The sequence below is a fragment of the Herbaspirillum sp. C7C8 genome (assembly GCF_022627875.1).
GTDB lineage: Bacteria > Pseudomonadota > Gammaproteobacteria > Burkholderiales > Burkholderiaceae_D > Herbaspirillum.
Genome location: NZ_JABXGG010000003.1, coordinates 166991 through 222480 on the forward strand (window position 1 = coordinate 166991; position 55490 = coordinate 222480).

55 protein-coding genes and 1 riboswitch (1 of these 56 cut by a window edge) are annotated in these 55490 nt (G+C 62.6%); of the genes, 27 read left to right on the forward strand and 28 right to left on the reverse strand.

Annotated features, from left to right (window positions below; all coding sequences use genetic code 11):
* Together HWE01_RS05335 and prmC are read left to right on the forward strand one after the other, a co-directional pair.
* On the forward strand, positions 1-179 hold the end of the coding sequence (locus HWE01_RS05335) for a disulfide bond formation protein B (protein ID WP_008332789.1). Its footprint begins 316 nt before the window's first position; only the last 179 of its 495 coding nucleotides appear in the window; the start codon falls outside the window, past its left edge; it ends in the stop codon at positions 177-179.
* Complete coding sequence (gene prmC, locus HWE01_RS05340; RefSeq protein ID WP_241821246.1) at positions 179-1012, forward strand: peptide chain release factor N(5)-glutamine methyltransferase; 834 nt, start codon at positions 179-181, stop codon at positions 1010-1012. The genes HWE01_RS05335 and prmC overlap by 1 nt, the downstream gene beginning before the upstream one ends.
* Positions 1013-1046: 34 nt before the next feature.
* On the opposite strand, the gene HWE01_RS05345 is transcribed toward prmC, so the two are convergent.
* The 7 genes from HWE01_RS05345 to HWE01_RS05375 all read right to left on the reverse strand — a co-directional run bounded on the left by HWE01_RS05345 (position 1047) and on the right by HWE01_RS05375 (position 11976).
* Entirely contained in the window at positions 1047-4640 is a 3594-nt protein-coding gene (locus HWE01_RS05345; RefSeq protein WP_008332799.1) for an indolepyruvate ferredoxin oxidoreductase family protein, read from the reverse strand.
* A gap of 594 nt (positions 4641-5234) precedes the next feature.
* The gene (gene phhA, locus HWE01_RS05350) at positions 5235-6116 is read right to left on the reverse strand and encodes a phenylalanine 4-monooxygenase (protein ID WP_008332802.1); all 882 of its coding nucleotides are present in this window, start codon (positions 6114-6116) and stop codon (positions 5235-5237) included.
* An 80-nt stretch (positions 6117-6196) separates the two neighbouring features.
* Positions 6197-6934 (reverse strand): GNAT family N-acetyltransferase, encoded by a 738-nt coding sequence (locus tag HWE01_RS05355; RefSeq protein ID WP_241821247.1) that lies wholly within the window; start codon positions 6932-6934, stop codon positions 6197-6199.
* Positions 6935-6947: 13 nt separating this feature from the next.
* Positions 6948-8180, reverse strand: coding sequence for a multifunctional CCA addition/repair protein (locus tag HWE01_RS05360; RefSeq protein WP_241821248.1), 1233 nt, complete (start codon positions 8178-8180; stop codon positions 6948-6950).
* Between the two features lie 10 nt (positions 8181-8190).
* Complete coding sequence (locus HWE01_RS05365; RefSeq protein ID WP_008332809.1) at positions 8191-8892, reverse strand: glutathione S-transferase family protein; 702 nt, start codon at positions 8890-8892, stop codon at positions 8191-8193.
* Positions 8893-8936: 44 nt separating this feature from the next.
* On the reverse strand, positions 8937-9905 hold the full coding sequence (locus tag HWE01_RS05370; RefSeq protein WP_241821249.1) for a complex I NDUFA9 subunit family protein: 969 nt from the start codon (positions 9903-9905) through the stop codon (positions 8937-8939).
* A gap of 70 nt (positions 9906-9975) precedes the next feature.
* Positions 9976-11976, reverse strand: a complete 2001-nt coding sequence (locus HWE01_RS05375; protein WP_175344837.1) for a lytic transglycosylase domain-containing protein — start codon at positions 11974-11976, stop codon at positions 9976-9978.
* A 34-nt stretch (positions 11977-12010) separates the two neighbouring features.
* On the opposite strand from HWE01_RS05375, the gene HWE01_RS05380 reads away from it, so the two are divergent.
* Complete coding sequence (locus tag HWE01_RS05380; RefSeq protein ID WP_241821250.1) at positions 12011-12607, forward strand: 5-formyltetrahydrofolate cyclo-ligase; 597 nt, start codon at positions 12011-12013, stop codon at positions 12605-12607.
* A 45-nt stretch (positions 12608-12652) separates the two neighbouring features.
* Here the strand turns inward: HWE01_RS05380 and metF are convergent, their stop codons facing one another.
* The 4 genes from metF to metK form a co-directional block, all read right to left on the reverse strand.
* Positions 12653-13495, reverse strand: coding sequence for a methylenetetrahydrofolate reductase [NAD(P)H] (gene metF, locus HWE01_RS05385; protein WP_008332817.1), 843 nt, complete (start codon positions 13493-13495; stop codon positions 12653-12655).
* Positions 13492-13845 (reverse strand): phage holin family protein, encoded by a 354-nt coding sequence (locus tag HWE01_RS05390; RefSeq protein WP_008332818.1) that lies wholly within the window; start codon positions 13843-13845, stop codon positions 13492-13494. The genes metF and HWE01_RS05390 overlap by 4 nt, the downstream gene beginning before the upstream one ends.
* Positions 13846-13989: 144 nt before the next feature.
* Entirely contained in the window at positions 13990-15399 is a 1410-nt protein-coding gene (ahcY, locus tag HWE01_RS05395) for an adenosylhomocysteinase (protein WP_249791611.1), read from the reverse strand.
* A gap of 49 nt (positions 15400-15448) precedes the next feature.
* A riboswitch (S-adenosyl-L-homocysteine riboswitch) is annotated at positions 15449-15538 on the reverse strand.
* A gap of 198 nt (positions 15539-15736) precedes the next feature.
* Positions 15737-16900, reverse strand: a complete 1164-nt coding sequence (metK, locus tag HWE01_RS05400; RefSeq protein ID WP_241821252.1) for a methionine adenosyltransferase — start codon at positions 16898-16900, stop codon at positions 15737-15739.
* A gap of 189 nt (positions 16901-17089) precedes the next feature.
* Here metK and HWE01_RS05405 point away from each other — a divergent pair, with 189 nt between their 5' ends.
* Genes HWE01_RS05405 through dapF form a run of 3 tightly spaced genes read left to right on the forward strand, consistent with a single transcriptional unit; the run spans position 17090 to position 19734 of the window.
* Positions 17090-17935, forward strand: coding sequence for a lysophospholipid acyltransferase family protein (locus HWE01_RS05405; RefSeq protein WP_008332821.1), 846 nt, complete (start codon positions 17090-17092; stop codon positions 17933-17935).
* Complete coding sequence (locus HWE01_RS05410) at positions 17932-18816, forward strand: LpxL/LpxP family acyltransferase (RefSeq protein WP_008332822.1); 885 nt, start codon at positions 17932-17934, stop codon at positions 18814-18816. Before HWE01_RS05405 ends, HWE01_RS05410 begins: the two co-directional genes overlap by 4 nt.
* Before the next feature lie 54 nt (positions 18817-18870).
* The gene (gene dapF / locus HWE01_RS05415) at positions 18871-19734 is read left to right on the forward strand and encodes a diaminopimelate epimerase (protein ID WP_241821253.1); all 864 of its coding nucleotides are present in this window, start codon (positions 18871-18873) and stop codon (positions 19732-19734) included.
* Between the two features lie 84 nt (positions 19735-19818).
* Here the strand turns inward: dapF and HWE01_RS05420 are convergent, their stop codons facing one another.
* Entirely contained in the window at positions 19819-21423 is a 1605-nt protein-coding gene (locus HWE01_RS05420; protein ID WP_241821254.1) for a tetratricopeptide repeat protein, read from the reverse strand.
* 367 nt (positions 21424-21790) lie between these two features.
* Here HWE01_RS05420 and HWE01_RS05425 point away from each other — a divergent pair, with 367 nt between their 5' ends.
* From HWE01_RS05425 to HWE01_RS05440, 4 genes are all read left to right on the forward strand, one after another.
* On the forward strand, positions 21791-22951 hold the full coding sequence (locus HWE01_RS05425; RefSeq protein WP_008332827.1) for a porin: 1161 nt from the start codon (positions 21791-21793) through the stop codon (positions 22949-22951).
* A 251-nt stretch (positions 22952-23202) separates the two neighbouring features.
* A complete protein-coding gene (locus HWE01_RS05430; protein WP_008332829.1) occupies positions 23203-23871 on the forward strand; it encodes a DUF484 family protein in 669 nt (222 codons plus the stop codon).
* 27 nt (positions 23872-23898) lie between these two features.
* Positions 23899-24894, forward strand: coding sequence for a tyrosine recombinase XerC (locus HWE01_RS05435; protein WP_008332832.1), 996 nt, complete (start codon positions 23899-23901; stop codon positions 24892-24894).
* A 119-nt stretch (positions 24895-25013) separates the two neighbouring features.
* Positions 25014-25586, forward strand: coding sequence for a Fur family transcriptional regulator (locus HWE01_RS05440; RefSeq protein ID WP_241821255.1), 573 nt, complete (start codon positions 25014-25016; stop codon positions 25584-25586).
* A 21-nt stretch (positions 25587-25607) separates the two neighbouring features.
* On the opposite strand, the gene HWE01_RS05445 is transcribed toward HWE01_RS05440, so the two are convergent.
* On the reverse strand, positions 25608-26345 hold the full coding sequence (locus HWE01_RS05445; RefSeq protein WP_008332836.1) for an HAD-IA family hydrolase: 738 nt from the start codon (positions 26343-26345) through the stop codon (positions 25608-25610).
* 95 nt (positions 26346-26440) lie between these two features.
* Here HWE01_RS05445 and HWE01_RS05450 point away from each other — a divergent pair, with 95 nt between their 5' ends.
* A complete protein-coding gene (locus HWE01_RS05450) occupies positions 26441-27343 on the forward strand; it encodes a TraB/GumN family protein (RefSeq protein ID WP_241821256.1) in 903 nt (300 codons plus the stop codon).
* 100 nt (positions 27344-27443) lie between these two features.
* On the opposite strand, the gene argB is transcribed toward HWE01_RS05450, so the two are convergent.
* From argB to HWE01_RS05470, 4 genes are all read right to left on the reverse strand, one after another.
* On the reverse strand, positions 27444-28337 hold the full coding sequence (gene argB, locus HWE01_RS05455) for an acetylglutamate kinase (RefSeq protein WP_008332843.1): 894 nt from the start codon (positions 28335-28337) through the stop codon (positions 27444-27446).
* A gap of 138 nt (positions 28338-28475) precedes the next feature.
* A complete protein-coding gene (locus HWE01_RS05460) occupies positions 28476-29288 on the reverse strand; it encodes a BRCT domain-containing protein (RefSeq protein ID WP_241821257.1) in 813 nt (270 codons plus the stop codon).
* A gap of 54 nt (positions 29289-29342) precedes the next feature.
* Positions 29343-30146 carry a type III pantothenate kinase gene (locus tag HWE01_RS05465; RefSeq protein WP_034351374.1) on the reverse strand — a complete coding sequence of 268 codons (804 nt, stop codon included), beginning with the start codon at positions 30144-30146 and terminating at the stop codon, positions 29343-29345.
* Entirely contained in the window at positions 30143-30985 is an 843-nt protein-coding gene (locus HWE01_RS05470; protein WP_241821258.1) for a biotin--[acetyl-CoA-carboxylase] ligase, read from the reverse strand. Before HWE01_RS05470 ends, HWE01_RS05465 begins: the two co-directional genes overlap by 4 nt.
* 117 nt (positions 30986-31102) lie before the next feature.
* Here HWE01_RS05470 and HWE01_RS05475 point away from each other — a divergent pair, with 117 nt between their 5' ends.
* The 4 genes from HWE01_RS05475 (at position 31103) to HWE01_RS05490 (ending at position 34832) form a co-directional block, all read left to right on the forward strand.
* Entirely contained in the window at positions 31103-32254 is a 1152-nt protein-coding gene (locus tag HWE01_RS05475; protein ID WP_034351376.1) for a VanZ family protein, read from the forward strand.
* Positions 32255-32321: 67 nt separating this feature from the next.
* Positions 32322-32648, forward strand: coding sequence for a (2Fe-2S) ferredoxin domain-containing protein (locus HWE01_RS05480; protein WP_008332860.1), 327 nt, complete (start codon positions 32322-32324; stop codon positions 32646-32648).
* A gap of 77 nt (positions 32649-32725) precedes the next feature.
* Entirely contained in the window at positions 32726-33388 is a 663-nt protein-coding gene (locus HWE01_RS05485; protein ID WP_241821259.1) for an alpha/beta hydrolase, read from the forward strand.
* A 289-nt stretch (positions 33389-33677) separates the two neighbouring features.
* The gene (locus tag HWE01_RS05490; RefSeq protein ID WP_008332864.1) at positions 33678-34832 is read left to right on the forward strand and encodes a D-alanyl-D-alanine carboxypeptidase family protein; all 1155 of its coding nucleotides are present in this window, start codon (positions 33678-33680) and stop codon (positions 34830-34832) included.
* Positions 34833-34981: 149 nt separating this feature from the next.
* Here HWE01_RS05490 and ahpF read toward each other — a convergent pair whose 3' ends face one another.
* Positions 34982-36583 (reverse strand): alkyl hydroperoxide reductase subunit F, encoded by a 1602-nt coding sequence (ahpF, locus tag HWE01_RS05495; RefSeq protein WP_241821260.1) that lies wholly within the window; start codon positions 36581-36583, stop codon positions 34982-34984.
* 172 nt (positions 36584-36755) lie between these two features.
* A complete protein-coding gene (ahpC, locus tag HWE01_RS05500; RefSeq protein ID WP_008332872.1) occupies positions 36756-37319 on the reverse strand; it encodes an alkyl hydroperoxide reductase subunit C in 564 nt (187 codons plus the stop codon).
* Positions 37320-37676: 357 nt separating this feature from the next.
* On the opposite strand from ahpC, the gene HWE01_RS05505 reads away from it, so the two are divergent.
* Positions 37677-38129, forward strand: a complete 453-nt coding sequence (locus tag HWE01_RS05505; RefSeq protein ID WP_241821261.1) for an acyl-CoA thioesterase — start codon at positions 37677-37679, stop codon at positions 38127-38129.
* Between the two features lie 21 nt (positions 38130-38150).
* On the opposite strand, the gene HWE01_RS05510 is transcribed toward HWE01_RS05505, so the two are convergent.
* The 6 genes from HWE01_RS05510 to HWE01_RS05535 all read right to left on the reverse strand — a co-directional run bounded on the left by HWE01_RS05510 (position 38151) and on the right by HWE01_RS05535 (position 42906).
* Positions 38151-38867, reverse strand: coding sequence for an Imm52 family immunity protein (locus tag HWE01_RS05510; protein WP_241821262.1), 717 nt, complete (start codon positions 38865-38867; stop codon positions 38151-38153).
* Between the two features lie 23 nt (positions 38868-38890).
* Positions 38891-39493, reverse strand: coding sequence for a Tox-REase-5 domain-containing protein (locus tag HWE01_RS05515; RefSeq protein ID WP_241821263.1), 603 nt, complete (start codon positions 39491-39493; stop codon positions 38891-38893).
* Positions 39493-39840, reverse strand: coding sequence for a hypothetical protein (locus HWE01_RS05520; RefSeq protein WP_241821264.1), 348 nt, complete (start codon positions 39838-39840; stop codon positions 39493-39495). Before HWE01_RS05520 ends, HWE01_RS05515 begins: the two co-directional genes overlap by 1 nt.
* A complete protein-coding gene (locus HWE01_RS05525; protein ID WP_241821265.1) occupies positions 39824-40327 on the reverse strand; it encodes a DUF4123 domain-containing protein in 504 nt (167 codons plus the stop codon). Before HWE01_RS05525 ends, HWE01_RS05520 begins: the two co-directional genes overlap by 17 nt.
* A gap of 2 nt (positions 40328-40329) precedes the next feature.
* Complete coding sequence (locus tag HWE01_RS05530; RefSeq protein ID WP_241821266.1) at positions 40330-40740, reverse strand: PAAR domain-containing protein; 411 nt, start codon at positions 40738-40740, stop codon at positions 40330-40332.
* 297 nt (positions 40741-41037) lie between these two features.
* Positions 41038-42906: a phosphoenolpyruvate carboxykinase (GTP) gene (locus HWE01_RS05535; RefSeq protein WP_241821267.1), complete on the reverse strand. Its 1869-nt coding sequence runs from the start codon at positions 42904-42906 to the stop codon at positions 41038-41040.
* A gap of 73 nt (positions 42907-42979) precedes the next feature.
* On the opposite strand from HWE01_RS05535, the gene HWE01_RS05540 reads away from it, so the two are divergent.
* The gene (locus tag HWE01_RS05540) at positions 42980-43369 is read left to right on the forward strand and encodes a hypothetical protein (RefSeq protein ID WP_241821268.1); all 390 of its coding nucleotides are present in this window, start codon (positions 42980-42982) and stop codon (positions 43367-43369) included.
* A 312-nt stretch (positions 43370-43681) separates the two neighbouring features.
* Complete coding sequence (locus HWE01_RS05545) at positions 43682-44668, forward strand: D-2-hydroxyacid dehydrogenase family protein (RefSeq protein WP_241821269.1); 987 nt, start codon at positions 43682-43684, stop codon at positions 44666-44668.
* On the opposite strand, the gene HWE01_RS05550 is transcribed toward HWE01_RS05545, so the two are convergent.
* Positions 44646-45410: an L-asparaginase gene (locus HWE01_RS05550; RefSeq protein ID WP_241821270.1), complete on the reverse strand. Its 765-nt coding sequence runs from the start codon at positions 45408-45410 to the stop codon at positions 44646-44648. The two genes, HWE01_RS05545 and HWE01_RS05550, sit on opposite strands and share 23 nt — an antisense overlap.
* 207 nt (positions 45411-45617) lie before the next feature.
* Here HWE01_RS05550 and HWE01_RS05555 point away from each other — a divergent pair, with 207 nt between their 5' ends.
* Positions 45618-46103 carry an asparaginase domain-containing protein gene (locus tag HWE01_RS05555; protein ID WP_008332892.1) on the forward strand — a complete coding sequence of 162 codons (486 nt, stop codon included), beginning with the start codon at positions 45618-45620 and terminating at the stop codon, positions 46101-46103.
* 26 nt (positions 46104-46129) lie between these two features.
* On the opposite strand, the gene HWE01_RS05560 is transcribed toward HWE01_RS05555, so the two are convergent.
* Positions 46130-47032, reverse strand: a complete 903-nt coding sequence (locus tag HWE01_RS05560; RefSeq protein WP_008332894.1) for a LysR family transcriptional regulator — start codon at positions 47030-47032, stop codon at positions 46130-46132.
* 163 nt (positions 47033-47195) lie between these two features.
* Between HWE01_RS05560 and HWE01_RS05565 the strand changes: the two genes are divergently transcribed.
* Positions 47196-48245 (forward strand): YeiH family protein, encoded by a 1050-nt coding sequence (locus HWE01_RS05565; RefSeq protein WP_241821271.1) that lies wholly within the window; start codon positions 47196-47198, stop codon positions 48243-48245.
* Positions 48246-48356: 111 nt separating this feature from the next.
* On the opposite strand, the gene HWE01_RS05570 is transcribed toward HWE01_RS05565, so the two are convergent.
* Positions 48357-48827 (reverse strand): SRPBCC family protein, encoded by a 471-nt coding sequence (locus HWE01_RS05570; RefSeq protein WP_175345095.1) that lies wholly within the window; start codon positions 48825-48827, stop codon positions 48357-48359.
* A 126-nt stretch (positions 48828-48953) separates the two neighbouring features.
* On the opposite strand from HWE01_RS05570, the gene HWE01_RS05575 reads away from it, so the two are divergent.
* The 7 genes from HWE01_RS05575 to HWE01_RS05605 all read left to right on the forward strand — a co-directional run bounded on the left by HWE01_RS05575 (position 48954) and on the right by HWE01_RS05605 (position 55485).
* A complete protein-coding gene (locus tag HWE01_RS05575) occupies positions 48954-51026 on the forward strand; it encodes a UvrD-helicase domain-containing protein (protein WP_008332897.1) in 2073 nt (690 codons plus the stop codon).
* Between the two features lie 346 nt (positions 51027-51372).
* Complete coding sequence (locus HWE01_RS05580; RefSeq protein ID WP_241821272.1) at positions 51373-52356, forward strand: type VI secretion system Vgr family protein; 984 nt, start codon at positions 51373-51375, stop codon at positions 52354-52356.
* Entirely contained in the window at positions 52274-53017 is a 744-nt protein-coding gene (locus HWE01_RS05585; protein ID WP_241821273.1) for a hypothetical protein, read from the forward strand. The genes HWE01_RS05580 and HWE01_RS05585 overlap by 83 nt, the downstream gene beginning before the upstream one ends.
* Positions 53014-53625: a Tli4 family immunity protein gene (locus tag HWE01_RS05590; RefSeq protein WP_241821274.1), complete on the forward strand. Its 612-nt coding sequence runs from the start codon at positions 53014-53016 to the stop codon at positions 53623-53625. The genes HWE01_RS05585 and HWE01_RS05590 overlap by 4 nt, the downstream gene beginning before the upstream one ends.
* Positions 53626-53634: 9 nt before the next feature.
* On the forward strand, positions 53635-54129 hold the full coding sequence (locus HWE01_RS05595; RefSeq protein WP_349640993.1) for a T6SS immunity protein Tli4 family protein: 495 nt from the start codon (positions 53635-53637) through the stop codon (positions 54127-54129).
* A gap of 30 nt (positions 54130-54159) precedes the next feature.
* Positions 54160-54426 (forward strand): PAAR domain-containing protein, encoded by a 267-nt coding sequence (locus HWE01_RS05600; RefSeq protein WP_241821275.1) that lies wholly within the window; start codon positions 54160-54162, stop codon positions 54424-54426.
* Between the two features lie 246 nt (positions 54427-54672).
* Positions 54673-55485, forward strand: coding sequence for a basic amino acid ABC transporter substrate-binding protein (locus tag HWE01_RS05605; protein ID WP_175345117.1), 813 nt, complete (start codon positions 54673-54675; stop codon positions 55483-55485).
* Positions 55486-55490: the final 5 nt, after the last annotated feature.

A 55490-nucleotide genomic window follows, 5' to 3' on the forward strand; every position in this document is an offset into this window, starting at 1 on the left:
TGCCCACCGTCAAGCTGTGGCCGCAGATGTTCACCGCCGACGGCTTCTGCTCGGCGCCCTGGCCACCGGTGTGGGGCTTGCAGATTCCGACCTGGTCGCTGATCTGGTTCGGCGTGCTGGCGCTGGTGCTGGCCGTGCAACTGTTCAAGCGCGCACCGCGCACCACGATCTGGAAGTGATGGAGCCGCTCTCCAGCTATGCCGGCTGCACCCTGGCCACCGTACTGAAGACGGCGCCGCTGGATCCGCTGGAGAACCGCATCCTGCTGTGCCACGCGCTGCGCATCACGCGTGTGCAGCTGATCACCCAATCCGAGCGCCGTCTCACCGCCGACGAGTCGGTGCTGCTCACGGCCCTCTACACCCGCCGCCTGCGCGGCGAGCCGATTGCCTACATCGTCGGCCAACGTGAATTCTATGGACTGGATTTGCGCGTCACGCCAGATGTGCTGATTCCCCGCCCCGATACCGAGCTGCTGGTGGAACTGGCGATGGAAAGATTGCCGCAGGATGGCGCGCTGCTGGACATGGGCACCGGTTCGGGCGCGATTGCCATCGCCATCGCCCATACGCGGCCCGATGCGGTGGTGACGGCACTGGACGCGAGTGCTGCCGCCCTGGCCATCGCGCGCGAGAACGCCACGGCCAACCAAGTCCGCGTGACGTTGCTGGAAAGCGACTGGTACGCCGCGCTGCCCCGCGATCAGCGCTTTGCGGTGATTGCCTCCAACCCGCCGTATATTGTCGCAGGCGATGTTCATCTCTCGCGCGGTGACCTGCGTTTTGAACCGGTTGATGCGCTGACCGACCACGGCGATGGCTTGAGCGATCTGCGCAGCATCATCGATGGCGCGCCGGCGCATCTGCTGCCCGGTGGCTGGCTGCTGATGGAGCATGGCTATGATCAGGCTGCCGCAGTGCGCGGACTGCTCTGCGGCACCGGCTTCGCCGAAGTGCAGAGCTGGCGGGATCTGGCCGGTATCGAACGGGTCAGCGGTGGCCGCCTGGCCTGATCCGCTGACCGTTCCTGACCTCACCACAACTTTCTCAGGCGGCCCGCTTGCCGCCTCCTGGCGGCGAATGCGGCTGCTCAGACGATCCCTCTTCCAGCTGTGCCAGCAAGGCGGCCTGTTTCTGCAGGGCCGCTTTCAGATGGCGTTCCTTGACGTGACCGTAGCCGCGAATGTCTTCCGGAATCCGGGCCACGGCAATCACCTGCTCCAGGTTCTCGGGCGTGAGCCGCGCCAGCAGGCGTGAGAGCGTGGCGCGATAGTCGGTGATCAGGGCCCGCTCCTGCTTGCGTTCGTCGGTGTAGCCGAAGGGATCGAAGGCCGTGCCGCGCAAGAAGCGTAATTTCGCCAGTACGCCAAAGGCCGGCATCATCCAGCTGCCGAAAGCCTGCTTGCGCAGATGCCCCTTGTCATCGCGCCTGGCCAGCAGCGGCGGTGCAAGATGGAAGCGCAGCTTGTAATCGCCCTCGAACATGCCGGCGATCTTGGCGCGGAAGGCGGGCTCGGTGTAGAGGCGCGCAACTTCGTACTCATCCTTGTAGGCCATGAGCTTGAAGAGACCGGTCGCTACTGCGCGGCTCAGTTTGAGGCCGCGTCCGGCCTCACCCAGCGCGCTCTCGCGTGCACGCACTTCTTCCACGGCATCGCGATAGCTGCGCGCATAGGCGGCATTCTGGTAATCGGTCAGGAAGGCCACGCGACGTTCCACCAGTTCCTCCAGACTCGGCGTGCGCTTGAATTCGATCACCTGCGCCGTCATGCCGTTGCGGCCCGCAGCGGCCAGTACGAAGTCAACATCGTGCGCGGCCACGCGGCCCCAGGCGAAGGCCTGCTGGTTGAACTCCACCTGCAGCGCATTGAGCTCGATGGCGCGCAACAGCGCCGCTTCGGACAAGGGCACCCAGCCCTTTTGCCAGGCATAGCCGAGCATGAACATGTTGGTCGCGATGGCATCGCCCATGAGCGCCGTGGCGATGCGGCCCGCATCGATCAGGGACAGATTGTCACGACCACAGGCTCTGGCGATCTCGCCTTCGCTGGAGGCGGTGGGGAATTGCCAGTCCGGATTGCGCACGAAGGCAGCAGTCGGCATCTGCGTCGAATTGACCGCTGCATGGGTACGTCCCTCGCCCATCCGAGAGAGCGCATCGCGCCCGGCGGTGACGATGACGTCGCAGCCAATCACCAGATCGGCCATGCCGGTGCCCACGCGGGTGGACTGGATGTGGTCCGGGTCTTCGGCCACGCGAACGTGCGACATCACCGGCCCGCCCTTCTGGGCCAGTCCGCTCATGTCCAGCACGGAACAGGCACGCCCTTCGACATGGGCGGCCATGGCGATGATCTGGCCGATGGTGATCACGCCCGTGCCGCCCACGCCGGTGACCACGATGCCGTAAGGCTGGGCCAGACCCGGCAGCACCGGCTCGGGCAGCGTCGGCAAGGCCGGACCGGATTGTGCCTTGGCGCGCGCGGGCTTCTTCAACTGGCCGCCTTCCACCGTCACGAAGCTGGGGCAGAAACCGTTTACGCAGGAATAGTCCTTGTTGCAGGACGACTGATTGATCTGGCGCTTGCGGCCGAACTCGGTTTCCAGCGGCTCCACTGAGAGGCAGTTGGACTGCACGCTGCAATCGCCGCAACCTTCGCACACTGCCTCATTGATGACGGCACGCCTGGCCGGGTCGGGATAGGCATTGCGTTTGCGACGACGGCGCTTTTCCGATGCGCAGGTCTGGTCATAGATCATGGCCGACACACCCGGCTGCTCGCGCAGTTCGCGCTGTACCGCATCGAGTTCGCTACGGTGACGGATGGTCACGCCCTCGGCCCATTGGGTGCCGGCCGGATACTTGTCGGGCTCGTCGGTGACCACGATGATGGGCCGAACGTTTTCGGCCGCCAGCTGGCGCGAGATCATGGCCGGATCGAGCGGACCATCGAACTCCTGGCCACCGGTCATGGCCACGGCATCGTTATAGAGGATCTTGTAGGTAATGTTGACCTTGGCCGCAACCGAGGCGCGCACCGCCAGCAGACCGGAATGGAAATAGGTGCCATCCCCCAGGTTGGCGAAGACGTGTTTCTCCGTCGTGAACGGCGCCTGCCCGACCCAGGTCACGCCCTCGCCACCCATGTGGGTGAAAAGCTGGGTCTCGCGGTCCATCCAGGTGACCATGTAGTGGCAGCCGATACCGGCCAGGCCACGGCTGCCCTCGGGCAGTTTGGTGGAGGTATTGTGCGGACAGCCCGAGCAGAAATGCGGTATGCGGTCCTTGTCGGGATCGGGCTTGCTGCTGATATTGAGGGCGGCTTCCTTGGCTTCGAGATAGGCCACGCGGGTGCGTACGCGCTGCTCCACCGGATGGCCGGCGAAATAGCGCGAGATGCGCGTGGCAATCGCGCGTGCGATCTGCGCCGGATTGAGTTCATAAGTGGCCGGCAGCAGCCAGTTGCCATGGCCTTCGCGCTGCGAACCGCTCCACTCGCCGGTGTCATCGAATTTGCCGACCACACGCGGACGGACATCGTCGCGCCAGTTGTAGAGTTCTTCCTTTAACTGGTATTCAAGAATCTGACGCTTCTCCTCGACCACCAAAATCTCATCCAGACCCTGCGCGAATTCACGCACACCTTCGGCTTCCAGCGGCCAGGTCATGCCGACCTTGTAGAGGCGAATACCGATGTCGGCCGCGACCTGTTCATCAATGCCCAGATCTTCCAGCGCCTGTCGCGTATCGAGATAGGACTTGCCGGCGGTGATGATGCCGATGCGCGCACGCGGGCTGTCCCAGATGATGCGATTCAACTTGTTCACGCGCGCATAGGCCAGCGCGGCATACCACTTGTAGTTGATCATCCGCGCTTCCTGGCCCAGCACGGTGTCGGGCACGCGGATATTGAGGCCATCGGGCGGAAGTTCGAAGTCCGGTAACTGGATCTTCACGCGCTCCGGATCGATCATCACCGACATGCCCGATTCGACCAGGTCGGTCACGCATTTCATCGCCACCCACAAACCGGTGTAGCGGCTCATGGCCCAGCCATGCAGGCCGTAGTCGAGATACTCCTGCACCGAGGACGGATAGAGCACCGGAATGCCGCAAGCCTTGAGGATATGCTCGCTCTGATGTGCAGCGGTGGAGGACTTGGCGGCGTGGTCATCGCCGGCAATCACCAACACACCACCATGCTTTGACGTGCCGGCCATGTTGGCGTGCTTGAAGACGTCACCGCAGCGATCCACCCCCGGGCCCTTGCCATACCACAGCGAGAACACGCCATCGTATTGCGCACCCTTGAAGAGATTGACCTGCTGCGTGCCCCACACGCTGGTGGCGGCCAGGTCTTCGTTCATGCCGGGATGGAACCTGATCTGCCTGGCTTGCAGGTATTTGCGCGCCTTCTCGGCGGTCTGGTCCACCGAACCCAAGGGGGAACCGCGATAGCCGGTGATGAAGCCGGCGGTATTCAGTCCGGCGCGTTCATCGTATTGCCGCTGCAGCATCGGCAGGCGGATCAGCGCCTGGATGCCGGTCATGAAGACGCGGCCGCGCTCCAGCGCATATTTGTCATCCAGGGATACATCGTCCAGCAGCAGGCGTTGCCCGGCGGGTAGGGGTGCGTTCATGTGGTCTCCGTGCCAAAAATCTTGTTTTTGCCTTGCACATGCCCCCGTCAGTGACGCGCCATGCAGTGTCGCCGCAGGACTACGCCGGTCTGTCGGGAATCGGGAACACCTCGGTCTTGTGGATCGGGTGTCTTCAAGTTGTAGTGTCAAGTTAGCACAAGGGTGACCGGCCCGCTACGCGCGCCGCAGCAGGGTTTCCGGGCCGTTTTGGCATGCAGGAAACACTTTCCGCAAGTCCTGCGGCGTTTGGCAGGATGCAGAGAAGAAAATGCCGGAAAGCTGAAAACAACAATATTTCCGGCTGAAAAAAAAGGGCGGCAAGCGGCCCAAGTGTTACAAGCAAGACGCGAATGTAACAGCCCGTAAAAGCCATTGGAACGGCCCGGTGGCTGGCGTTTAATAGACCTCACTTGAACAGCGATTGATTGGTATCCGTTACTGTGCAAGGTTCCTCCCCTCTAGTGTTGAAAGCACCACTAGCTCGCGGATCCGGCCTCCCCTGTCGGATCCGCTTTTTTTATGTGTGATTGTTCCGGCCACGAAAAAGCCGGGCGCATGGCCCGGCTGTGCTGGAGGTGTGCTGCACTGTCGTCGTCAGCGGTTGGGGGCGAAGCTGGTCTCGCCCGGCAACAGCGTATTGGCCGGCAAAGCTTCCTGCTGCTTGAGCCTTTCATAGAGCGGCGTGAAGTCCGGCGCGGTATCGTTGAAAAGCTGCTCGAAATCCTTGATGACGAAATAGGTCTCCTGATAGGTATCGATCTTGTAGAGCGTGCGCATGATGCGCTCCACTTCAAACGGCACGCGGCGCGGCTGGTCGCTGGAGAGGCAATACTCGACCTCGCCGCCCGAGGACAGGATGCCGGCGCCATAGATGCGCAAACCCTCCTTGCTCTGGATCAGACCGAACTCGATGGTGTACCAGTACAGGCGCGCCAGGTAGGCCAGGCCGTCGAGCTTGAGGGCCTTCAGGCCGCCCTTGCCGTATTCCTGCAGGTGATTGGCGAAGACGGGATTGAACAGCAGCGGCACGTGACCGAAGAAATCATGAAACAGGTCGGGCTCGACGATGTAATCGAACTCGTGCTCTTCACGCAGCCACACCGTGACCGGGAAGCGGCGATTGGCCAGGTGCTCGAAGAAGGTGTGATCCGGCACCAGACCGGGCACAGCCACCAGTTGCCAGCCAGTGGCCTTGTAGAGCGCTTCGGTAGTGCGATCAAAGCGCGGGATGCCTTGCGAGACATCGAGGGCCTTGAGGCTGTCGATGAAGACATCGCAGGCGCGGCCGGGAATGAGCCGGGCCTGGCGTTCATAGAGACGACGCCACAGCGCATGCTGGGCCGGCGTGTAGCTGTCCCAGTTCTGGGCCACGACGTAGTTGGCGTCGGCCTGGCTGTAGTCGCCGCGCAAGGCGCCGCTATCGGACTTGGTGGCGACAGTGGCGAAGAAATCATCGGTGTTGGGATTGGTGCTCATGGCATACCCGTTATCAAAGTGAGGCGCATATTATGCGCTCCCTGCAGGGGATGGTCATGTGCGCTTGCGCAAGAAGCGCGTCAGGCAGAGGGCGGTGGCGCGCCGTCGTCCTTCTTCTTCGCGCCGATGCCGGTCACGCGCGCTCCCCATTTCAACAGGGCCTTGAAGTTGGCCTTGACGATGTAGTCCAGCATGGCGACCTGCTCTTCCAGCGCTTCCTGAAACACGGTGGCCGAATTGGCGGGCTTGATCTTGAGATAGGCATCGGCCTCGCCGTAGTCGCGGTGGATCTCCATGCCGGCCTTCTTGGCGATGTGCATCATCACCTTGTTCGACGAGAGACAGTGCATGTACAGCGTATCGACGTCGGCATTGCGACAGTGCATCGACGCCCGCATGAACAGGCGCGTGCCAACACCGAGCCCGCGCGCGGCCGCCGTTACCGACACCCCGAACTCGGCCACCACCGGCTTGATGGTGGCACCGCTGATGCGCGTACTCTCCTTGGGCGCAAAGGCCAGGTGGCCCACACCCAGAAGACGCAGGCGGCGATCATACACACCGAAGACGGTATCGCGTTCGAAGTTGATGCCTTCCACGTAGCGCGTGACCATCTCGTCGGAGAGCTTGGAACCGAAACGCAGCAGGCGGTCCTTCTCTTCCAGCGCGAGGAAGTGGCGCAGCAAGTGGCGACGCGCGCGCGGCGAGAGTTCCTTGACGAAGACATTGGGCTTGTCCGGCTTCTCCTCATGCGCTTGCGGTGGCGCCCCATGCCGGCCACGCAGGCGCTGCAGAAACCGGGACAGGGGATGGCTCATGGTGCAGTCTCCCTCAAGGCTGTGCCGGACGATGCTGCTCGACGTAAGTCGCCACCTGCGCCGTACGCGCCGCCAGGATGGCATCGGCAATGCGCTGCGGCTGGGTCTGCTGCTGCGCGATGGCACCGGCATCGATGGCGCTGGCGGCCTGCAACGCGCCTTCCAGATAGGCCGCCTGCGGGAAGGGCTGCAACTCCAGTCCGGTGCGGCCACGATGATCGCATTCCGAGGCGCGCAGCATGTCGAGGAAGCGCTGCGGTTTGCGGAAGGCGTCACAGCGTGCGAAGAACTTGACCAGGGTATCGGGACGCATCTCGAAGCAGCGTCCCACATTGCCATGTTCGCATGCGGTCATGAGTGCCAGATCGCGGCACTCGCCGGGGACTTTCAGGCGCGCACAGACCTGCTCGACAAGCCGCTCGCTGCGCGCTTCATGACCATGATGGCGCGGCCAGATCTCGGGCGGCGTGGTGCCTTTGCCGAGGTCGTGCAACAGCGCGGCAAAACGGATCGGCAATGAAAAATCCTGCGCGGCAGCCCAATCAACCACCAGCATCACATGGACGCCGGTGTCGATTTCGGGATGCCACTTCTCCGGTTGCGGCACACCCCACAAGGCATCCAGTTCGGGCAGGATGCGCTGCAAGGCACCGCAGGCGCGCAAGACCTCGAACATGCGCGAAGGCTTGTGCTCCATCAATCCGCGCGACAGTTCCTGCCAGACGCGTTCAGGCACCAGGGCATCCACCTCGCCCTCTTGCACCATGCGCTGCATGAGCGCATTGGTTTCCGGGGCCACCGTGAAATCGGCGAAGCGCGCCGCAAAGCGCGCCACACGCAGGATGCGGACCGGGTCTTCGACGAAGGCGTCAGAGACATGGCGAAATACGCGCGCCTCAAGGTCGGCACGACCGTGATACGGATCGACCAGGGTACCATCCTCATCCTGCGCCATCGCATTGATGGTGAGGTCACGGCGCGCCAGATCGTCTTCCAGCGTCACATCGGGCGCGGCGTGAAAATCGAAGCCCTTGTAACCGGGCGCGGTCTTGCGCTCGGTGCGGGCCATGGCATATTCCTCGTGGGTCTCGGGATGGAGGAACACCGGGAAGTCCTTGCCCACCGGGCGGAAACCCAGTGCCAGCAACTGCTCCGGCGTAGCACCGACGACCACGTGGTCGCGGTCCTTCACCGGCAGGCCCAGCAAGCCGTCGCGCACTGCGCCGCCGACGGTGTAGGTCTTCATCGGCTGCGCCTCACTGGTGGTCCGGAAGGATTTCCTTCTCGGCCAGCGCCTCGGCGATCCAGCGCGCCACCGCCGGGTGCTCGCGCACGCGGTCGGCATAGGCTTGCAGGGCCGGTGCCAGCGGCACCTGGTAGCTGACGAAGCGCATCACCACCGGCGCATAGAAGGCGTCGGCAATGGAGAAGTCGCCGAAGAGGAATTGATGATGACCGAATTGCGAGAGGCACTCTTCCCAGATCTCGCATACCCGCGCGATATCGGCCTGCGCCTCGGCGGTACGTCCCTTGCCCGGATGGCGGCCACGAATATCCATGCTCATGGCAGTACGCAGGCCGGTGAAACCGGAGTGCATCTCCGCACAGATGCTGCGCGCGATGGCGCGCGCGTCGGTGCGCGCCGGCCACAGGTGGCGGTCGGGGAATTGCTCGGCCAGGTATTCGCAGATCGAGAGCGAATCCCAGATCGCGATGTCGCCATCGAGCAGCACCGGCACGCGGCCCGAGCCGGTGTAGCGGGCGATTTCGTTGGCGGTCTCGGGCTGGTCCAGCAGCACGCGCACTTCCTTGAAGGGGATGTCGAAGGCCACGGCAGCAACCCAGGGGCGCATCGACCAGGACGAATAATTCTTGTTGGCGATCACCAACGTGGGCATGTGGCGTCCGGCTTTTTGCAGCGTTTCGGACAGGACAGGATCCAGTTCTGTATCTTGCATGAGGGCTCGTTTCTCGAAGATCAAAGTCGCAGCGACTGAACCATTCAGCGCCGCGCGGTGCTACGGAAGAAGTCGAATTGCTGTTGCGGGCTGCGCGGCAGGAGATAGCCGGGGACGACATCTTCCAGCGCGCGTGGCGTGAGCCGCAGTTCTGGGGCAACAGGTCCGTGCAGGACGTTGTCCACCTTCATCGAGGCCACATTGTCGCGGCTCATCAGCTTGCCCGGCAGGTGTTCCAGCGCGAAGGCCTGCAGCCAGCCGGCCGCATCGGGCAAGCCGATCACCGGGCGCGGATGACCGCTGTACCAGCCCGACAGGCGTACCAGTTCGCGCAGCGTGTATTGCTTGGGACCGCCCAGTTCGAACACCTTGCCGCCCAGGCGCGGCAAGGCCAGCGCGTTGACGAAAGCCTGTGCCACATCGCCCACGTAGACCGGCTGGAAGCGCGCATCGGGACTGCCCAGCGGGATCACCGGGAACATGCGGTTCAACCCGGCGAACATGTTGATGAAATTGTCGCCCTCGCCAAACACTACCGAGGGACGGAAGATCGCCACGTCCAGCGCGGGCGAGGCCAGGGCTTCCTGCTCGCCGGCCGCCTTGGAACGCAGATACATCGACGGCGCTTGGGCATCGGCGCACAGTGCGCTCATGTGCAGGTAGCGCGCCACGCCCTGCTGCGCGCAAGCGGCGACGATACGGCGTGGCAGCACCACGTGCTGGCGCTCGAAATCCGGACCGTAGGACGCACCGCCCCGGGCCGGGCGCGACTGCAGGATGCCGACCAGATTGATGACCACATCGGCCTCGGCCACCAGGCGCGCCAGCACGGCATCGTCATGGATATCGGCCTGGACCACGCTGACCACGGGCGAGACCAGCAGATGCTTGGCGCGCTCGTAGCGGCGCGTGGGTACCATGACGCGATAGCCGGTGGTGCTGCCCAGCAGTTCGATCAAGCGGGTGCCGATGAAGCCGGAACCACCGATGACGAGGATCTTCTTGACTGCCATTTATCACTCTCCGATTTCCAGGAACCGCTGGCGGCCGCCTCCGCCGGGGACGTCGGCCGGCGTGATGGGATCAGGGCAGGTCGGTGGCGACGTTGGCATTGGGTGCCACCGTTCCCAGGCGCTGCTTCAGGGATTGCGGGCGGTTCTCGAACATGGCCGCATAGTAGGTCGCATTGGACATCACGTTCTTGACATAGCCCCGGGTTTCATTGAAAGGAATGATCTCGGCAAAGATGGCCCCTTCCACCGGACGCGGCAAGGTCGCGCGCCAGCTGCGCGGACGACCGGGGCCGGCATTGTAGCCGGCGGTGGCCAGGATCTCCGAGCCTTCCAGGTTGTTGAGCACCATGTCCAGATAGCTGGTGCCCAGCAGCAGGTTGGTGTTGATGTCGTTGACCTGATCGGCGGTGAACTCGGTCATGCCGATCTTCTTGGCGACGAACCTGGCAGTGGCGGGCATGAGCTGCATGAGGCCGGAGGCCCCCACGTGCGAACGGGCCGACTTGATGAAGCGCGACTCCTGTCGGATCAGTCCATAGACCCAGGCGTTTTCCATCCCCAACGGGCGCGTGGCCGCATTCATCTCGGGCAGGTGCGGGGCCGGGAAACGCTGGGTGAAATCGAACTCGCTCCTGGTGCGATCGGACGTATTGACCATGCGGTCCAGCACGTCGTTCTGGCGCGCGTATTCGGCCGCGGCCAGCAACTGGCGGTCATTCATGTTGCGCAGTTCCCAGTTCCATTCGCGGATGGCTTCGAAACGCAGGTTCAACTGATAGAACTTGAGCGAACGCTTGAAGCCGGCATTCTGCGAATACAGCGCCACCTCGCCCGCGCCCGGCGGCGTCGGGCCCGGCGGGATGGTAATCTGCTGGCCCAGTTCCTCCTGCGCCAGCTGACCATAGAAACTGAAGTTGGGCGCGATCGATTCGAACAGGCGGCGGGCTGCCTCGTTCTGGCCTTCGGCCTTGAGCGCCCGGCCCAGCCAGTAGACCCAGGTGGTATCGCTGCGCAGCGGGGCCGGCATGGCTTCGATGGTCTTGCGCACGGTCTTCCAGTCGCCGTCGCGCAGGGCCATGCGCACCTTCCATTGCATCGCGTCCTGGGTCAGGGGCGCATCCTTGGCTTTGCGCCAGTACTCCGAGGCTTCCGGCGCCAGCTTGTAGGAGGCCGACAGGGCGATCTGCGCCCAGCCCTGCGCGACTTCCTGCGGGCTCAGGGTGCGCGCGGCATCGCTGAGGTAGGTGGCAGCCTGGGACGGATTGCTCCTGGCAATGCGGCCCAGGGCAATGATGTAGAGCTGGTGGTTGGCGGCGCCCCGGCCAGGCCCCTTGGCCAGCATCAGTGCCGGGCGTTCCATCACCCGGGTCACGCTGACATCGCCATTGTCGACCAGCACGGCCGCGCGGCGGGCCACGGTGGCATTGCCATTCTCGGCGGCCTGGCGGATCTGGAACCAGACGTCGGCATCGCTGAACTGGCCATTCTGCGCCAGCGTGGCGATGAGGTCGCTGCAACCCTGGCCGTAGTCCTTGGGATTGGTCAGCAGAGCCCGCGCCTCCTCGGCGACGTTGGCCCCCTTGAGCGCGCGCGAGTTCAGGGCGAAGCACTTGACCTGGGTATCGTCGTTAAGCACGAACAGGGGATACTGCTCATCGAAAACGGTCCAGTTGCCGGTCTTGCCCAGGGCCAGCAACCAGTCGTTGCGCAGGCGATCAACGATGGCCTGGCCATCCCAGCGAGCCAGGAAATCGCGGATCTCCTGTTCGCTGGCGCTGTAGTCGCGCACACGGGGCTTGAGGCGATAGTAGTCGACATAGGATGCCAGCTCGTAGCCCGAGAGCCGTGAGGCCAGGTCTTGCGCCAGCGCGGCATTGTCGCTGGCGGCGGCCTGGCGCAGGGCCAGGAAGAGATCGTCAGGGGAGGCGTCCGGCGCCACACGCTTCTGGGCGTGGGCATCAGGCGCAACACCAAGCATGGCAGCGCTGGCCAGCGCCAGGGGGAGCGCCAGGGAGGCGGCCAGCGCACGCAGGCGCTGGTTGAACGGATGATTCTTCGGACGCATACTCATGCAGGCTTCTTCTTGCAGATTGGTGAAACAGAAAATGAACCCAAGCATAGCACGCGACACGCCGCCTCCACAGACGCAAGAGGAGGCGGCCGCCCTTCACAAACAACGGCTGCGCGCCGAACTGCTGGCGCGCCGCAAGGCACTGACCGAGGAGGACAAGGCCGCCGCCGATGCACTCATCGGGCAGCGCGTGCTGCACTGGTGCGCCGCACAGGCGATCCACAGCCTGGCGGTCTACCAACCGATCCGGCGTGAACCGGATCTGTCTGCGGCCTATAACGCACTGGCCGCGCGCGGCGTGCACCTGTGCCTGCCGGTGGTGGTGGACAAGCAGGCGGCGCTGGAATTTCGTGCCTGGCATCCCGGCGATGCGCTCGAGAAAGACGCAATGGGTACCCTGGTGCCGCCGGCCGGCACGGCCGTGGTACGGCCACAGGCTCTGCTGATCCCCTGCCTGGGCGCGAATGCCGCAGGCTTCCGGCTGGGCTATGGGGGCGGGTTCTATGACCGCACGCTGGCAGCCACCCCGCGACCGCTGGCCGTGGGGGTCTGCCATGGATTCGGACGGGTCGAGTTCGAGGCGCAACCCCACGACATCGCGCTGGATAGCGTCATTTTCGACGATATATGAAGAAAAAAGCCGGACCACAGTCCGGCTTGGCGGGGCAGGCGCTGCCTACTTCACCAGCTGCTGCCAGATGGCCTCGGTCGGGCCCGCCTGATTCAGTGAATAAAAATGCAAACCTGGGGCACCGCCTGCCAGCAAGCGCTGGCACAGCTGGATGACCACATCCTGGCCAAAGGCGCGGATGGATTCGGTATCGTCGCCATAACTGGCCAGCTTCAGACGAATCCAGCGCGGGATCTCGGTGCCGCACATATCCGAGAAGCGCATCAGCTGGGTGTAGTTGGTGATGGGCATGATGCCGGCGATGACCGGCACGGTCGCGCCCAGTTTGGCGGCCTCGTCCACGAAGCGGAAATAGGCATCGGCATTGTAGAAATACTGGGTGATGGCCGAATTGGCGCCGGCCTTGACCTTGCGCACGAAGTTCTGCACGTCGTCCTGCGGCGAGCGCGCCTGCGGGTGCATCTCCGGATAGGCGGCCACTTCGATGTGGAACCAGTCGCCGGTCTCGGCGCGGACGAACTCGACCAGTTCGTTGGCATGGCGGAACTCGCTGGAGGCCTGGTCCATGGCGCCATAGCCGCTGGGCAGGTCACCACGCAGGGCCACCAGGCGCTTGATGCCGTGGGCGCGATAGTCCTCCAGGATGGCGCGCAGGCTGGCGCGCGAGCTGCCGATGCAGGACAGGTGCGGCGCGGCGTCATGGCCTTCGCCGATGATTTCCAGCACGGTATCGCGCGTGCCTTGTTGCGTCGAACCGCCCGCACCGAAGGTCACCGAGAAATACTTCGGTGCCAGCGCGGCCAGCCGGGCGCGGGTGGCGCGCAGCTTTTCGGTGCCTTCTGCAGTCTTGGGCGGGAAAAATTCGATACTGAAATTATGTGTACTCATTGATTCGAACCCGATTTCAGCAACAGTGTGGACAGGGCCCAGGACACGATGCTGTAGAGCAGTGCGCCGCCCACGGCGGACCAGAAGCCGGCCACGTGGAAGCCACCGACCAGTTGCGCCACGACCCAGAACATGAGGCCATTGATGACCAGGATGAACAGGCCCAGGGTGAGCATGGTCACCGGCAGGGTCAGCACGACCAGCACCGGACGCACGATGGTATTGACGAACCCCAGGATGAGCGCGGCCAGCAGGGCCGAGCCGAAGCTGTCGACCTGCACCGAGTGCATCAGGTAGGGAACGGCCAGCAAGGCCAGGGCATTGATGAGCCAGGTCAGCAGCAGGCGCATGGATAAACCTTTCGACCCCGTCAGGGAGTCATGAAGATACCCGTGAAGCTTGCATCACCGACAGCAGCGATGCAAGGGTCCGCAGGCGGGAGACGATGCTGGCACTGCCGGGCCGGCCCGCGATGGAGCCAGCCCGGGCAGGGATCAGTAGCGGTAGTGTTCGGGCTTGTAAGGGCCTTCGATCTTCACGCCAATGTAGGCAGCCTGTTCGGCAGTGAGCTCGCTCAGTTGCGCATTGAGCTTCTTCAGCTGCAGGCGGGCGACCTTCTCGTCCAGATGCTTGGGCAGCGTGTAGACGCCGACCGGGTAGTCCTTGGTGTTGACGAACAGTTCGATCTGGGCAATGGTCTGGTTGGCGAAGGACGAGCTCATCACGTAGGACGGGTGACCGGTGGCGCAACCCAGGTTGACCAGGCGGCCTTCGGCCAGCAGGATGAGGCGCTTGCCGTCCGGGAAGATCACGTGGTCGACCTGCGGCTTGATGTTTTCCCAGGTGTACTGCTTCAGGGCGGCGACTTCGATTTCATTGTCGAAGTGGCCGATGTTGCAGACGATGGCCTGGTCTTTCATCTTCTTCATGTGCTCATGGGTGATCACATGGTAGTTGCCGGTGGCGGTGACGAAGATGTCGCCGTGTTCGGCGGCGTAGTCCATGGTGACCACGCGGTAGCCTTCCATGGCGGCCTGCAGGGCGCAGATCGGGTCGATCTCGGTGACCCACACCTGGGCCGACAGGGCACGCAGCGCCTGGGCCGAACCCTTGCCGACGTCACCGTAACCGGCCACGATGGCGACCTTGCCAGCGATCATCACATCGGTGGCGCGCTTGATGCCGTCCACCAGCGATTCGCGGCAACCGTAGAGGTTGTCGAACTTGGACTTGGTGACCGAGTCGTTGACGTTGATGGCCGGGAAGGCCAGCTTGCCTTCCTTGAACATCTGATACAGACGGTGCACGCCGGTGGTGGTCTCTTCGGTGACGCCCTTGATTTCCTTGATGCGCTTGGAATACCACTGCGGGTCCTTGGCCAGGTAACGCTTGATGGCGTTGAACAGGCACACGGCTTCTTCCGAATCCGGCTTGTCCAGCACCGAGATGTCGGCTTCGGCACGGGTGCCCAGGTGCAGCAGCACGGTGGCGTCGCCGCCGTCGTCGAGGATCATGTTGGAATAGCCACCGTCGGCCCATTCGAAGATGCGGTGGGTGTATTCCCAGTATTCATCCAGGGTTTCGCCCTTGACGGCGAACACCGGGGTGCCGTTGGCGGCGATGGCGGCGGCAGCGTGATCCTGGGTCGAGTAGATGTTGCAGGAAGCCCAACGCACCTTGGCGCCCAGTGCCTCCAGGGTCTGGATCAGCACGGCGGTCTGGATGGTCATGTGCAGCGAACCGGTGATGCGTGCGCCCTTCAGGGGCTGGGATGCGGCGAATTCCTCGCGGATTGCCATCAGGCCCGGCATTTCGGTTTCGGCGATCTTGATTTCCTTGTGACCCCAGTCGGCCAGCTTGATGTCGGCGACGATGTAGTCTTGCTGATTGGTTTGAGTAGTCATGGCAATGGCGCTGTTCACGCCCTCCTTTCATGAAAAAGCCAGAAAAAAAGTAACGTGAGCGCGGTTGCCAGGCGACATGCGCCTGTTCATCGCTTCAAGCCTGGCAGGGGATGTCCCTGTCGCAACGCTCCTTGCAGCGGTGAGGCATTGTGAGATTTGACTTTCCAGACGCAATGCCGACATCGGAAAAATGGCGCGAATCTTCATTCGCGAGGAACAGCATTGTAGCGCGGGGCCGCCGTTAGTCAATCCTTGGAACAGGCGCGTGAATTGATCTTCACCCGCCCGTTTTCCGGCTTCATTCGCGCCTCACCCGGCCCGCGCCGGGTAGGCTTTCTTACAGACCAGCCGAAGCGCGCAGGGCAGCCACCTTGTCAGTGCGCTCCCAGGTGAATTCCGGCTCTTCACGGCCGAAGTGGCCGTAGGCGGCAGTCTTGGCGTAGATCGGACGCAGCAGGTCCAGCATCTGCACGATGCCCTTGGGGCGCAGGTCGAAGTGTTCCTGCACCAGTTGCGCCAGCTTTTCATCGCTGATCTTGCCGGTACCGAAGGTGGTCACCATCACCGAGGTCGGTTTGGCGATGCCGATGGCATAGGACACCTGGATCTGGCAACGCTCGGCCAGGCCGGCGGCGACGATGTTCTTGGCCACGTAGCGGCCGGCGTAGGCGGCCGAACGGTCGACCTTGGACGGGTCCTTGCCGGAGAAAGCGCCGCCACCATGGGGTGCGGCACCGCCGTAGGTATCGACGATGATCTTGCGGCCGGTCAGGCCGCAGTCGCCTTGCGGGCCACCGATGACGAAGCGGCCGGTCGGGTTGATCAGGTAGCGGGTGTTCTTGAGCCACTCGGCCGGGAGTACCGGCTTGATGATTTCCTCGATGGCGGCTTCGTGAATGTCCTTCTGCTCCATCTCGGGCGCATGCTGGGTCGACAGCACGACGGTGTCGATGGCCACCGGCTTGCCATCCACGTACTTCAGCGTGACCTGCGACTTGGCGTCCGGACGCAGCCAGGGCAGGCGGCCATCCTTGCGCAGCTGCGACTGGCGCTCGACGATGCGGTGCGCATAATAGATCGCCGCCGGCATCAGTTCCGGGGTTTCGTTGCAGGCGTAGCCGAACATCAGGCCCTGGTCGCCGGCACCTTGCTCCAGGTCAACGCCACGGCCTTCGTCGACGCCCTGGGCGATGTCGGGGGATTGCTTGTCGTAGGCGACCAGCACGGCGCAGCTCTTGTGATCAATGCCAAAGTCGGCATTGTCGTAGCCGATGCGCTTGATGGTTTCGCGGGCCACATCGATGTAGTCGACGTTGGCGCGCGTGGTGATTTCACCGGCCAGCACCACCAGACCGGTGTTGCACAGGGTCTCGGCGGCAACGCGGGAATAGGGGTCCTGGGTGAAGATCGCGTCCAGGATGGCATCCGAGATCTGGTCGGCGACCTTGTCGGGATGGCCCTCGGAAACGGATTCGGAAGTGAAGAGATATTCTGTGGTCATGCAAGCCTCTGACTGAAAACGATTTACCAATGTCGCGGCCCATCGTTAGTCGTGCCTGCGACGCTTTAGCGAAATTTGTACCCCGTCTCGCAAGTTGTCATTAACTCGACGGCATGTGCTATTTTACGCCTCTTGCATTTTTCTGCAATTTGACGGCGGAGCAACTCCGCCTTTCTGTTATCGGCAAGTATGCTCGTTTCTTTATTCCGCCTGCTCTCTTTCCTGCCGTTACCGGCCTTGCATGCCCTCGGCGTGGGGGTGGGATGGCTGGTGTTCCTGCTCTCGCCGTCCTATCGCCGCCGCCTGACCGACAACATCACCCTGGCCGGTCATCGCGGCAGTCTCTGGAAATCCGTCGGCGAAGCCGGCAAGGGCATGTTCGAGCTGCCCTTCATCTGGTGCGCGAGCCCCAAGCGGGTACTGCGCACGGCGCGCATCGTCAACTGGGAGCTGGTCCAGCAAGCGCTGGATGCGAAGGCCGGCATCGTCTTCCTGACCCCGCACCTGGGCTGTTTCGAGATTTCGGCGCAGTCGGTAGCGCGCCATGACAGCCTGAGCGTGCTGTATCGCCCGCCGCGCAAGGCCGCGCTCAAGCCGCTCATCGAAGGTGCTCGTGCCCGCGCCAACCTGCATCTGGCGCCGGCCAACCTGTCCGGCGTGCGTATCCTGCTCAAGGCCTTGAAGAATGGCCAGGCCATCGGCCTGCTGCCGGACCAGGTGCCGCAGAACGGCGAAGGCGTGTGGGCCGACTTCTTCGGCAAGCCGGCCTACACCATGACCCTGCCGGCCAAGCTGCAGCAGATGAGCGGTGCGCCCATCATCCTGGCCTATGCCGAGCGCTTGTCCTGGGGACGGGGTTATGCCATCCACTTCGTGCCCTTCGAGGGAGAACTGGGCCAGACGCCCGAACAGCAAGCCCGCGCCATCAACGCGGCCATGGAAAAGCTGATCGCCCGCTGCCCGGCGCAATACATCTGGAGCTACAACCGCTACAAGACGCCCCCTGGCGTCACCCCGCCGGGAGCTGCGCAATGAGGCTCCTGATCGGGCTGATGTGGCTGCTGCACTGGTTGCCGCTGCCCATCCTCGGGCGGCTGGGCGAGGCGCTGGGCTGGCTGCTCTATCTCTATATGCGGCCGCGCCGCCGTATCACGCTCATCAACCTGCGCCTGTGCTTCCCCGAGAAGACCGAGCAGGAGCGTCGCCTGATCGCCCGCCGCCACTTCCAGGCCTACGCCCGCAGCGCCCTGGAACGCGGCATCCTGTGGTGGGCGCCAGAGTCTCGCTTGAAGCGCCTCATCCAGGTCGAGCCCGGCATTCCTTTCGAGACGCTGAACAAGGGCCCCACCATCCTGCTGTGTCCGCACTTCGTCTGCCTGGAAATTCCCGGTATCGCGCTGGTGCTCAATTCGGATTATTCGGTCTGCACCATCTACGCCCGCCAGCAGAACGAGGTGGTGGATCAGGCCCTGTTAAAGGGCCGCTCGCGCTTTCGACCAGTCACGCTGCTGGCGCGCGAGAAGGGGGTCAAGCCCATCATTCGGGCCATGCGCGAAGGGCTGCCCTTCATCATGCTGCCCGACATGGATTTCGGCACCCGTGATGCCGAATTCGTCCCCTTCTTCGGGGTGCCCGCCGCCACCCTGACGGCCACTGCCCGCATCGCCGCAGCCACCGGGGCCTCGGTGGTACCGGTGATCACGACTTTCCTGCCCGGCTATCGCGGCTGGAAGACCACCTTCCATCCGGCCTGGGAAAACTATCCGGGCGACGATATCGTGGCCGCCACGCGGCGCATGAATGCCTTCATCGAAGAACGCGTATTGGAAGCCCCGGCTGAATATTTCTGGGCGCACAAGCGTTTCAAGAACCGCCCGCCGGGTGAACCAGACCTCTACCGCAAGGGCCAGCACTGACACCGGCCATCCTGCAGCCCTTTGAAAAGGGCCGCACGTACTTATAATGATGTGATGAAAATCAAATTTACCAAGATGCACGGTGCCGGCAACGATTTCGTCGTGCTTGATGCCGTGAACCAGGCCATTTCGCTCACGCCCGCCCAGTGGCAGTTCATCGCCGATCGTCGCTTCGGCATCGGTGCCGACCAGATGCTGGTGGTGGAAAAGGCGCAAGGCGCCGGTGTGGATTTCCGTTATCGTATCTACAACGCTGATGGCGGCGAGGTCGAGCAATGCGGCAATGGTGCGCGGGCTTTCGTGCGCTTCGTCACCGAAAAGGGGCTCTCCGACAAGCGCGCCATTCGTGTGGAAACCATGTCCGGCGTGATTGAGCCGCGCCTGGAAGAAGATGGCCAGATCACCGTGGACATGGGCGCCCCCATCCTCACGCCCGCTGACGTGCCCTTCGACAGCCGCAACCTGCAGCACCGGACTGAAGCCGACGATACGCTGTGGCCACTGGAAGTGGCCGGCAAGACGACGTGGATCTCGGTGGTATCGATGGGCAATCCGCACGCCGTGCAAGTGGTGGAAGACAGCGAAGCCGCCCCGGTACTGGTGGACGGCCCGCTGATCGAACACCATGAACGCTTCCCCAAGCGCGTCAATGCCGGCTTCATGCAGGTCGTGGACCGCCACCACATCAACCTGCGCGTCTACGAACGCGGCGCGGGCGAAACCCTGGCCTGCGGCACCGGTGCCTGTGCGGCGGTGGTGGCGGGTGTGCGCCGTGGCCTGCTGGATTCGCCGGTGGCGGTCCAGACGCATGGCGGCGTGCTCAACATCGCCTGGGCCGGCCCGGGCGAACCGGTGATGATGACCGGGCCGGCGGTGACCGTCTTTGAAGGCGAGATCGAACTGCCCGATTCGCTCTGATCCTGCAGCGACCGCAGGGTGCGACCATGAGAAAACGGCTTGCCGAGCGGCAAGCCGTTTTTCGTTGACCGGGCAGCATCGGATTCAGGCAGCCAAATCCTGCGCCTCGGCTTCCTCGTCTTCCTGCGACTGAGGCAAAAGGGTCTTGAGGCGATACAGCCGCTGGCGGTAGTTGCCTTCAGGGCCGCTAGGCCCGCAGTCCATGTCTTCGAAGAGTCGTCCGATACGGTTGAGCGCACCGCGCTGCTCGCCGGTCTCCACCATGATGAGCCGCCGCTTGCTGCGTGCGTACTGGCTGCGGATGTCGATCATCAGACAGTGGCCGCAATCGGCCTGTTTCAGGTCGACCAGCAGAGCTTCCGGGCGGGTCAGGCCGAACAGCATGGCCAACTCGATGCGCGCGGCCAGGAAAGGATGGGCGTTGACCTGCTCGCGGCTCATCTGCGCGCGCGCCTGGACGGCCCAGGCGGCGGCCTGCGGGCGATCGGCCACCTTGTCCAGCAGGGCCTGGGCTTCTTGCGCGCCTTGGGTGGCGGCCTTTTGCAGCCAGTACAAGGCGCGTACATCGTTGGCAGGATCATCGCGCCGGTTGCGCCAGGCGCCCACGCCACATTCCAGCTGGGCGTCCACATGGCCCATCTCGGCGGCGCGTTCCAGGTAATGCTGCACGTCGGCAAGATTGCGCTGCGAAAATTCGGGCTTCAGATAAATACGCGAGAGCACATACCATGCCGCAGCCATCCCCTGCTCCCCGGCCAGGGTCAGCCAGCGGATCGCCTTCTTGTAATTGGCCGAACCCTGCCCGGCGAAACGCCGCGCGCCGGATTCGTCGACCCGGCCATACAGCAGGCCCAGGGCCAGCTGCGCATCGCGATCACAGGCCAGCGCAGCCAGTTCCAGCAATTGCTGCGCCCGCGGCAGGTCGGGACGCTTGTCCTCCAGATGAACCTGCGCCAGGCGACGCAGCAGAAGGATGTTCTGCTGGCCCAAGGCAGCGGCCAGCGCCTCGGACGGTGCATTGAGCTGGGCCATGCCGGATTCGTGTTGACGCAACAGGGCATCGGCCAGCGGTTGGGCGCGCTGCTGGAAGGCGGTCGCGTCGGACTGACGCCAGGCACTGTCAGCCAGCGCATGCTGGGCCTGCTCGATGCCGGCATCGGCGGCCTTTTGCGTCCACTGCTGCAATTGTTCAGGTTTGAGCGCGACGGCGGCCGCCTCCGGGGCGCCGGCCGTCAGCGCTTCCGGGGCCAGCATGCGCTCGCCCTGGCGCGCCAGCAGCCACTGGGCATCGGCATTGCCCTCGCCGGCCACCACTTCCAGCGCACGCAGGGCATGCGCCTTCTGTTCGGCGCTGGCAGCGGCCGTGCCGGACGGATGCTCCAGCACCAGTCGGGCCAGCACCAGGCCGGCCCGGGTGAAACCATCGTCGAACGCACGTTCATACCACTGTGCCGCTTCGTGCGGCCGGGCAAGCTGGAGCACCACTTCATACGGAATATGTTGGGCTATGAGCATCCAGGCATCGGCCTGCCCCTGCCGTGCGGCCCGCTCCAGCCAGTGGTACGCAGTCCCGGGACTTTGCGGCAAACCATTGCCGCCAAACAGATAACGCTTGCCCAGGGTCAGTTGCGCCGCTGCCTCTCCGGCACGTGCTGCGCGGATGATTGCAAGGTCCTCGCGGTTGGCCATCCACCCTCCACATCAGGTCAGAAAGCCAAAATTATGACCCACAATCGACATTTTTTTAAAATTCCCTCGAAAAGTATCTAAATGAATCGTTTTAACAACAGATCGATTGACGAGACGGGACGGATCAAGTTCTCCCCTGCCATGCCGTTAATGAGTGACAAGGTGCAAGCCAAAATTTGCCTGTCCGGCATTGACGGGCAGGAAAGCGTTTGAAAAAAACAACACTCCTCCAGTGGATTGACGCTTTCAACCAAAATTCCGCCCTCCACGTGACCAATCTGCGGCCACGCCAAATGAGAACCCTTAATGTCTCACCATCCGACCAGAAGTACGGATCCTCAAGACTATTTTTATAGAAGGATGTCAAATGAAAAAATCTCTGCTGGCACTGGCCGTCCTCGGCGCGTTCGCAGGTGCTGCTCAAGCACAAAGCTCCGTTACTATCTACGGTATCGTTGATACCGGTCTCGCTTACACCAGCAAGGCTGTCAACACTGCCGGCACCGGCAGCACCGGCAGCAAGTTCGGCGTGAACTCCGGCGTCATCCAAGGTTCGCGTATCGGCTTCAAGGGCGTGGAAGATCTGGGCGGCGGTCTGTCGGCCCTGTTCCAACTGGAAACCGGCTTCAACAATGACAACGGCGCTCTGAACGGTCAAGATGGCACCACCGGTACCACCAACCTGTTCCGCCGCAAGTCGATCGTCGGTCTGTCGGGTGGCTTCGGCTCCGTGACCCTGGGCCGTCAAACCGACTTCGCTGACACCATCTCCGCTTACACCTCCGTGAACGACTTCGGTAGCGTGGTTGGCGCCGTCGGCCACAACCTGGATCGCCTGGAAGGCACCCGTACCAACAACTCGATTGCCTACACCACCGCCAACCTGAGCGGCTTCACCGGCAACCTGATCTACGGCTTCGGCGAAACCGCTGGCAAGACCACCGCTGGTCAGTCCTTCGGCATCGGCGGCAAGTACGACAACGGTCCTCTGGGTCTGGGCGTCACCTACTACCAGTCCAAGCAAGGTGCAACTCCTTCGGATACCGCCCTGCTGTCGACCGCTAGCGCCACTCAAGCTGGCAACAGCGCCCTGAAGGCCCTGAACGTCGTGGCTTCCTACCAGTTCGGCCCGGCCCGCGTGTACGGTAACTACTCGCGCGTCAAGCAAGACCTGAACACCACTTCGCCGACCGCTCTGGCTTCGAAGACCCTGGGCGTGGCCAACAAGGCCGATATCTATGAACTGGGTACCGCCTACTCCCTGAGCCCGTCGCTGAAGCTGCTGGGCGCAGTGACCCACACCCGTGCTGACTTCAACTCGTCCTCCAAGGGCAAGCTGACCCAAGTTAGCCTGGGCGCTGACTACTGGCTGTCCAAGCGTACCGACCTGTACGCATTCGTCGCCAACATCCACGCCAAGGACATGGCCAACACCGGCGTGTTCGGTGATGCAACTGGCACTGCCACCATCGGCAGCGCCGACAACAGCCAAACCGCTGTTGCCGTTGGTATCCGTCACAAGTTCTAATTCATGGAGCTGAGACCGGTGTGAATACATCGGTTTCAACCTGATCTGAACCTGAGTCGTACCGAAAGAGGCCTGCATGAGCAATCATGCAGGCCTCTTTCTTTTTGCTCCCATCCGGCACGATCGCCCCGTGCTTCTGCGGAGAACGGCGCCGATGATTGTCAGTGTGTCCGATAGCGAGGATAATCTCGCGATATTTCCGGCGCACCCTCCCCGCGCGCAGCCGGCACCCCAACACAGACCCCGCGAAGATGACCACCGAACTGGATTCCAGCCTGATTGCCGACTACCTGCTCGACCACCCGCACTTCTTCGAGGAGCATGCGGAACTGCTTTCGACGGTCAAGCTGACCAGCCCGGTCATGGGCCGGGCCGTCTCGCTGCAGGAACGCCAGATGGAAATCCTGCGCGAAAAGATCCGGGTACAGGAACTGCGCATGGCCGACCTGATGCGCATCGCCCAGGAAAACGACGAGATCACCAGCAAGTTCCAGGCATGGAGCCGCGCACTGCTGTTGACGCGTGATGCCGCCGACCTGCCGCGCGTGCTGGTGGACCGGCTGCAGGAAATCTTCCACGTGCCGCAAGTGACGGTACGCCTGTGGAACCTGGGCCCCACCCACGCCGACAACTGGGCCACACAGGAAGTCTCGGAGGACGCGCGCATCTTCGCCAATGGCCTGGCTGCGCCCTTCTGCGGCCCCAACAAGGATTTCGAAGCCGCCACCTGGCTGGACGATGCGAGCTCCGTCAAATCGCTCGCCATGCTGCCCCTGCGCGTGGGCGCGGCCCCCGAAGCCTTCGGCCTGCTGGTCCTGGGCTCGCCCGATCCGAATCGCTTCACGGCCGACATGGGGACCGACTTCCTGACCCGCATCGGCGAAACCGGCAGCGCCGCCCTGGCCTGCCTGCTGCGCTGAGCGCTCTCACCCAGGGGGAGTCACGGCATGGATGGCGGCACTTCCCCGGCTTCTTCCCTGATCGCACAGTATCTTTCTTTCCTGCGCAGCCAGCGCAAGCTGTCGCCGCATACGCTGGATGGCTATGCGCGCGACCTGCAGGAGTTGCGCGCCCTGCTGGCGCCTGCGGATGCGCCGCCGGATGCCCCTGAACCTGCGCTGCAGCGCGTGACCCAGGTCCAGATCCGCAAATGCGCCGCGCGCCTGCATGCGCGCGGACTCAATGCGCGGTCCATCTCGCGCAAGCTGTCGGCATGGCGTGGCCTGTTCGCCTGGCTGGCGCAGGAACAGGCGATGCCGGCCAACCCGGTCGATGGCGTCAAGCCTCCCAAGAAAAGCAAACCCCTACCCAAGGCCCTGCCGGCCGATGACGCCATCCGCCTGGTATCGCAGGCCGATCCGGCGCGCGATCCAGACTCCACCCTGGCCGCCTGCAACCGGGCCATGTTCGAGTTGCTCTATTCGAGCGGATTGCGTGTCTCGGAGCTGGTCGGCATCGATGTGGCCGACCTCCGCGAGGGCAGCTATGAATCCGCTGGCTGGATCGACCTGGACGAGGCCGAGGTCACGGTCACAGGCAAGGGCGGCAAGAAGCGCAAGGTCCCGGTGGGCCAGGCTGCCCTGCAGGCAATCCGCGACTGGCTGCCCTTGCGCGCCGCTCTGGTCAAGGCCGATGGCGGCACGGATGTGCATGCGCTGTTTATCAATGAACGCGGCGCCCGCATGTCGCCCCGGGTCACGCAGCTGCGCCTGAAGGCCCATGGCAAAGGGGTGGACATGCCTGCCGACGTGCATCCGCACATGCTGCGCCACTCCTTCGCCTCGCACGTCCTGCAAAGTTCGGGCGACCTGCGGGCGGTGCAGGAAATGCTGGGCCACGCCTCCATCACCGCGACCCAGGTCTATACCGCACTGGACTTCCAGCGCCTGGCCCAGGTCTATGACCAGGCCCATCCGCGTGCCCGCAAAGGCGGCGGGAAATAGCCGCCGACCGATACCGAACGAGCGCCGGGCCGGCATCGGCTAGAATGGAGGCTTGCGCGTGTCGCGCGCCTCGTTTCTTTAGCTTCTTTCGCCAGTCCCCTGGCCCAGCCCAACCGCCCATGCCGACCATGAAAGCCAAAGCCGCCGTTTCCGCTCCCGCCAGCACCGCCGTCCAGGCCGCGACGGTGACTGCGCTCGCCGAGGCACAGTTGCGCGAGGCCGGGGTGCGCGTGACGCAAGCCCGCGTCAACGTGCTGGGCGCCCTGCTGGAAACCCGCAGCGCTGCCTCTCATCAAGATATCCAGGATCGCTTCGCCGACATGGACCGGGTCACGCTCTACCGTGCCCTCGATTGCCTGACCGAAGCCGGTCTGGCGCACAAGATCTCCAGCGACGACCGCATCTTCCGCTACAGCGCCGGCGCCGATCATCCTGAGCACGGCCTGCACGACCATCCGCAGGGCAAGCAGCACCAGCACGGCCATTTCAAATGCACCCGCTGCAATCGCGTGTTCTGCCTGGATGCCAGCGATGGCACCGACTTCCTGGCCACCGTCCTGCCCGACGCCGACCGCCACCGCTCCACCGCCGCGCAACTGCAATCGGCCTTGCGCAAGACCCTGGGCAAGGGCTTCCAGAGTCACGAAGTGGAACTGACCATCAAGGGTTGGTGCGCCGATTGCGCTGACTGACTTTTGACAAATCCCTTCACGTCAGCGAGCAGCCCCCAGCGCCGCCAGCCGTCGCGGCAACTGCCGCACTGAACGAACCTTCACATCGACAAAACCCGGCAAGCGACTCAGCGCGCGCTGCCCGCCCATGTGCCCCAGCAGGGCCTGACTGCCGCGCAGATACTGGGTCACCCACGCCGTGCGCACACCCAGCTCGCGGGCGCTCTTCAGGTTATCCACCGTATCTTCCACCAGGATGCAGCGATGCGGCGCCACCTTGTGGCGCGCCAGCAGCTTGCGCAGCATGATGCGCGAGGGCTTGGGCCGCAGCTGGCGATGCACGTGCATGGATTCGATGGAGATGTGATGCGAGAAATGCCGGTGCAGTCCCAAATGGCGCACCAGCTCCCGAGAATAACGGCGCGGTGCATTGGTCAGCAGGATCTTCTGCCCCGGCAACTGCGCGAGCCAGCGCCCGATGCCACGCTCGGCACGGACCATGCCGGGCAGGTCATCGAAGAGATGGGCTTCGTGCAGAAACTCATCCACGCCCAGGCCATGGTGGCGCACCAGACCCAGGAGGGTGGCGCCGTAGAGCTTCCAGTAATGCCGCCGCAGGTAATTGACCGCCGCCTCGTCGCTCGGCTGCCCATCGTTGTCCAGCACGCGCTTGATGATGCGGTTCATGTTGGTATTGATGGCGGGGAAGATCGCGTGCGAGGCGTTGTGCAGGGTGTTGTCGAGATCGAACAACCAGAGCGGTGTAGTATTGGACGCCATAAAAAGACCGGCGCGCCGCCATGACGGGGGCGCACCTTCAGCAAGCTAGGAAAGAAAGGCCAGCAGTGACCGGATTGATGCAACGCTTGATTATAGTGAGTTTGACCTGGCTGTCCTGCCTGAACTTGCTCTGCCCTGCCCGCGCGGCCACGCCTGCGGAGACCTCCCCACCCGCCCCGCCGCGCGGCGCGCTCTACCAGGTCTCGGATGGCCGCCACACGCTGCTGCTGTTTGGCACCATCCACGTCGGCGCCCCTGATTTCTACCCGCTCGAACCGACGCTGCAACAGGCTTTGACCACCACCCCCGTACTGGCGCTGGAGCTGGACCCGCAGAACGCCGCTGCCATGCAGAGCGCTGTGCAGCGCCATGCGCTCTATCCCGCCGGACAGCACCTGCTGGATCAGCTCGACCCGGCGCTGCGTCAGCGCACCGAGACCACGCTGCAGCGTTTCGGTCTGTCCCCCGAGAGCGTACAGCAGATGCGCCCATGGATGCTGGCCATGGCCCTGACGGTGCAGGAATATGTGCGCCATGGCTATCGTACCGACCTGGCCGTGGACAGCCACCTGGCCGCGACCGTGCGCGCCCATGGTGGCAAGATCGTGGAACTGGAAAGCGCCGAGCGCCAGATGAGTCTGTTGAGCCAGTTGACCCCGGCCCAGCAGGGGCAATTCCTGGCCGACACCCTGCAGGAACTGGACGATGCCGACCTCACCCGCAAGCTGGACCGCCTGGTCGGCGCCTGGCGTCGCGCCGACAGTGCCGGCTTTGCTGCCGCCTTGCAGGAGATGCAGCAGGATGACAGCTTCACCAGCCGCTTTGCGGTGGACACGCTGCTGCGCAAACGCAATCCGGGCCTGGCCGCAGGCATTGCCGAACTGCTCAGTGAGCACGATCATGCGGTCGCGGCCATCGGTATCCTGCATCTGGTCGGACCTGACAGCGTGCCGGCCTTGCTCGCCAAGAAGGGATTGCAGGTAACACAACTCTATTAACTCTATTGAAAGCGCTGTGGATAAATAAAAAGGGATGAGCGCAAACTCATCCCTTTTTCGTCACCTCTGCGCTGCAGGGCGATCGATGTGATCAATGCGATCAGTGCGAACGGATCATGGTCCCGAAAGCCTGTTCGGTCAGCACCTCCAGCAGCAGCGAGTGTTCGATGCGGCCGTCGATGATGTGCACCGTGTTCACGCCCGACTTGGCCGCATCCAGGGCCGAGGAAATCTTGGGCAGCATGCCGCCGGAGATGGTGCCGTCGGCAAACATCTCGTCGATCTCGCGCGCCGACAGGTCGGTCAGCAGGTTGCCGGCCTTGTCTTGCACGCCGGCGATGTTGGTCATCATGATCAGCTTTTCGGCATGCAGGATCTCGGCGATCTTGCCGGCCACCACATCGGCATTGATGTTGTAGGCCTGGCCATCGTCACCAAACCCGATGGGCGAGATGATGGGGATGAAGGCATCATCCTGCAGCGCCTTGACCACCGCCGGGTTGATCGCCTCGATCTCGCCCACGTAGCCGATGTCCAGGAAGGCACCGGGATGCTCCTTGTCCGGCATCTGCATCTTGCGCGCGCGGATCAGGCCGCCATCCTTGCCGGTCAGGCCCACCGCCTGGCCGCCGTAGTGATTGATCAGCATCACGATGTCCTGCTGCACCTCACCGCCCAGCACCCATTCCACCACTTCCATGGTTTCTTCATCGGTAATGCGCATGCCCTGCACGAAAGTACCCTGCTTGCCGATCTTCTTGAGCGCTGCATCGATCTGCGGGCCACCGCCGTGGACCACCACCGGGTTCATGCCCACCAGCTTCAACAGGATCACGTCGCGGGCGAAGCCGTGCTTCAGGCTTTCTTCCGTCATCGCATTGCCGCCGTACTTGACCACGATGGTCTTGCCGTGGAATTTGCGGATATACGGCAGCGCCTCGGCCAGGATTTCGGCTTTGATCTGGGGGGCTACGTGGGTGAGGTCGGTGGTCATGGCAATGTCCTGTCGATGCGATGAGGAAAAAGTGATGGGTGATGGGGTGATGCGGTTAGGGACGCGATTTTACATGGAAAGCCGCCCGGCTTCGCACTGCAACATGGGACGTGTGCGATCCAGACAACGCCGCCGCGCTCAGGCGCCGCAGGCGCGGATTTCCTGATCCGGGAAGGCGCTCTTGATATTGTCCAGCGCGGTGCGGGCTTCCGGGCTCAGATCACGCAGCTGGAACACCTGTTTGCCGGCCCCCGAACGACGCGCGATGATGCGCGCGCTGCGCACGCCGCGCGAGATCAGCTGGCCGACATACGCCTTGGCCGCCTCTTCGGTACGGAAGATGCCCAGCGAGACGCCGTTACGCAGCGCCGGATTGGGGAAGCTGTCCGGAATGACATAGAAATCGCCGATCCCCAGGCGCCGCAGCTCGGCAATACGCCGCTCGGCACCGTCGCGACCATCCTGAGGCGGGATGAAGACCATATGGCTGGTGACGTCCTGGGTCAGCTTCTGGACCACCTTGTCGCCCAGCTTGAGGCTGGCCAGTTGTTCCGAGAAGCGGCGGGCATCGGCGGCAGTGAAGTTGCCGACTTCGGTACAGGAAGGAGTGACCGCAGCAAGCTGCGGGGCCGCCGCTGTCGGAGCTGTCGGTGCCGTCGTTGCCGCCGTCGCGGCTGTCGCGGCCGGCGTCGGTGCATCGGGGGCCACAGGCGTGGCCGTCGCAGCGGCATCGGTACCGGCGGCGGGCGCCGGCGCAGCTTGCGCGCGCAGTTGCGAAGCCAGCTTCTCGCTATTGGCCGGCAACAGGCTCAACAGCTCGGGCCGCAATTGTTGGGTCAGGCGCTGCGGTTCACGCCGTTCGGTCGCGCTGGCACCAAAATAACCGCGTGAGAGCCCGAACAGGACCACGTTACCCACCAGCAACAGCCAAAAAAGCAGTTTCAGCTTCATCCGCGCCCAGTCTTCCTTGCCCTGATTGATTTGTCTGCCTGCATGGACAGGCGTTCAGCGTCCATGGTTCATGGCCGTATAGAGGCCAATGAGCACCAGATTATCCACCTTTTCCAGCGGCGTATCGCCCAGCGCCAGGTAAGGCGCCAGCAGTATCCCTGCGCCACCGGCCAGCAGGCAGCGCAAGGCTGCGCCGGGATGCCGGCGGCGGCGCTCGGCCAGCGCGTGCTCGATGGCCCCGACCTGGGCTGCGATGCAGCCGGCGACGATGGCATCGACCGTATTGTCGGCAAACATCCGCTCGGGTGGCGCCGCGCCATCGATGCGGGGCAACTGGGCCGTATTGAGGGCCAGCGAGGTGGCCATGGTGCCAAAGCCCGGCAGGATCATGCCGCCTTCGAACACGCCCTCGGCGCTGATGACGTCGATGGTCGTGGCCGTACCGCATGTGGCTACCAGCAACTGCTCATCGGGAAACAGCGAGCGCGCACCGATGGCTGCGGCAAAGCGGTCACAGCCCAGCTGGCCGGGATGGCGGTAGCCATTACGTATGCCGGCCCGCTCGGGCGCGGAGGCAAACCATTCGATGATCACACGCGGCCCGAAGACAGCGTACAAGATGGCCTGCAGGCGATCCCGCAAGGCCGGTCCGGCGACATTGGAGACGGCGACCTGCAGGTCCGCATCGCTGGCCATCAGGCCGGTGAGCGCCGCCCAGTCCAGCGCCAGCGCCTCGACCTCGGCACGCTCCACCGCGCCTTGCTGCCGCCACGGCAAGGGCGGGGCGGCGCCACGGTCCGCATCGGCCACCAGCGCCCACTTGATGCGGGTATTGCCGGCATCGACCAGCAGCATCATGCGTCTTGCAGCCGCAACGAGACATCCCCGGCCAGGATCTCGACCTGTCCGCTCCCGGTCTCGATGAGGAAGCGGCCCATCATGTCCACGCCCATCGCGGTGCCTTCCTGCAGGACGCGGCCATTCTCGACGATCTTGACGGCCTGCCCGGCATAGGCGTGGAAGGCTTCCCAGCGCTTGACGAAGGCCCCGAAGCCGCGCGCCTCGAACTCCTCCAGAACGCCGGCGAGGGCGCTGGCGATGATGGCCAGCACGGTCTCGCGCGGCGGCTTCTTCAGTTCGGGCGCAGCCCCGACCGCGCGCTGCAGTTCATCTTCCAGGCCTGGTGGTACCGCCAGGTTCAGGCCGATGCCGATGACGGCCCAGGTGGCCTCGCCCTGGCGGCCGTCGGCGGCGGTCTCGATCAGGATACCAGCCAGCTTGGCGCCATCGCGCAGGACGTCATTGGGCCATTTCAACTGCGGGCGGATACCGAACACTTCCAGCGCCTCGGCCAGGGCCACACCGACGGCCAGCGGCAAGCCCAGCAGCGCGTGCGTGGGCCGCTGCAGGCGCCAGGCCAGTGAGAAGGTCAGCGAATCTTCCGCCGCGGCACGCCAGGGGCGTCCCGCGCGGCCACGACCGGCGCTCTGGCGATCGGCCACCAGCAGCAGCGGGCGCTGCAAGGTGGACAGGCGCTGCATCAGGTCGACATTGGTGGAGCCGGTCACGGCCACGGCTTCGACATCGATACGTTGCTGGCCCTGGGGGTCGGAACCGGCCAGGAGCATGCCGATGCGCTCTGGACGCACCAGCGGCGCCGAGTCAGGCTCGGCGGGCATGGGAAAAGTCAGTGTCATGCGCGCATTGTAACGGCAGAGCGGGCTGACGCGGGATGCCGGATGCCAAACAAAGGCAAAGGTAAAGACGATGGGCGGCAGCGACCACCTCTTGCGAAATCGGTTACCCTCTGGCCCATGCCCGTTCCACCCGACTCCCGCTGCGAGCCTCCTGCTGCCCCGGCCAGTGCGCCGGCGGCCTCCTCGTTCGCGCGCGTGAGCCTGCTGGTCTATACGCTGCTGATCGTCTATGCCAGCTGGTATCCCTTCTCCGGCTGGCGTGACATGGGGCTCATGCCCTTTGATTATCTGGGCGCGCGCCTGCCCTACTACTGGACCGTGTTCGATGTCTGGACCAACGTCGCCGGTTACGTGCCGGTGGGCCTGCTGCTGGTACTGGCCCTGCATCCGCACCTGCGTCCCTGGTGGGCGGTGTGGCCGGCCATACTGGCCGGCACGCTCCTGTCGGCCTGCATGGAGGCGGTCCAGACCTATCTGCCGACCCGTGTACCCTCCAACCTCGACCTGTTGACCAACGCGCTGGGCGTGGCCCTGGGCGCCCTGCTGGGAGCAGCCTGCAGCCGTTATTTCCTGCACGAGAGCCGCTTCCTGCTGCTGCGCCGCCGCTGGTTCTCGGGCGAAGCCAGCCGGGGCCTGGTGGTGGCCGGCCTGTGGCCGCTGGCGCTGATCTTTCCACAGAATCACCTGTTCGGTCTGGGCCACCTGGTGCCGCCGCTGTCGGCCTTGTTCTCCGATCTGTTCGATACCCCCATCGACCTGGCCACCACCTGGCTCAACAGCGTGCAGCCGAGTGCCGAACAATACTGGCTGGCCGACGTCATCGTCACCGCCTGCGGCCTGACCGGCGCGGCCCTGCTGGTGCTGCTGCTGATGCGGCGTCAGGCTCCGCGCCGCCGGCTGGTGGCGCTGTACCTGCTGGCCTGCATCGCCACCAAGTCACTGGCCTGCGCCCTCTTCTTCGCACCGCAGAACGCCTTCGTGTGGATCTCGCCCAGCGCCGTGGGTGGCATCATGCTGGGGACCATGATGATCGTCGGGCTGGCCTGGGCGCCGCCCACGGCACAGCGTCGGGTGGCCGCACTGGCGCTGATTCTGAGCCTGATGGTGACCAATGCGGTCCCGGCCAATCCCTATTACATCTCCACGCTGGAAACCTGGGTGCAGGGCAAATTCCTCAACTTCGACGGCGCCGCACAGTTCCTCTCGGTGCTGTGGCCCTTCCTGGCGATCTGGTTCCTGCTCCATCCGGTGCACCGCAGGCCGGCTTGAGCGAGGTGTATCATTGACGCTTTGCCGGCCCGCACCGGCACCGTCGCCACTCTCCACAGGTCATCCCATGAGCGATCAAGAGCAACCCTATTACGAACATCACGTCTTCTTCTGCCTGAACCAGCGCCAGCCGGGCGAACGTACCTGCTGTGCCGACAAGGGCGCGCAGGCGGCCCAGGAACATGCCAAGAAGCGCATCAAGCAACTGGGCCTGTCCGCGCCCGGCAAGGTCCGCATCAACAAGGCCGGATGCCTGGAGCGCTGCGAGGAAGGCCCGGTCGTGGTGATCTACCCGCAAGGCACCTGGTACACCTACGTCGACAATGAAGACATCGACGAGATCATCGACAGCCACATCGTCGGCGGCAAGGTCGTGGATCGCCTGAAAATCTGACGATATGAAACTTTGAGCATGCTGCGGCCCGCCATGCCCGTCGCAGCAAGCTTCCCTCATCCGTTTTCCCGCACGCCATGAACGTACATACCCAACACTTCCAGATCGCCGGTGCCGTCGGCCAGCTCGAATGCGCGCTCGATCTGCCGGACCCCGAGCAATTTGCCGCGCCGGTCGGCCTGGCCTTGGTGGCCCATCCGCATCCGCTCTACGGCGGCACCATGGACAACAAGGTCGCGCAAACCCTGGCCCGCACCTTCCTGGCGCTGGGCTACGTAGCGGTGCGCATGAATTTCCGCGGCGTGGGCAAGTCCGAAGGCGTGCATGACCATGGCGCCGGCGAGACCGACGACATGGCCCTGCTGCTGCAGCACATGCGCACCCAATATCCCGAGCTGCCGTTGGCGCTGGGAGGATTCTCCTTCGGCACCTTCGTCCAGGCGCAATTGCAGCAGCGCCTGTTGCAGCAGGATGCGGCCAGCGCCGCCGAGCGACTGGTACTGGTGGGCACGGCGGCCGGAAAGTGGCCCATGCCACCGGCACCGGCCAATACCATCCTGATCCACGGCGAGCAGGACGACACCATTCCCCTGTCCGCCGTGCTGGACTGGGCGCGCCCTCAAGAGCTGCCGGTCGTAGTGATTCCGGGCTCGGATCACTTTTTTCACCGCAAGCTGCAACATATCAAAAATGTCGTGGTCGAAAGCTGGCATCGCCGCCCGGCGCAGCTTCAGGCCTGAACGTTTCCGACAAGTCCGACGTCCATCCCGAAGCCATGGCGGCGCTGCGCGAGGCGAGCCCAGGGCGCCATGCCGGTATCGTGAGGGGATTTTCGGGGATGAAGATTCATTCAATTGGGAACGATGCCGCATGACGTTTTATAATTCAGTGCGACCAGCCAGTCAGAAGCAGCGAGCCTTTGCCGGGCTGTTCGCACTGATTGAACCCGACTGATCCGTCCTGCCTCACCCTCTTTTCAAACCAACAGCTACGATGTCCCCCCGTGCTGGCAATTTTTCTTAGGCACCGATGAAAAAGCTTCTCGCGGCATTCGCCGCAACCGTCCTTTCCCTTTCCGCCGTCACCGCCTCCGCCCAAAGCCTGCCGCCGCCGACCGTGGCGGCCAAGAGCTGGCTGCTGCTCGATGCTTCGGCCAACCAGGTGATCGCCTCCAGTGAGGCCGACACCCGCGTGGAACCGGCCTCGCTGACCAAGCTGATGACCGCTTATCTGGCCTTCGCCGCGCTGCGCGACAAGCGCCTGAGCCTGGAGCAGGAAGTCAATGTCTCGGTCAATGCCTGGAAGGTTGATCCGAGCAGCTCCAAGATGTTCATCGAGCCCAACAAGCCGGTCTCCATCGACAATCTGCTCTATGGCCTGATCTCGGTGTCGGGCAACGATGCCGCCGTGGCCGTGGCCGAAGCGGTCTCCGGTACCGAAGATGCCTTCGTGCAGCTGATGAACCGTGAAGCCCAGCGCCAGGGCCTGACCAACACCCATTTCAGCAACCCGCATGGTCTGCCCAGCCCGGACACCTATACCACTGCGCGCGACCTGTCGATTCTGTGCCGCAACCTGATCAACGACTTCCCCGACTATTACAAGCGCTACTACTCGGTCAAGAAGTTCACCTACAACAACATCACCCAGCCCAACCGCAACCGTCTGCTGTGGCTGGACCCGACGGTGGACGGCATGAAGACCGGTCACACTTCCAGCGCCGGTTATTCGCTGATCACCTCGGCCCATCGCCCGGTGCCCAACGGCGAGCGTCGCCTGATCTCGGTGGTGATCGGTACCGTCTCCGACGCGGTCCGCACTCAGGAAAGCCAGAAGCTGCTCAACTGGGGCTTCCAGAACTTCGATGCCGTCAAGCTCTACGCCAAGGGCCAGGCCGTCGACACGCCTGACGTGTGGAAGGGTTCGCAGAGCAAGATCAAGGTCGGCTTCAAGAACGACGTCTACATCACCATCCCCAAGGGCACGGCCGACAAGGTCAAGACCAAGCTGGAGCGCAATGATCCGCTGATCGCCCCGATCTCGGAAAACGCCAAGGTCGGCACCCTGAAGGTGACCATCGACGACAAGACCGTGGCCGAACTGCCGGTGATCGCACTGGAATCGGTGGGCCCGGCGGGCTTCATCGGTCGTGCCTGGGATTCGCTGCGTCTGATGTTCAAGTAATCGAGCCACAGGCAGTTGCACCATGCAAAACGCCATCGGGAAACCGATGGCGTTTTTTCATGCCCTCGTGCGAGCTTCGTCCGCGCAAAAAAAAACGCCACCGTCTCAGCGGTGGCGTTTCAACTTGTGGACGTCCAGACTGAGCTGGCTCAGGCAGCCACGGCTTCCTTGGCCACTGCCGGAGCCACGTCATCGGCCGACGAACGGATCAGGTGATCGAAGGCCGACAGGGCTGCCGTCGCACCTGCACCCACGGCGATGACGATCTGCTTGTACGGCACGGTGGTCACGTCGCCTGCGGCGAAGACGCCCGGAATCGAGGTCTGTCCCTTGGCATCGATCTCGATCTCGCCGTGTTTGGACAAGGCCAGGGTTCCCTTGAGCCATTCGGTGTTGGGCACCAGGCCGATCTGGACGAACACGCCTTCCAGTTCCACATGCCTGATCTCGCCGCTCTCGCGCTCCTTGTAGCTGATGCCGTTGACGCGCTGGCCATCGCCGGTGATCTCGGTGGTCTGCGCCGAGGTCACGATGGTCACATTGGGCAGGCTCTTCAACTTGCGTACCAGCACGGCATCGGCCTTGAGTTCAGCCGCGAACTCGATCAGGGTCACATGGGCGACGATACCGGCCAGGTCGATGGCCGCTTCCACGCCCGAGTTGCCGCCGCCGATCACCGACACGCGCTTGCCCTTGAACAGCGGACCATCGCAGTGCGGGCAATAGGCCACGCCCTTGTTCTTGTATTCCTGCTCGCCCGGCACGTTGACGTTGCGCCAGCGGGCACCGGTGGAGAGGATCACGGTCTTGCCCTTCAACACGCCGCCATTGGCCAGCTTCACTTCGATCAGCTTGTCGCCCGGCACCAATGCCTCAGCGCGTTGCACGTTCATGATGTCGACGTCATAGGCCCGCACGTGCTGTTCCAGCGCGGTCGCGAATTGCGGACCTTCGGTTTCCTGCACCGAGATGAAGTTCTCGATGGCCAGCGTATCGAGCACCTGCCCACCGAAACGCTCGGCCACCACGCCGGTACGGATGCCCTTGCGCGCTGCATAGATGGCAGCGGCTGCACCGGCGGGGCCACCGCCGACGATGAGCACGTCGTACGGATCCTTGGCGCTCAGTTCTTCACCCTTGCGGGCAGCGGCACCGGTGTCGAGCTTGGCGAGGATCTCTTCCACGCCGGTACGGCCCTGGCCGAAGACTTCACCGTTCATGTAGACGGTCGGCACGGCCATGATCTGGCGTTGCTCGACTTCTCCCTGGAACAGTGCGCCGTCGATGGTGACCGACTGGATGCGCGGATTGATGATGGACATCACGTTGAGCGCCTGCACGACTTCCGGGCAGTTCTGGCAGGTCAGCGAGACGTAGGTCTCGAAGCGATAGTCGCCGTCCAGGCTCTTGATCTGCTCGATGACCTTGTCGTCGAGCTTGACCGGGTGGCCGCCCACTTGCAGCAGCGCCAGCACCAGGGAGGTAAATTCGTGGCCCATGGGGATCGCGGCGAATTCGACGCTGATGTGGGTCCCGGGGCGGTTCAGTTTGAAGGACGGGGTACGTCCCTGGGCATCGGCACCGCGTTGCTCGACCAGCTTGATGCGGTCCGACAGCAGCACGATGTCTTGCAGGAGTTCCTGCATCTCACGGGACTTGGCGCCATCATCGAGCGACGCGACGATCTCGATCGGGTGGCTGACCTTTTCCAGATAGGCCTTCAATTGGGTCTTGAGATTGGCATCAAGCATGATGATTACTTCCTCGTTGAGAGATTCTAGGGTCGCCCTGACCACGGCCTCGCCCTTGTGAGGGTCGGCCGCTTGCCCGGGGGGGAGCGGGTCAGGACGGATACTGCGGGATATTCAGTGCAGCGCCAGCCGGAGAACAGCGCTTGGCTGGCGCGATACGGCGGGATGTTGCTTAGATCTTGCCGACCAGGTCCAGCGAAGGCTTCAGGGTGGCGGCGCCTTCTTCCCACTTGGCGGGGCAGACTTCACCCGGGTGCGATGCGACGTACTGGGCGGCCTTGACCTTGCGCAGCAGTTCCGAAGCGTCACGGCCGATGCCGTTGTCATGCACTTCCATGACCTTGATTTCGCCTTCCGGATTGATCACGAAGGTGCCGCGCAGTGCCAGGCCTTCTTCTTCGATCAGCACTTCGAAATTGCGTGCCAGGGTCGCGGTCGGGTCGCCCACCAGCGGGTACTGGACCTTCTTGATGGCTTCCGAGGTGTCGTGCCATGCCTTATGAGCGAAGTGGGTGTCGGTGGACACGCCGTAGATTTCAACGCCCAGCTTCTTGAATTCAGCGTAGTTGTCGGCCAGATCTTCCAGCTCGGTCGGGCACACGAAAGTGAAGTCGGCCGGGTAGAACACGAACACGGACCACTTGCCCTTCAGGGTGGCTTCGGTGATGTCGACGAACTTGCCATCGTGGTAAGCGGTTGCCTTGAACGGCTTGATAGTGGTGTTGATCAGGGACATTGTCGATTTCCTTTTAAAGGGGGGTTGAGTGAAGCGATGGGATGAATAGTAGAACGCCCAACAAAATAGATCAATTTTATTTAATCAATACTTTTGATTGGATTTAACTATCATTCTTGAGGATCCGGCTATCGGCAGCGCCGGCGAGCGCAAACGGCGCGGTCGCCACAAACACATGGCGTCGGCCCGCGCAGATGCAAGCACGACACTGGCCAATTGCCAACCATGATCGCTTAAGATGGAACACTTCCGGCAGCGCCCTGCAGCGGGCACGACCGGAAGTGGAAGCAATGTTACTGCAAGCACGCCATTCTTGTGCAGGTGCACAAGCCGACCAATCCTGACTCTGATGAACCGATGAGCGAGCACCGTCCCCAACCCGGCCGCCGCGCCGATTTCCCGCATTTTCACGCCATTGCGACGCGCTGGATGGACAACGACGTTTATGGCCACGTCAACAATGTCATCTACTACAGCTGGTTCGATACCGCCGTGAACCATTACCTGGTGCAGCAGGGTGTGCTGGATATCGAGCGGGGAGAAGTGATCGGGCTGGTCATTGAAACGCATTGCAACTATTTCGCTTCCGTCGCTTTTCCGGACTTGATCGAAGTGGGTGTTCGGGTGGCGCATCTGGGGCGCAGCAGCGTGCGTTACGAGCTGGGCATCTTCAAGGCGGGTGAAGACACTGCCGCAGCGCAAGGCCACTTCGTGCACGTGTACGTGGATCGTGGCAGCCGCAGGCCGGTGGCGTTGCCGGAGGCATTGCGGGCGGCGCTCATGCCGCTGACCTTGCTGATGCCCGGGTGAGCATTCAGGAGAAGCGCCACCTCACAGATCAGCGAACCGCGGCAGCAAGTCTTGATCCACAAGCCGGATTTCGATGGAGTGGGCAATTTCCAGATGCTCAGGGTTCTGGTCGGAGAATGCTGCATCCGTTACAGAGACGACGATCGTGCCCAATTGTCTTTCTTTATTCTTTTCGTCTTTGCCTATGACAGGCAACAGCGCACGGGCTTCGGGGACTTGCCTTGCGGTAAGGCTATGCGGCAGGTAGAGCATCCAGCCCACGCCGGGGCGGTCCTTGAAAACCGATTCGTAAAAAGTCGGCTCAACGGATACGAACTTGGGTCGCCATATATCAATCATTTTTCTGACGGTGCTCGACACGCACGAAAAATCCTGGAAATCGATGCATTCTGTTTCAAAATGCACGATGCTCGGCTCAGGCCACGGTCGCACCACGCCGCCCATTGTGGCACCGTCGATGCCTTCTTCACCGTTCCAAAGACCGATGACGCGCGAAAGAGCATTGACGTTCTTACTCTGCCGCCTTGCGGTCAATACAGCCAATATCTCCGTACTAGGGCCGCTTTCGTCGAATGCCGAATACAGCAACGCATTTTCCTTACTTTCACCACCCAGGAACCAATCCTGTAGTGCGGGTGAGAATTGCCGCACATGCTGGCGCAATTCAAAGAACCTTCTCATATCATCAGTCGGAGAAACGGAAAAATCCTGAGCAGCGCTGAAATGTGCGCGAAACATGACACTCAATGGCGGGGTCGTTTTCATGGCAAGAAGTAATGAGGGACATCGGGCACAACTGGACCAAGAATTTTTGAAAAATAGCGATAACTGAGCGGCTCCTGCCAGAACCACGCCAGTCGGACGGGTGGCCTTGGTACTGCATCCTTGCTCTGATCGAGTATTTTCTCGATCATTTCATCCACGTTGTAGGCCCACCATTTCTTCGGACGGCCCCATTCGTCAAAGAATCTGTCATATCCGCCTTTTGCTTCCTTGAGCAGGCATTCTGCCGAAACGAAACCATCAAAATCCCTGTCATTGAACTCCCATTCATCGATGAAGTTCGGACCATTGGACATCCCACCTATCCTGGCCTGGTAATCAACCCAATCATAGCGAACAGGAAAAGTACGCCTCATGACTTTTCCCTGGTCTGCCGGGCAATCTCTGCAACTCCTTCGCGCTTTGCTGGTTGACTCCGCGCGCGCAATTGGCATCGCCTTGGCCCTCTCGGCTTCCTCCTGTTTTTTCCTCGCCGCCCTCCTTGCAGCCTCATCAGCCGCACCGGCGAGGCCACTCACGCCAAGGGCGGCCAGGACACGTACACCTACGGCTTCAATGACTGGTATCGCCGCAGCAGCCATCAACCCTTCTCCTTGAGATGAAATTGCAGTATCGCATCGAGATCGTCCAGCCGTTGCTCAGGTGTCGCGCCGGGCCGACGGAAATAGCGTTCCAACAGCGGATCTTGATGAAGATTCGGTGCGTCAGCCCAGAGGTACATCAGGCGCACGACATGCGGTGTACTTGAAAATCCGGCATGTGCGGCATAGTCGTAACCCTGCTGCATCCTCGCCAATACCAATGCACGTTCTTGCGGTGCAGAGATCTCGGGACGAAGCATCAGGAATTCATCACAAACGGCCGCCACGAACCGGCGCGCTTCGTCGTGTTGCAAGGCAAGCCACTGCGCCTCAGTCAGCGTGAGCATCCTGCCTCCCGATCCGTACGCGCCTGCCTTCATGCAGCATGTGCCATTCAAGCACATGACCGAAGAGGTCTTCCCGCTGTGGCGCGTCGAGCGTGCGCGCCAGGCTGACCAATACACGCGGATCCCAAAACCGCAACAAGCCGGTACGGCCATCGGACAGCGTGATGTCGAGTCGCAACTGCAGTAGTTGCGCAAGGCCGGCCAGATCCTGCGATGCGATCAGCCAGGCAACTGATGGGACGCTGCGCTCCAGGGCCACCAGTTCGGAGCGCATCGGCTCGCCCATCAAGGCGGCGTCCACCAGCCAAGGACCGGCATGGGCTAGCAGCGCGTCCGCCGTTCCCGCGAACAAGGATTGGCGGCCAGAACCTGGCGCTATCCGTTTGCCCAGCTGACTCTGGTACTGCAAGCCATCGACAAGAGCATAGAGCCGCCATGCGGGCGAGCTCTGTTTGATCTGTGTCCAGCGCACGTAGACGTCGTCCATTGTCACTCCCGGATGACCACAGGGCTCCCAAAGTGCGCCGCCTTGCGCAGGCAATCCAGGCAGATACCCGAACCGGTAGAGACGGCGATCTCCAAGCCGTTCTTCGGCTCCCCGTATCCGTCCCCGCTTTCTGGGAGTGACGATTCGTCAGACCATGTTGTGGTGCCTTGGCTGGCGATCAAACGCGCACCGCAATCGGTGCTATCCAGATGCCTTGCATAACCCCGTCCCTCGCCATCTACCATGTCCGGTGCCCCAGAATTAATGGCGAAGATGCCCTTGCAACGGGGGCAGACCACCTTGTCGCCCACCCTGGCCATCGCCTTGCCATGGAGGTAGCTGGTGAGATCGGCACTGATAACCGTCCCGCCATGCGTGGTCTTGTCTCCCATGACGACAAAGGCGCGGCTCATGCAAGTTCTCCTGCAGGCCCAAGCAGCCCCATCGGCATTTTCACGAAATAACTCATTTAGCTTGACTCCGGTGTGGAAAATCGCTGCTGCCCGATGCAGCAAACCAGGTCAAGGATCGTAAAAGAGAATGCGCCAGTGAAAGCTGGAGCGACCGAAACATCTCCCCGGTCTCGAATTCGGCGGTCGTCATTTCACTATTGGATTATTTCAAAACATGACCATCCGCCACCCCCAAAAAAGAAAACGCCCGCCGCATCACTGCGGCAGGCGCTTCCTGTCTTCTCCGAACCGGTCAGCTTAGGCTGCCAGCTTCTTCTCCAGCTTGTCCTTTACACCCTGCAGTTCAGCCGGCAGCTTGTGCTTGAGCTTGTCGAACAGTTCCGCATGCAGCTCCAGTTCCTTGACCCAGGCGGCCTTGTCGATGGAGGTGATGGTGGTGAACTGTTCGGCGCTGAAGTCCAGGCCTTCCCATTGCAGATCCTCGAAACGCGGGGTGATGCCGAAGAGGTGCTCGACACCGCCGGTCTTGACGCCCTGCGGATCCTCGATGCGGTCCAGCATCCACTTCAGCACGCGCATGTTGTCGCCGAAGCCGGGCCAGACGAACTTGCCATCGGCATCGGTGCGGAACCAGTTCACGCAGTAGATCTTGGGCAGCTCGGCGGGCGAAGCAGCGATCTTCTTGCCGATGTCCAGCCAGTGCTGGAAGTATTCGCTCATGTTGTAACCGGCGAACGGCAGCATGGCGAACGGATCGCGGCGCACCACGCCCTGCTGGCCGACGGCCGCAGCGGTGGTTTCGGAACCCATGGTGGCAGCCATGTAGACGCCTTCAACCCAGTTGCGGGCTTCAGTCACCAGCGGCACGGTGGTGGAACGACGGCCACCGAAGATGAAGGCCGAGATCGGCACGCCGGCCGGATCGTCCCAGGCCGGATCGATCACCGGGTTCTGGGTGGCTGCGACGGTGAAGCGGGCGTTCGGGTGCGCTGCCTTGCGGCCGGTTTCCTTGCCGATTTCCGGGGTCCAGTCCTTGCCCTGCCAGTCGATCAGGTGCGCCGGCGCTTCCTTGGTCATGCCTTCCCACCAGACATCGCCATCATCGGTCAGCGCCACGTTGGTGAAGATGGTATTGGCCGACACCGAGGCCATGCAGTTGTAGTTGCTCTTTTCGTTGGTGCCCGGGGCCACGCCGAAATAGCCGGCTTCCGGGTTGATGGCATACAGGCGGCCATCGGCACCCGGCTTGATCCAGGCGATGTCGTCACCGATGGTGGTGACCTTCCAGCCGCCGAAGGCCTTGGGCGGGATCAGCATGGCGAAGTTGGTCTTGCCGCAGGCCGAGGGGAAGGCCGCTGCCACGTAGTGCTTCTTGCCTTCCGGGGATTCCACACCCAGGATCAGCATGTGCTCGGCCAGCCAGCCCTGGGCGCGCCCCATGGTGGAGGCGATGCGCAGGGCGAAGCACTTCTTGCCCAACAGCGCGTTGCCGCCGTAGCCCGAACCGTAGGACCAGATCTCGCGGGTTTCCGGATAGTGGACGATGTATTTGGTGGCATTGCACGGCCAGGCCACATCCTTCTGACCAGCCGCCAGCGGCGCGCCCACGGTGTGCACGCAAGGCACGAACTCGCCATCGCTGCCCAGCACGTCGTACACGGCTTTGCCCATGCGGGTCATGATGCGCATGTTCACCGCCACATAGGGCGAGTCCGACAGTTCCACGCCAATGTGCGCGATGGGCGAACCCAGCGGACCCATCGAGAACGGCACCACGTACAGGGTGCGGCCGGCCATGCAGCCGTCGAAGAGACCATTCAAGGTCTGGCGCATCTCGGCCGGATCGGTCCAGTTGTTGGTCGGGCCGGCGTCTTCCTTGTTCCTGGAGCAGATGAAGGTGCGGTCTTCCACGCGCGCCACATCCGACGGATCGGAACAGGCCAGGTAGCTGTTGGGACGCTTGGCTTCGTTGAGCTTCTTCATGGTGCCGGCGGCAACCATTTCCGCGCACAGGCGGTCGTATTCTTCCTGCGAACCATCGCACCAGTAAATGCGAGCCGGCTTGGTCAGCGCGGCGATTTCGGCGACCCAGTTGATCAGTTTCTGGTGTTTGACGCAGGCGGGCGCATTGACTGCGGGAATGCCTGCCATGAGGGGTTGGTTCATATGCTACCTCCAATGCCACAAGTTGATGAATTCGGTTGGCACGGCAGGATCGTCGTTGCACGGAGCCGGCGGGATGCACACGCCAGTCGGCAGTACGGCGGTCTTGTCGATGGCGTCCGGCTCAGAGAGCCCGGTCACCCTGCCCGCCCCCTTGCTGGCGGCGGGTTTTGCTCACTCTTCGACAGTCGAGAGTGCAGGAAAGTGGCAGCGATTGTACCCCGATAAAACGGAATTTACGCAAATTTGTAGCGAAAAATACCCGAGTTATGTAGTAGGTAATTACAAATCAAAAAAATTCTGTTTTTTCATTACTGTGCCGCATAACAGCAATTCCAGGACAATCCGCATGAATACTGGATTTGCGCGGCATTGCGGCAGATCAGCCATTCACACCGTGAATATCTCCTGTAAAAAGGCGACGAAAACTTTCACCTTGGCCGTCTCCCGGCGTGTCGGCTGGTAAAGCGCCACGATGTCCGGACCGGGCACTTGCCATTCGGGCAGCACCGGCACCAGGCTGCCCTCCTACAGGGCCGGATCGAGGGTCACCGACATCTGCTGGATGATGCCGCCGCCGGCCCCGTGCGGCGGCCCCCGAGGAGCCCCACCCCCTCCTGGTCGGACGTCCCCCATCAATATGCGAGCTTTTTGACGCGCAAGGGCGGCATCAGCAATTCCGCCCGTGCCGAATCTCGGCAATCGCTTTATGATGGACGCCCACGCCAGCCACACCCGTGGCCGACGACCGCCCCTCAAGAGTGCCAGGAGACTTCCCATGAAAATCGCCATCCTCGACGACTACCAGGATGCCGTGCGCCACCTCGATTGCTTTGGCCTGCTCGACGGCCACGACGTCAAGGTCTTCACCAACACCGTGCGCGGCATCGGGCAACTGGCCGCGCGGCTGGCACCGTTTGACGCCGTGGTGCTGATCCGCGAACGCACCGCCCTCACCCAACCCCTGCTGGAAAAGCTCCCCCTGCTCAAACTGATTTCCCAGACCGGCAAGGTCAGCGGCCATGTCGACGTGGCCGCCGCCACCGAGCGCGGCATCGCCATCGTCGAAGGGGTGGGCGACCCCACCGCACCGGCCGAATTGACCTGGGCCCTCATCATGGCCGCCATGCGCCGCGTGCCGCAATACTGCAGCGCCCTGCGTGCAGGAGCCTGGCAACAGGTCTCGCCGACGCCGCATCACAACCTGATCGGTACCGCCCTGAAGGGGCGCACCCTGGGCATCTGGGGCTACGGCAAGATCGGACGCCTGGTGGCCGGCTATGGCCGCGCCTTCGGCATGCAGGTGGTGGTGTGGGGACGCGAGGCCAGCCGCGAACAAGCCATCAAGGATGGCCTGCAGACCGCCGCCAGCAAGGAGGATTTCTTCGCCCAGGCTGACGTGCTGAGCCTGCACCTGCGCTTGAACGACGCCACACGCGGCATCGTCAAGGCCAGCGACCTGGCCCGCATGAAGCCGACCGCCTGCTTCGTCAACACCAGCCGTGCCGAACTGGTCGAGGCCGATGCGCTGGAAGCGGCCCTGCAAGCCGGCCGCCCCGGGCTGGCCGCGCTCGATGTCTTCGAGCGCGAACCGCTGCCGGTGGATTCAGCGCTGCTGAAGATGGACAACGTGGTGGCCGCCCCGCACCTGGGCTATGTGGAAAAAGACGGATATGAACTTTATTTCCGCGCGGCCTTCCAGAACATCGTCGACTACGCCGCCGGGTCGCCCAGGAACGTCCTCAATCCTGAGGCTCTGGGGTGATGCGGTGAATGGTTTTGACCGGCGGGTCATAGGTCAGCTGGGGCATCGGTCCGGCGCGCTTCCACAGGTGCCGCCAACCCGGCGGCCAGGGTAGCGGCGGACCGGCGTATTCGGGAACATTGCGCCGGATCGGGATCACCGGCAGGTGTTCCGGGATGCTGCCGTTGCTGTGCCAGCCGAGGCTGAAGGCGTAATCCGGCAGGAGCGTGGCGCAGACCAGTTCGAACCAGCTGGCGTGGGCCTCGTCCTCGCCCAGCGCCTGGGCCAGTCCTTGCGGGTCGAACTGAGCCAGCAGGCGTGCCAGTTCCTCGGGTGACGAGGAGGGCCCATCTCCCCAGCCCATCACCGGATTGAAGTTGTAATCGGCCCCCGAGCCATACCAGCCCTCGCGCCAGGGCCGTTCGATCCAGTTGCGCGGGCCGCTGAAGAGATGCCAGCGCCAGTGCAGTCCGGACGGCTTGGGCCAGCTGTACAGATACAGGCGCTGGTAACCGGCACGATGCAGCTCGCGCACCATGGCCATCAGGCGCGCATGCGGCATGCGGTCCGGCGGGGCGCGACGGAACAGGATGGGCGTGCCATCGGCGTGCTGCACTTCGTCCGAGGACAGGTTCAGATCGAGCGTACGCACCTCGCTGCCGAAGCGCGCAGAAATCCAGCCCGTCATCAGGTTGACGAGCACGATCACGCCATAGCCGCGATGGCGGTGGAAGATGACGGTGCCGGGTGCCAGAGGTTTCATATCCGGTCCATTATAAATGTCCTGAGAAAATCGCTCCGGGCCGACCTGTCTCCCAGCATAAATGAAGCTTCCTGCGTGTAAGATAGCGCCTGCCAGCGGCCATTGCGGCGGCTATCCGGGGCGAAGCGGCTGGCACGCGGCGTCCGGGAGCGCATCTTGCTTATCCCGCGATGTGAACATTTTTGACCAGTTGGAAGATAGGAACCCATGAGCCTGCGCATCATCGCCACCGGCGGCACCTTCGACAAGCACTACGACGAAATCGCCGGCCAGCTTGGCTTCAGTGAAAGCCATTTGCCGGACGTCATCGCCCGTGCCCGCATCACCACCGACGTCTCCCTGGAAACCCTGCGCCTGCTGGATTCGCTGGAGATGCAGGACGGCGACCGCCAGCGCGTGCTGCAAGCCTGCCAGGCCTCGACACAGCAGGCCATCGTCATCATCCACGGCACTGACACCATGCAGCAGACCGCCCAGGTGCTGGGCCCGGCGCTGACCGACAAGACCGTGGTGCTGACCGGCGCCATGATCCCCTACGAGATCGCCAACTCCGACGCCTTCTTCAACTTCGGCTTTGCCTGCGGCGTGGCCCAGGTGCTGCCTCCGGGCGTGTATGTGGCGATGAATGGCCGCATCTTCGCCTGGAACAAGGTCGCCAAGAACCGCAGCGCCGGCGTGTTCGAACCGATCTGATCCCGGTAGTGAGCAGGTTCCGCCCTTCAGCGCGGCGCCTGCCGCTGCGCCCAGTCGCGGCAGAACGACAGCAGCGCCGTCAGGCTGGGCGACGGCGCCCGGTGACGGCTGACCACCATGTAGAAATGCCGGCGCAAGGTCGGCAGGGGCGTGTCCAGTTCGACCAGCTTCCTCGATTCGATCAGGTCTTCCACCACCGAGCGTGACAGGCAGCTGATGCCCAGCCCTTCGGCGGTGGCGCGCTTGATGGCTTCCGAATTGCCGAACTCGAACGACGAGGGCAGGTAATGCAGGTAGGGAATGAGCGCATGCTCGACCGCCTCGCGCGTGCCGGACCCGGCCTCGCGCAGCAGCCAGTCGGCCTGGCGCAGCATCTTCAAGGTGATCTTGCGGCGCGCGCGGACAAGGGGATGCCTGGGGGCGGCGACCACGATCAGTTCATCGGTCATCCACGGCTCCACCTGCACATCATCGGCGTGGCAGGGGCCTTCGATCAATCCCGCATCCACCTCGAAATTGACCACCGCCGCCACGATATCGGCCGTATTGGCCACCAGCGCCCGCACCCGCGCACCGGCATGCACGCGCCGGTAGGCGGCGATCATGGCCGGCAGCAGATAGCTGCCGATGGTCGTGGAGGCCCCCAGATGCAGATCGCTGCCGGCCGCCGGATCGCTGAACTGACGCTCGATGGTCTGTGCCGCGTCCAGCATGTGGCGCGCCTGGGGCAGCAACTGACGGCCACTGTCGTTCAACACCAGCCGCTTGCCGACGCGATCAAAGAGCTGCACGCCCAGCAGACTCTCCAGCTCGTTCAATGCCGCACTGGCGGCCGACTGCGACAGCGCCACCAGCCCGGCCGCCGCCGTGGTCGAACCGGACTGGGCCACGGCCAGGAAAATCTGCAATTGCCGCAAGGTGATCCGCATCGATGACTCCTTTCATGATTCCCGACGGCCGGGAGCGCGCAGAGGCCGGCCCGCCATCAACCCATTGAACAGGTAGATATTAGCAAAATAACTCGTTTTTCTTTTAATTGCACGACGCGTACAGTGCACTCCATCGACAGCAACGACCTTTTTGGAGAGCCTCATGCGTACCGCCATCCAGACATCCCCCCTGCATCCCGCCGCCGCCGGGCTGGCGCTTTCGGGCGCCGTGGCCTGGGCCGCCATGCGCCTGGGCGACATCGGCTGGCTGCAGAGCCACGGCTTCTCGGCGCTGACGGTGGCCATCGTGCTGGGCATCGTGATCGGCAACACCGTCTATCCACGCCTGGGTGCATACTGCGGCGAGGGCGTGCGCTTCTCCAAGCAGACCCTGTTGCGCGCCGGCATCATCCTCTACGGCTTTCGCCTGACCTTCCAGGACATCGCCCACGTGGGACTGGCCGGTGTGGCGATCGACGCCGTCATGCTGCTGTCCACCTTCGGTCTGGCCTGGCTGGTCGGCACCAAGCTGTTGAAGCTGGATCGCGAAGCCGCGCTGCTCATCGGTGCCGGCAGCTCCATCTGCGGTGCCGCCGCCGTCATGGCCACCGAGCCGGTACTGCGCGCACGCAGCGAGCAGGTCACGGTGGCGGTCTCGACCGTGGTCATCTTCGGGTCACTGGCGATCTTCCTGTATCCGCTGCTCTACACGCTGCAGGGCGAAGCGATGTGGGGATTGCGGCTGCCGGACTTCGGCGTCTACATCGGTTCCACCGTCCATGAAGTGGCACAGGTGCTGGCTGCGGCCCGCTCCATCGACCAGCACACGGCCGACGTGGCCGTCATCACCAAGATGGTCCGCGTGATGATGCTGGCGCCCTTCCTGCTGATGCTGTCGATGAAGGCGGCACCGTCCCTTTCCGGTCACCAGCATCAGCACCGCAAGCTGTCCATTCCGTGGTTCGCCTTTGCCTTCATCGGTGTGGTGGTATTGAACTCCTTCTTCCCGCTGCCGGCCCAGGTCAACCAGTTGGTGCTGCAAGCCGATACGCTGATGCTGGCCATGGCCATGGCGGCCCTGGGACTGTCCACCCACCTCTCGGCACTGCGCAGTGCCGGCATGAAGCCGATGATCCTGGGTGCGATCCTGTTCGCCTGGCTGATCATCGGTGGGGCCCTGGTCAATGGTGCACTGGGACGCCTGCTGGCCTGAACCTGAAGCCCCGATACCGACACCGAAGAAAAAGGCGCGGTCCTTGCGGATCGCGCCTCTTTTTTGTGGCTTCAGGAAACCTGACGCAAGCAAGCAATTCGTTCAGTTTCTTCAATGCAGCTCGCCGCGCTGGGTCAGCTCGCGGATGATGCGCACCGTATCGATATCGGCTTCCTGGTAGGCCGAGCGACGGAAGTTGTCGTAGAAGGCTTCTTCGCCGGTCACATCCTCGGGCTTGCCATCGTCATATTCGAAGCGCACGAAGAGTACATCGGTCTGCGGTTCCTCGATGGTCATGCTCATGCGCGAGGCCGCAATCTCGCCCTGCGCGGGCACTTCATAGAGCACCTGGATCTGCGGCAGGTAGGTGACCTTGTCGATGATGACCAGTTCGCCATAACGCAGCTCGCGGCGCACGCTGTCCAGGCTCTTCTCGGAGAGGCGGCAGTCGTCCAGGTGCGGCATGAACAGGCGCGGGGACTCTGCGCGCAGGACCAGGCCGCGCCAGAGCTGCTCGCGGCTCAGAGGATCGATGAGCGCATTGAGCGGATCGTTGATCTGGATGAGATGGTTGAATTTCATGGTTGCTCTCGTGATGTTGTTGCCACCGGCAATGCGGGCATTGTCCCACAGGCACCGCCGGGTGGCTCGGGCGGGCTGCTACAATGGCGCCTCGTTTCTTCTCCTGCCCACGCCGATCGCCTCCGTATGTCCGCCCCCTCCTTCGGCCTGAACAAGCCGCAAAGCGAAGCCGTCCACTACATGGCCGGGCCTTGCCTGGTGCTGGCCGGCGCAGGTTCCGGCAAGACCCGCGTGATCACGCAGAAGATCGCCCACCTGATCGAAAACTGTGGCTACGAATCGCGCAACATCGCCGCGCTCACCTTCACCAACAAGGCCGCGCTGGAAATGCAGGAGCGCATTGCCAAACTGCTCAAGGATCCCAAGCAGGCCAAGCACCTCACGGTGTCGACCTTTCACTCCCTGGGCGTGAAGATCCTGCGGCAGGAGTCCAAGCATCTGGGGCTGAAGGATCGCTTTTCAATCATGGACAGCGACGATTGTTTTTCCCTGGTGCAAGAACTGGCGGTCACTACCGACAAGGCCATCATCCGTGGCATCCAGAATGCCATCTCCTTGTGGAAGAACGGCCTGATCGACCCCGACCTGGCCGAGAAGAATGCCCGCACCGAAGACGAAGCCCAGGCCGCGCGCATCTACCGCAGCTACGTGGCCACGTTGAAGGCTTACCAGGCGGTCGATTTCGATGATCTGATCCGTCTGCCGGTGGAGCTCTTCCGCAGCAACGAGGAAGTGCGCGACCGCTGGCAGCGCAAGCTGCGCTATCTGTTGATCGATGAGTACCAGGACACCAACACCTGCCAGTACGAACTGGTCAAGCTGCTGGTGACCGGCGTGGGCAAGAAGCCGATGTTTACCGCCGTGGGCGACGATGACCAGGCCATCTATGCCTGGCGCGGCGCGACCATCGAGAACCTGAAACTGCTGGGCGTGGATTTTCCCAACCTGCACCTGATCAAGCTGGAGCAGAACTATCGTTCGAGCACGCGCATCCTGCAGGCGGCCAACGCGGTGATCTCCAACAATCCCAAGCTGTTCGACAAGACCCTGTGGTCCGAGCACGGGCTGGGCGACCCGATCACGGTCATGGCGATGGATGATGAAGAAGCCGAAGCCGACCAGATCGCCATCACGCTCTCGGCGCATCGCTTCGAGCGGCGCGCCAAGTTTGCCGATTACGCCATCCTGTATCGCGGCAACCACCAGGCGCGCATCCTGGAAAAATCGCTGCGGCGCGAACGCATTCCGTACGTGATGTCGGGCGGCCAGAGTTACTTCGACCGCGCCGAGATCAAGGACATCATTGCCTACCTGCGTCTGATCGCCAACCAGGATGATGACCCGGCCTTCATCCGCGCCGTCACGACGCCGCGCCGAGGCGTGGGCCAGGCCACGCTGGAAGTGCTGGGTACGCTGGCCGGACAGTGGCAGTGTTCCTTGTTCGAAGCGGTCTACAAGGGGGGACTGGAAGACAAGCTGACCGACCGCCAGCTGCTGCCGCTGCGCAAGTTCTGCGACTTCATCAATGCGCTGGAATCCCGCGCCACCCGCCCCGGCCCCTCCGGCAGCGGCGCCGAGGCCGGCAAGGTGCTGGACGACATGATGGAGGCCATCAACTACGAGTTCTACCTCTACGACAGCTTCGAGGAGCGCGCTGCGCAGGCGCGCTGGCAGAACGTGGTCGACTTCATCAACTGGCTCAAGGAACGCGCCTGCGGTGGACGTGATGGCGAGGGCGAAGAGAAGAACCTGCTGGAAATCACCCAGATGGTGGCGCTCATGAGCATGCTCGAAGGGCGCGACGAAGAGCAGGATGCGGTGCGCATGTCGACCCTGCATGCCTCCAAGGGACTGGAGTTTCCGCACGTGTTCCTGGTCGGTGTGGAGGAAGGCATCCTGCCGCACAAGGGCGATCCGGATACCCCACCGGAACAAGCCGCTGCGCGCGTGGAAGAGGAGCGTCGTCTGATGTACGTGGGCATCACGCGCGCGCAGCGCTCGCTGCACGTGTCCTGGTGCAAGCGCCGCAAGCGCGCCAAGGAAGTGATCGATTGCCAGATCTCGCGCTTCGTCAAGGAGATGCGCCTGGACGAAGGCGAAGCGGTGCCGCAGGAGAGCGAGAAGATCACGCCGCAGGCGCGGCTGGCCAATTTGAAGGCCTTGTTGCAGAAGCCGCGCAATACGCCGGAACAAGGTTAGTACCTGCCGTATCGGGGACTGACAGGGCCGGTTCCCTTATCCCGCTGCATCCATCCGCTTGACAGTCATTGCTTCACAACGGATTGACTGCCAATCAAAACTGCCAAAATGATTTGGCGAAAAAATCGAATTACTTCCATTGAGAAAGTACCTCGTGCAACGGAGACTGTCGCCTTCGTCGCTCGGGGCCTCTGCTGCATCGATGAGTCCATGGGCATAGGCCGCATCCGGAACTTCCTCATTCAAGCAGAGCGTGTGCTCACTTCGCAAGAGGTACTGCGATTTTCTCCTGTTTGTTCACTGGCATGTTTCGGAATGCGCGAATTCTCTCTGGAAGCCGCATCGCATGCCCTCCCCCTCGCCGAATCATTCATCACGCTCCCAAGCGCGCATCACGCAGCATCTCACGCAGCATCGCCGGCTGCTCCAACTGGACTCGCCACTCGGGCCAGACGTCCTCTTGCCACAAAGGCTGATCGCCACCGAGCGACTCAATGAAGGCTACGAAGTTACCATCGATCTGCTGAGCACGCATACCGGCATTGCGCTGGAACAGTTGATTGCGCAGCCAGTCACGCTGTGGATCCGGCAGCATGAGGGCGAGATCCTGCCCTGGCATGGCTACGTGCATACTGCAAAGCGCCTGGGCAGTGACGGCGGACTCGATTTCTGCCAGCTCTCGTTCTCTTCGTGGCTGCATTTCCTGCGCTTTCGCAAGGATGCCCGAATCTGGCAGGACAAGAGGACCGAGGACATTCTCGCCGACGTCTTCAACAACCATCCGCAAGCACGTGGCCATTACCGTTTCGCACTTGAACGAACTTATGTCCCGCGATCCTATTGCACCCAGTACGAAACCGACTGGCATTTCGTCCAGCGCCTGATGGAAGAAGAAGGCTGGTTCGCCCATCACGAACAGCGGGAAGATGGCAACGGCCACGTCCTGGTCATCACCGACAATACGTGGAGCCTGCCCGGCTTGCCCCAGCAAGGCATCGCCTTCCACGGTGCAGCCCCCCGCGATGAGCTGGACAAGATCCTCCATTGGAGCGCCAGCCGCACGCTTTCCTCCAAGACATGGCGGGGCCGCAGCGACGACTACAAATCGCCTCGCATGCAGAAGGAGGCCGAAGAACAGGTGATGCCCGAATACGGCCAGCTGCCCGCACAGCTGGAGATGTATGAGTACACCGGTGCTTACAGTTTTGCGCAGCAGGCACAAGGTATTGGGAGAAGATGCCGCAGAAATGACTGCGGTGTTATCCAGCGCACCGGGACCTTTACAGCTGCTGCCAACGCCGGAATATGGAAATGGCTGGCTCAAGATTGATGATGGGAGCACCGTCATCAGTCTGCCGCGCAATAACGACCCGTACAACGAGATCTACACCGTCCGTGGACGATGGTGGAGCATGTGCGAGGATTATCTGATCAATCCGCGCCCATCGAAGAGCCCTCCGAGGGAGCAGCGGGAAATCGATGCCGACTGGGCTGGTTTCTCGGCGCTCATTCACGGAAAGATCAAAGACTTTCACCATGCGATTAAAGAAAAATATCATCACAACACCTACGCGTTTTTCGGTAGCGATCGTGAGTTTAAAGCTTATGGGACGGTATGTTGGCGAACAACGTTCCAGTCAATCAGACGTCCACCTCTCCCGCGACCGGAGAAAGACGTATTCAATGCAAAACCTCACTTCTACGGTGAATTGGGGGAAACAAGGACCGCGCTCTATCCCGGAATGAGCGCAGGACAAACTGTACCTAATGAAGTGTTCCGGATCAGCGAGCCCGACGAAGAGGGTGACGGAACTGTTCCCCATCGCTCTGGCATCGCGCCCAAAGAACATACCGGCATCAAATCAATGCTTCGGGTTTCAGTTGGCCATGAACCGGCTTATAAAGATTCAGCCATGGCGAGGGAGTTCACTCTCCGCTCCATCGTTCAGATCGCCCAGGCGATCAAAGGCACATCTCTGGATTACGAATGAATAAATTCATGCGGAATAAATATCTGGGTTCCTCTGGCGTGCTGCTCGCATTGATCGCGTTTACGTTTTTTTCATGCCAATCCGGAATCCCGAAACTCAATGCGAAGGAAACACAGAAGATGAATGCCATTACGGAGAAAATGATTCCGAGATGTTTTGGACGCTATCTGATTGACTTGCCAGAAAGTTTCGTCCTCAATACCCAAGGAGGGCAAGATATCGATGGGGTGACCATCGATATCAAAGCACTCTCAGAGGCAGATTTCCACCTGGCGCTAAACACAAGAAAAAGGGTGCTCGAGTCGGGAATCCTTCTGCGCGAACCAAAGACCGCAACGCTCAAGGAAACCATCACTCTCCCAAATGGACGAGGTGTAATTTTTGATCGTGCCGAGAATCATTTCAGCAATATGTTCCGCATCCTTGAGCTCATGGATTGGCGTGATGGATATCAAATCAAAATGCACATCGCCGCCCGGGATATGAGTTATTCAAACGAAGAATATCCTAACGGCCCAATACCAACCACCACCCCCGAAAAACTGGCCGCCCTGCTCAAGGTCTACCATCGCACCCAACCCCGTGGCGACGAAATCCCCTCGGGCTAGGGCACCTGCATCCTCAACGGCTTTGTCACGGGCCCCGCTTCAAGCGACGAAAGTCTGCGCTTCTTCTATCATCTGAAGGACGTCGACGATGTGTATTTCACGTTAGCGACCTTATCCGGTCCGCGCGATGCTGACACTCTGCTGGACCGGATGAAGTTCCTTGCGCCCATCTGGAAGACGGGCGACGGTCGCCTCATCAGAAGCGGCAGGCTTTATCACGAGCTGCCCGGACAGGAAGTGCTCTATATGACCCCGGATGAACACACCAAGATTCCCACCCTCCGCTTCCTCTACGAAGATGCGCGCCACGGAAAAGGCATCAGCAACCCGATGATCGAGGTAGAAATGAATGTCGGCAAACGCAAACCCGAACCTGATCCCAAGGACCCGAACGAGCATGCCTATCCACCGCCCATCCTTGCCCCCAGCCTGAGCGAAGCCGAAGCCATCCACCTGTGGGACAAGGTGATTCGCACACTACGCACACGCCCCGGCGCATTCTGATCGTGTTCCCCTCCTTCAAGAAAGCCACGCATGCCACTACCCATCATCCGTCTCGGCGACTCCACTTCCCATGGCGGCAAAGTGATCTCCGCCTCTCGCACCCACACCCTCCACGGCATCGGCATTGCCCGCGTCGGTGACCTGGTCAGTTGTCCCAAGGAAGGGCATGGTACCAATCCGATCATCGAGGGGGCGCCGACCTGGCTGATCGGTGATCGCATGGTCGCCCTGCAAGGGCATCGTGCTGCCTGCGGGTGCAGCCTCATTTCCAGTCTGGCCACGGCCTCCTATGGCTGACAGCCAGCGCCGCCTGTCCGGAGCAGGGCAACATTTGCGCATATCCGCCCTGAAAATTGCACCGACACCACGCTTTGCGCCATTTCCTCCCCCTTTTTGACGCACCATTGCCCGCCATCACCCCCGGGCGGTTTACAATGCCGCCTGCAAAAAAATCCCCGAGTTTCACACAAGCAACACCGCCCGCCGCGCTACCCGCTCGCCTGCCCCTGTTGCCCCAACCATTCCAGACAAGGAAATCAAGCAATGATCAAGATGTTCTCCCGCCACGCCCGTACGCTGGCGCTGACCGCCGGCTTCGTCGGCATGCTGGGCCTGGCCGCCTGCGGCAAGCAGGAAGACAAGAGCGCCGCTGCCCCTGCACCGCAAGCCGCTGCCGCCCGCGTCTACGTGGTCGGCGTGGAATCGGCCTACGCCCCCTTCTCCTCCGAAAACGAACAGAAGGAAGTGGTTGGCTTCGACATCGACGTCATGAAGGCCCTGGCCAAGAAGATCGGCATCGAAGTCAAGTTCGTGCCCACGCCCTTCGAAGGCTTCTTCAATTTCCTCGCCCAAGGTGACCGCGACCTGCTGATCTCGGCCATCACCATCACCGATGAACGCAAGAAGTCGGTGGCCTTCTCCGATCCCTACTTCGTGGCCACCCAGACCATCGCCCTGCCGGCCGCAGAATCCAAGGTCAGCAAGATGGAAGACCTGAAGCCCCTGACCGTGGGCACCCAGAGCGCCACCTCCGGCGACGAACTGGTGCAGCAGGTGCTGGGCAAGAACAGCGCCAAGATCAAGCGCTTCGACTCCACCCCGCTGGCCCTGAAGGAACTGGAAAACGGCGGCGTCGATGCCGTCGTGGCCGATGAACCGGTGGTCAAGAACTACATCGCCAACAACCCCAACAGCAAGCTGCGTACCGTCACCGATCCAAGCTTCCCCAAGGAAGACTACGGCATCGCCGTGCGCAAGGATGATCCGGAACTGCTGGCCAAGATCAACAAGGCCCTGGCCGAAATGAAGGCCGATGGCAGCTTCGCCGCCATCAGCGCACACTACTTCGGCAAGTAAGCGCC

Excerpts from the sequence above, each read along its gene's own strand:
- prmC (WP_241821246.1), top strand. The coding sequence starts at position 179 with ATGGAGCCGCTCTCCAGCTATGCCGGCTGCACCCTGGCCACCGTACTG.
- HWE01_RS05345 (WP_008332799.1), bottom strand. The coding sequence starts at position 4,640 with ATGAACGCACCCCTACCCGCCGGGCAACGCCTGCTGCTGGACGATGTA.
- phhA (WP_008332802.1), bottom strand. The coding sequence starts at position 6,116 with ATGAGCACCAATCCCAACACCGATGATTTCTTCGCCACTGTCGCCACC.
- HWE01_RS05355 (WP_241821247.1), bottom strand. The coding sequence starts at position 6,934 with ATGAGCCATCCCCTGTCCCGGTTTCTGCAGCGCCTGCGTGGCCGGCAT.
- HWE01_RS05360 (WP_241821248.1), bottom strand. The coding sequence starts at position 8,180 with ATGAAGACCTACACCGTCGGCGGCGCAGTGCGCGACGGCTTGCTGGGC.
- HWE01_RS05365 (WP_008332809.1), bottom strand. The coding sequence starts at position 8,892 with ATGCAAGATACAGAACTGGATCCTGTCCTGTCCGAAACGCTGCAAAAA.
- HWE01_RS05370 (WP_241821249.1), bottom strand. The coding sequence starts at position 9,905 with ATGGCAGTCAAGAAGATCCTCGTCATCGGTGGTTCCGGCTTCATCGGC.
- HWE01_RS05375 (WP_175344837.1), bottom strand. The coding sequence starts at position 11,976 with ATGAGTATGCGTCCGAAGAATCATCCGTTCAACCAGCGCCTGCGTGCG.
- HWE01_RS05380 (WP_241821250.1), top strand. The coding sequence starts at position 12,011 with ATGAACCCAAGCATAGCACGCGACACGCCGCCTCCACAGACGCAAGAG.
- metF (WP_008332817.1), bottom strand. The coding sequence starts at position 13,495 with ATGAGTACACATAATTTCAGTATCGAATTTTTCCCGCCCAAGACTGCA.
- HWE01_RS05390 (WP_008332818.1), bottom strand. The coding sequence starts at position 13,845 with ATGCGCCTGCTGCTGACCTGGCTCATCAATGCCCTGGCCTTGCTGGCC.
- ahcY (WP_249791611.1), bottom strand. The coding sequence starts at position 15,399 with ATGACTACTCAAACCAATCAGCAAGACTACATCGTCGCCGACATCAAG.
- metK (WP_241821252.1), bottom strand. The coding sequence starts at position 16,900 with ATGACCACAGAATATCTCTTCACTTCCGAATCCGTTTCCGAGGGCCAT.
- HWE01_RS05405 (WP_008332821.1), top strand. The coding sequence starts at position 17,090 with ATGCTCGTTTCTTTATTCCGCCTGCTCTCTTTCCTGCCGTTACCGGCC.
- HWE01_RS05410 (WP_008332822.1), top strand. The coding sequence starts at position 17,932 with ATGAGGCTCCTGATCGGGCTGATGTGGCTGCTGCACTGGTTGCCGCTG.
- dapF (WP_241821253.1), top strand. The coding sequence starts at position 18,871 with ATGAAAATCAAATTTACCAAGATGCACGGTGCCGGCAACGATTTCGTC.
- HWE01_RS05420 (WP_241821254.1), bottom strand. The coding sequence starts at position 21,423 with ATGGCCAACCGCGAGGACCTTGCAATCATCCGCGCAGCACGTGCCGGA.
- HWE01_RS05425 (WP_008332827.1), top strand. The coding sequence starts at position 21,791 with ATGAAAAAATCTCTGCTGGCACTGGCCGTCCTCGGCGCGTTCGCAGGT.
- HWE01_RS05430 (WP_008332829.1), top strand. The coding sequence starts at position 23,203 with ATGACCACCGAACTGGATTCCAGCCTGATTGCCGACTACCTGCTCGAC.
- HWE01_RS05435 (WP_008332832.1), top strand. The coding sequence starts at position 23,899 with ATGGATGGCGGCACTTCCCCGGCTTCTTCCCTGATCGCACAGTATCTT.
- HWE01_RS05440 (WP_241821255.1), top strand. The coding sequence starts at position 25,014 with ATGCCGACCATGAAAGCCAAAGCCGCCGTTTCCGCTCCCGCCAGCACC.
- HWE01_RS05445 (WP_008332836.1), bottom strand. The coding sequence starts at position 26,345 with ATGGCGTCCAATACTACACCGCTCTGGTTGTTCGATCTCGACAACACC.
- argB (WP_008332843.1), bottom strand. The coding sequence starts at position 28,337 with ATGACCACCGACCTCACCCACGTAGCCCCCCAGATCAAAGCCGAAATC.
- HWE01_RS05460 (WP_241821257.1), bottom strand. The coding sequence starts at position 29,288 with ATGAAGCTGAAACTGCTTTTTTGGCTGTTGCTGGTGGGTAACGTGGTC.
- HWE01_RS05465 (WP_034351374.1), bottom strand. The coding sequence starts at position 30,146 with ATGATGCTGCTGGTCGATGCCGGCAATACCCGCATCAAGTGGGCGCTG.
- HWE01_RS05470 (WP_241821258.1), bottom strand. The coding sequence starts at position 30,985 with ATGACACTGACTTTTCCCATGCCCGCCGAGCCTGACTCGGCGCCGCTG.
- HWE01_RS05475 (WP_034351376.1), top strand. The coding sequence starts at position 31,103 with ATGCCCGTTCCACCCGACTCCCGCTGCGAGCCTCCTGCTGCCCCGGCC.
- HWE01_RS05480 (WP_008332860.1), top strand. The coding sequence starts at position 32,322 with ATGAGCGATCAAGAGCAACCCTATTACGAACATCACGTCTTCTTCTGC.
- HWE01_RS05485 (WP_241821259.1), top strand. The coding sequence starts at position 32,726 with ATGAACGTACATACCCAACACTTCCAGATCGCCGGTGCCGTCGGCCAG.
- HWE01_RS05490 (WP_008332864.1), top strand. The coding sequence starts at position 33,678 with ATGAAAAAGCTTCTCGCGGCATTCGCCGCAACCGTCCTTTCCCTTTCC.
- ahpF (WP_241821260.1), bottom strand. The coding sequence starts at position 36,583 with ATGCTTGATGCCAATCTCAAGACCCAATTGAAGGCCTATCTGGAAAAG.
- ahpC (WP_008332872.1), bottom strand. The coding sequence starts at position 37,319 with ATGTCCCTGATCAACACCACTATCAAGCCGTTCAAGGCAACCGCTTAC.
- HWE01_RS05505 (WP_241821261.1), top strand. The coding sequence starts at position 37,677 with ATGAGCGAGCACCGTCCCCAACCCGGCCGCCGCGCCGATTTCCCGCAT.
- HWE01_RS05510 (WP_241821262.1), bottom strand. The coding sequence starts at position 38,867 with ATGTTTCGCGCACATTTCAGCGCTGCTCAGGATTTTTCCGTTTCTCCG.
- HWE01_RS05515 (WP_241821263.1), bottom strand. The coding sequence starts at position 39,493 with ATGGCTGCTGCGGCGATACCAGTCATTGAAGCCGTAGGTGTACGTGTC.
- HWE01_RS05520 (WP_241821264.1), bottom strand. The coding sequence starts at position 39,840 with ATGCTCACGCTGACTGAGGCGCAGTGGCTTGCCTTGCAACACGACGAA.
- HWE01_RS05525 (WP_241821265.1), bottom strand. The coding sequence starts at position 40,327 with ATGGACGACGTCTACGTGCGCTGGACACAGATCAAACAGAGCTCGCCC.
- HWE01_RS05530 (WP_241821266.1), bottom strand. The coding sequence starts at position 40,740 with ATGAGCCGCGCCTTTGTCGTCATGGGAGACAAGACCACGCATGGCGGG.
- HWE01_RS05535 (WP_241821267.1), bottom strand. The coding sequence starts at position 42,906 with ATGAACCAACCCCTCATGGCAGGCATTCCCGCAGTCAATGCGCCCGCC.
- HWE01_RS05540 (WP_241821268.1), top strand. The coding sequence starts at position 42,980 with ATGCACACGCCAGTCGGCAGTACGGCGGTCTTGTCGATGGCGTCCGGC.
- HWE01_RS05545 (WP_241821269.1), top strand. The coding sequence starts at position 43,682 with ATGAAAATCGCCATCCTCGACGACTACCAGGATGCCGTGCGCCACCTC.
- HWE01_RS05550 (WP_241821270.1), bottom strand. The coding sequence starts at position 45,410 with ATGAAACCTCTGGCACCCGGCACCGTCATCTTCCACCGCCATCGCGGC.
- HWE01_RS05555 (WP_008332892.1), top strand. The coding sequence starts at position 45,618 with ATGAGCCTGCGCATCATCGCCACCGGCGGCACCTTCGACAAGCACTAC.
- HWE01_RS05560 (WP_008332894.1), bottom strand. The coding sequence starts at position 47,032 with ATGCGGATCACCTTGCGGCAATTGCAGATTTTCCTGGCCGTGGCCCAG.
- HWE01_RS05565 (WP_241821271.1), top strand. The coding sequence starts at position 47,196 with ATGCGTACCGCCATCCAGACATCCCCCCTGCATCCCGCCGCCGCCGGG.
- HWE01_RS05570 (WP_175345095.1), bottom strand. The coding sequence starts at position 48,827 with ATGAAATTCAACCATCTCATCCAGATCAACGATCCGCTCAATGCGCTC.
- HWE01_RS05575 (WP_008332897.1), top strand. The coding sequence starts at position 48,954 with ATGTCCGCCCCCTCCTTCGGCCTGAACAAGCCGCAAAGCGAAGCCGTC.
- HWE01_RS05580 (WP_241821272.1), top strand. The coding sequence starts at position 51,373 with ATGCCCTCCCCCTCGCCGAATCATTCATCACGCTCCCAAGCGCGCATC.
- HWE01_RS05585 (WP_241821273.1), top strand. The coding sequence starts at position 52,274 with ATGACTGCGGTGTTATCCAGCGCACCGGGACCTTTACAGCTGCTGCCA.
- HWE01_RS05590 (WP_241821274.1), top strand. The coding sequence starts at position 53,014 with ATGAATAAATTCATGCGGAATAAATATCTGGGTTCCTCTGGCGTGCTG.
- HWE01_RS05600 (WP_241821275.1), top strand. The coding sequence starts at position 54,160 with ATGCCACTACCCATCATCCGTCTCGGCGACTCCACTTCCCATGGCGGC.
- HWE01_RS05605 (WP_175345117.1), top strand. The coding sequence starts at position 54,673 with ATGATCAAGATGTTCTCCCGCCACGCCCGTACGCTGGCGCTGACCGCC.